The following is a 57253-nucleotide window of genomic DNA, read 5'->3' on the forward strand; positions in this document are numbered from 1 at the left end:
GCACCCGTCCCACCCCCGCCCAATCGCCCATGCCCTCAACCGCAACCAGCGTCAAGCTCAAGGTTCATCCCGTGATTCTCGCGGGCGGCTCGGGCACCCGGCTGTGGCCGATGTCGCGCGAGCAGCATCCGAAGCAGCTGATCGGCCTGCTCGGCGAAGAGTCGCTGCTGCAATCGACGACCCGCCGTCTCGATGGGCTCGAAGCCGGTTATCCGCTTGCCGGCCAGCTCGTGGTCGTCGCCAATGAAGAACAGCGCTTCACGACGGCCGAACAATTGCGCACGAGCGCCAAGCCGAGCCGGCTGATACTCGAACCCGCGGGCCGTGACACCGCGCCCGCGTTGACGGTGGCCGCGTTGTCCGTCGCCGCGCAGGATGAAGACGGCATCATGGTCGTGATGCCCGCCGATCACGCGGTCACCGACAGCGCAGGATTTCACGCGGCGGTCGCCGCCGGCGTACAGCATGCGGCCGCTGGCCATATCGTCACCATGGGAATCGTGCCGACGCGTGCCGAAACCGGCTACGGCTATATCCGCATCGGCGCGCCGCTCGGTTCTGACGATGCGCAGACCGCAGCAGCGGCTCGCCCCGTCGCGCATCGCCTCGACCGTTTCGTCGAAAAGCCGCATCTGGAACTCGCGCAGCGCTATGTCGAATCACGCGAATACTGGTGGAACAGCGGTATTTTCATCGTGCGCGCATCGACGTGGCTCAAAGCGATCCGCCATTTTCAGCCGGCCATTTACGCAGCATGCGAATCGGCCTTTGCGGGCAGCACGGCGGACGGCGACTTCTTCCGGCTGCAACGCGATGCGTTCAGCGGCTCGCCGTCGAATTCGATCGACTACGCGGTGATGGAAAACCTCGGCGCCGATCAGAGCATCGCGTCGGGCGTGGTCGTGCCGCTTGCGGCCGGCTGGTCCGACGTCGGTTCGTGGGACGCGATCTGGGACATCAGCGAGAAGGACCCCGATCGCAACGTGAGCCGCGGCCGCGTGATGTTCGAAGGCGCGAACTCCACCTTCGCGCATTCCGAAGGACGACTGATTGCCTGCGTCGGCACGCAGGATCTCGTCGTCGTCGAGACCGCCGATGCGATTCTGGTCGCCGACAAGTCACGCGTGCAGGACGTCAAGAAGATCGTCAACCGGATTCGCGAGGATGGCGGGCTCGAAGCGGCCAATCATCGCAAGGTGCATCGGCCGTGGGGCAACTACGATTCCGTCGACACCGGCGAGCGCTTCCAGGTCAAGCGGATCGTCGTGAAGCCGGGCGCGCGGTTGTCGCTGCAGATGCATCATCACCGCGCGGAGCACTGGATCGTCGTGCGCGGCACCGCGCTCGTCACGCGCGGCGACGAACGCTTTATCGTGTCCGAAAACGAGTCGGCCTATATTCCGCTCGGCGTTACGCATCGCCTCGAAAACCCGGGCAAGATGCCGCTCGAAATGATCGAGGTGCAGTCGGGTTCGTACCTCGGCGAAGACGATATCGTGCGCTTCGACGATACGTACGGAAGGCAATGAGGCGCGAGCGGTCGCAATGACGAAGCGGGAACCTGCGGCGGCGCAAAGCGGCCGCGGGGACCGCCGGGCTCATCCCACGTATGAGATGAGTTCTTTGTAGGTTGCGGAAAAGCGCTCCGCGGTGCCGCTGTCGGTCGTCACCGTGGGCGTGCTTGCCCCGCCCGCGGTCGCGGTGTCCGACGGATAGCGGCGCAGCGGCCCGCGCAATGCATTCAGTGATGGCTTCAGCGGCCCGTGCAACGGCGCGCCGTGATTGCCCGGGTGATTCGCGATGCCATTGACCGATGCCGGTTCCGGCGCATGACGCAGGCCTGACAACGAACGGTCCGCGGACCGCTGCGCAAGGTTCGCCGACGCGGACGCGGCCGTTGCGTGGACCATCGTCGTGGCCGCCGCGTCGGTCGCGCATTCGCGATCGATCCACTGACGCGCCCAGTCGAGCGCGAACTGCTGCGCGTGCTGCGCATCCGCGAAGCGCGGGCCGACGAGGCCAGAGCGCTCGACGCGCTTGCCGTCCCTGATGATCTCCGCCCACCCGCGATACATCGCGTTCGGCACTTCCTCGACCACCACGTAGATCAGATAACCGCGCGAATCGGCGACCTGCATGCCGCGCGGGGCGAGGCCCAGCGTCAGCGACGGGCGCGGGTCGTCGACCGTGCCGGATGCGGCCGGTTCGACGCGCATCTCCGCCGCCATCGCGGACGTCGCCACTGCGGACGTCGCGAACGCCGATGTCGCCACCGCGCTCGCCGGCGCAAGCCCCGACAATTGCCGCGTGATGTCGCCGATCGGATCGGCCGTACGCCATTGGCTCAACGCGCTCGCGACGCCGGGCGCCTGCCACGACTCGGGACTCTTCCACGACACGCCGCGCAGATTATTGTCTTCGCTCGGGCTCGGGGTTTGCGCAACCGGTGCCGCGGGTCTGGCCGTAACGGGCGGCGCCGGTTGGGGAATGTATGCGAAGGTACGCCCGCTCTGCGACAGCAGACGGACCATCTCCAGCAGTGTGCCGTTCAGTTGCCACTCTTCGAAGCGGCGGCGGCAGGTGGGACCGGACGGATAGCGGCCCGGCAGCTTCGACCACGGCTCGCCGGTGGTCATGATCCACAGCACGGCATTCGTCACGATGCGCGGTTCGGCGCGCGGCCGGCCGCGCCGGTTCAGACGGACGGCCGGCTCGTCGGAGACAAGCGGCGCGAGCAGCGCCCATTCGTCGTTGTTTAGCTCATCGAAAAACATTGGATTTTCTCCACGCGGCCTGGCCTGGCCGCGGCGTTGGGCCTGCCACGGGTTCTCAGCGTTCACGACCCGTGTGCGGCCCTCGGTTGCACAAATTTGTTTGGTCCGTTCGGCTCGCTGGAGCAGCCCGCCCACACGTGGTGCGGCTCTTCCCTATTACGAAGCACAAAACGCGGTCTCACTCGTGCGTGGGAAAATTTGTGCACGAAGCATACCATTCCAATCTTTGCGTGAGTACAGTTGAGACAAGTGTTACCGATAGAAACAATCTTGTCGATTTCGCTGCGTCGATTCTCGTATTGCCGTAACAGAAGCCTCTGCTTATCCGGCATCGGATCTGTCTATTGCACAGCACAATACCGCATGACCGAACAGAATGGGCTTTAGAAATGTAATTGCCGATCCAGCATGCATTTCTATGCACTTTGATGGTTGATGTGAACATCGGTTTCGAGTGTCGGCGAAAGGACTGCGACGCGCCCGCGCGGTGACATGGAGGCAACGGGAGGCGCACACGCGGCCGCCGCGCATGCGCGGAGTTCGAGGCGTGACAGAAGCGACGAAGTCGCTTCGAACGACGTTAGGGGCGCACTGGTTTCGAAGCATGCTCGCCGACGACCGTGGTCCATTCGCGCACGCGCCAACGCGTAACCAGTCCGGAGAGTACGTACGGATCGACGGTAGCAAAGGCCTCCGCCACCGCAGGCGACGCGCCGGTGAAGAGCAGCACCGCACCGTCCGTCGGCTCCGCGAGCGCGCCGGCCAGCAGCAGTTCGCCGCGCTCGGCGGCGGCCCATGCGAGTTTCAGATGCGCGTCACGGTGCTCGCCGCGCCGCTCCAGATAGTCAGGTACCAACTCGTACATCAACAGGTAATGCATGGTGAGTCTCGCGAGGTTGAGGGTCGGCAGGGAGCGGCATGCACCGGAGCGCAGTTGAGGATAACCGCGACTACCGAATTTCATGCCTATTTTCTATTCAGTTGCATTCGCAGCAATATGAACATTCTCATTGCCCGTTAACCATAGATCAAAATAGCGGAAACCGTAATTTCGTTTCAATAAGCTTGAAATAATCGCCCCGGGCAATCTGCATTGCATGACAAAATTCGCGCTCTCGTTCATTCGATTGTTTCAAACGCCGCAGCGCCAGTTGCGCCACGCTGCTCAGGGAAAACGAGCGCGGACCGCTGTCAACCGGAATGCATTTTGAGCCGTTCTGGCAGACGGCATTTGCCATAATGGATGCGCCGATGGGCCCATGGATGCCGTCGTCGCCCGCGCGCATGAACGATCAGAAACGTTTTCACCACCGATGGAGTGTCCCATGAAAATCCAATCCGCTATCGCTACGCTGGTGTTGGGTGCGGTACTCGTATCGCCGGCGTTTGCGCAGAACAGCCAGCAAACCAAGATGGCCGACTGCAACAAGCAGGCCGGCGACAAGAAAGGCGACGAGCGCAAGGCGTTCATGCAAACCTGTCTTTCCGCAAAGCCGGCCGCCGCCGCGCCGATGAGCCAGCAGGACAAGATGAAGGTGTGCAACAAGCAGGCGGGCGACAAGAAAGGCGACGACCGCAAGGCCTTCATGAAGACCTGCCTGTCCTCCTCGGCGCCGGCCAACTGAGCGAAAGGCGTAGCCGTCCCCCACGCCGGCGCCCTCCGATCGACGCGGCGCCGGCGCATCGTTGCGCCCACGCGGCGCTCCGATCGAGTCCCCCCGCTTCGTCGTCCACCCGCCGCAACGCGCCGTTTTCTTCTATGATGGCTGCGGAGACGGCCCACCCTCACTCATATAGAACCAGACAACTACGCGGGCCGCCATCTTGTCGTTGGTGCTACTGAGCATCGATCGGAGGCAAGGATGGTATCGAAGCACAAAAACCGCTGGTTAAGGCGGTGGTTGCTGGTCATCATATTCTGGGCCGTGCCTGTGGCGATCGTCGCGGTCAACGAGATCCGCGAGGAAATGTCGTACAACGCGGTCGATCTCGACCGCGCGCTCACCACCTGGAATTTCACCCAGGCGCAGCGCGCCGCCGGGGCGCCCGCGCATTGCCATGGCAAGCCCGACGAGGCCAAGGCGGCCGGCTGCCCGGCCGACGTGCTGGCCGCCAACGCGCCGCGCCAGCAGGACGCGATCAACGAATACAGCGTGCGCCGCTCGACGCTGTTCGCCTATCTGTGGCACGCGTTTGTCGGCTATTGGATGGTGCCGGCGGCTATGCTGTTCGCGATCGGCGCGATCATCGGCATGGTGCGCCGCGCGCTGCGGCGCCCGCCCGCGGTCAAGAGTCCGGCGAATCACGGGTGAGCGGCGGCCGCGCCGCTTGCACTTCGCCGCAATTTGCCGCGCAGAAACAACATTCTCATTGCCATGTCGATGGACCGGCGCGCGACGCGAATCGGTAAAAACCGGCGCATCGTGCGGCCACGCCGAAGCGTCCCCACGATCGCCGCGACTTGGGCGCTGTTCGGCGTCGCCCCTCGGATCGTCGCTCGACGCGTGCCTGGAAGTCGCGCGCGCGGCCGGTCAAATTTACTGGGAAGACTTCTTGCGGTCAGGCTCAAACCCTTGTCCCATAAGGCTTTTCGCGTTGTGACGCAACGCGCCTTTTGCACCAGCCTGTGTTATAACTCAAAGGCAACCAGGCGACACCACGACGGTTGCGCCCCGGATCCATGACGGAGAAAAACGATGCAAAGACGACACTTCATGTTGAAGACGACCGCTGCGCTTGCTTTCGGAGGCCTTGCACTCGCCGGGTGCACGACGACGGGCAACACGCCGGACAATGCTCATGTCGACGCCTCGAAACGACAGTCGATCGACGCCAGCGTCGACGGCACGCTGTCCAAGCTGTTCACGACCGTGCCGGGCTCGCGCGAGCTGGTGTCGAAGGCGCGCGGCGTGCTGGTGTTCCCGTCGGTGCTGCAGGCGGGCTTGATCGTCGGCGGCCAGTATGGCGAAGGCGCATTGCGGGTGGGCGGCACGACGGTCGGCTACTACAGCACCGCGTCGGGCTCGTTCGGCCTGCAGGCGGGTGCGCAGTCGAAGGCGATCATCTTCCTGTTCATGACGCAGGATTCGCTCGATAAATTCCGCAACGCGGAAGGCTGGTCGGCCGGCGTCGATGCATCGGTCGCGCTCGTGAAGATCGGCGCGAACGGCGCCGTCGACACGACCACGGCCACCGCGCCGGTGCAGGTTTTCGTGTTGACGAACGCGGGCCTGATGGGCGACGTCTCGCTGCAAGGCACGAAGGTCACGCGGCTGAAGATCTGAGCGCGCTCATCGGCGCGCTCCACTGATCACTTGCGCGCATCGCGGCGAAGGCCGCGCGGAGGATCCTGTGCGGGTCGTCGCGCGGCCTTTTTGTTATGGATGCCGATGCCGACGCTCGGGAACGGAAAAACTCGCGCGAAAAAAAACGGCGCCGCGCATCGCGCACCGCCGTCCTTCGCTTCGACAGGTCCCAACGATCCCGCGTCAACCGCCCGACGAATCGACCACCTTGAACCTCGAGCGCTTCTGTGCGCGAATCACCGACTGATACGCCTCCACATACTGACGCGCCATCCGGTGCGACGTGAAGCGCTCCTCGAAACGCCGCCGCACGCCCGCACGCGACACCTTGTGCAGCCGGTTCACGGCCGCCACCGCGCCGATCTCGTCCTCGACGATGAACCCGGTCACGCCCTCTTCGAGCACTTCGGGCACCGAGCCGCGGTTGAACGCGATCACCGGCGTGCCGCAAGCCATCGCCTCGATCATCACGAGACCGAACGGCTCCGGCCAGTCGATCGGAAACAGCAGCGCATGCGCGCCCGACAGAAACTCGGCCTTCTGATGATCGGCAATCTCGCCGATGTACTCGACGTACGGCAGGTCGAGCAACGGCCGGATATCGCGCTCGAAGTACTCGCGATCGGCCGCATCGACCTTGGCGGCGATACGGATCGGCATGCCGCAGCGGCCGGCGATGCGGATCGCCGTATCGACGCGCTTTTCCGGCGAAATCCGGCCGAGAAACGCGAGGTACTTCTGCTCGACCGGTTGCGGCGTATAGAGCTGCGCCGGCAAGCCGTGATAGACCGTGGTGAGCCAGTGCGCCTGCGGCAGCGGATGACGCTGAGCGTTCGAAATGGAGATCACGGGCGCGGTGTTGAACGTGTCGAACACCGGCTGCTGCTCGGGCAGATCGAGCCGGCCGTGCATCGTCGTGACGAACGGCGTGTCCTGCCGCTTGAATACCGAGAACGAGTAGTAGTCGAGGTGGAAATGCAGCACGTCGAACTCTTCGGCCTGGCGGCGCACGAGTTCCATCAACAGCATATGCGGCGCGATGCGGTCGCGAATGCCCGGATCGAGCCGCAGCGCGCGAGGCCACACCGCTTCGAGCTTCGCGCTCGTGACGGAGTCGCCGCTCGCGAACAGCGTCACGTCGTGGCCCTGCTCGACCAGCGCTTCGGTGATGTACGACACGACGCGCTCCGTGCCGCCGTAGAGCTTCGGCGGCACCGATTCGGTCAGCGGGGCGATCTGCGCAATCTTCATATTGTGTCTCCGTGAGCCGGCGGCTGGCGCGCAATCGCGATGCCGTCGGCGACGCCGAGTATGACAGCGCCATGACGTCGGAACAATGCGCGCGGTCCCTAAGCGTCGCATGCATCGTCGCTACGGGGAATTATTCCCTGGCATCGGTCGAAGAGCCGCAGGTCTTGCAATTGCTCGGTGCTGTTACAAACGGCTTACATCCGGTGACACGCGGCCACGCGCCGGGTTTGCGCGGGCTTTGGGCCGTCGCCGCGCCGTCATTGGTGGCCGCCGCCCTCGCCCGACCCGCGCACGGGCATGCTGCGCAAATCCCTGAGGAAGCTGTCGCGCCACACTCCGAGATCGTTCTTACGCAGCGCGGCCATGTTGATCTCGTGACGCCGCTGGCGCGCGTCGAGCGGCATTTGCAGCGCACGTTGCAAGGCCTCGCACATGCCGATCGCATCGTGCGGATTGACGAGCAGCGCGCCAGAGAGCTCGGCGGCCGCGCCCGCGAAAATCGACAGCACGAGCACGCCGGGATCGTCGGGATTCTGCGCGGCCACGTACTCCTTCGCGACGAGGTTCATGCCGTCGTGCAGCGGCGTGACGAAGCCGATCTGCGACTCCCGAAACAGCGACATCAGCTTCCAGCGGTCGTACTGCTGGTTCAGATAGCGGATCGGCGTGTAGTCGAGCCCCGAGTAGCGGCCGTTGATGCGCCCTGCCTCGTATTCGAGATCCTGGCGGATCTTCTGATAGGTCGCGACGTCCGAGCGCGTAGGCGGGGCGATCTGCACGAGCGTCACGTTGCCGCGCCATTCGGGCGAGCGTTCGAGCAGCAACTCGAACGCGCGAAAGCGCTCGACCAGTCCCTTCGAATAGTCGAGCCGGTCGACGCTCATGACCAGCTTGCGCCCCTCGAGGCTTTGCTTCAGCTCGAGCACGTGCTGGCGGCTTTCGTAGCGCTTGGCCTGCTCGGCGATTTCGTCGGGGAACACGCCGATCCGGTAGACGCCGGTGCGCAGCTTGCGCCCGAACGCCTCGACGACGCCGTCCGCGCTCACCGTGCCGCGCGCGTGACGCGTCACGTAGTCGTGGAATGCCTGCTGGTCGGTGGCAGTCTGGAAGCCGAGCAGGTCGTAGCACGACATCGACTTCACCAGTTCCTCGTGCGGCGGAATGTTGAGCAGGATCTGCGGCGCGGGAAACGGAATATGCAGGAAGAAGCCGATGCGGTTCGTCACGCCCTCGCTGCGCAGCGCCTCGGCAAACGGGATCAGATGGTAGTCGTGAATCCAGATGATGTCGTCGGGTTCGAGCAGCTTGACCAGCTTGTGAGCGAGCCATGCGTTGACGCGCCGGTAGCCCGCGTACTCCTCGCGCTCGTAGCGCGCGAGGTCGTTGCGGTAGTGGAATACCGGCCACAGCGTCGCGTTCGAGAAGCCGCGGTAGTACTGGTCGTAGTCCTTGCGCGTGAGGCCGACGGTTGCGAAGGTCACCGCGCCGTCCTGCTCGAGCATCGGCCCCGCGTTGGCGACCGTTTCGCTGACTACGTCGCCGCTCCAGCCGAACCAGACGCCGCCTGCATCCTTCAGCGCGCCGAATACGCCGACCGCGAGTCCGCCCGCCGATCCCTTGGTCTCCGTCGGCGTCGCGACGCGATTCGACACGACGATCAATCGGCCCATAGTGCATGTCCTCCGTCATTCTTGCGATGCGCCGCGACGCCTGAGCAGGCGTGGCGCGCCCGTGAGCAGCAATCAGCGTGCCCACGCATCGCCGGGCTTGCCGAGGGCGGTCGCCGCTCGCCGCTCGCGATACCCGACTCGCGATTTACCACTCGCCACGCGCGATTCGCGATCCGCAACGCCCGGCTAAGCCTGCTCCTTCGCCTTCTGCGCGACCTCGCCCGCGCCAGTGCGGCCGATGCGGCTCGCCACCGGATCGGCTTCGGTATGCGCTGCGGTGCTGCCGGCTGGCGCCTGCCGGCTGCGCGGCAGCCAGTCGCTCGGGCCAGCGCCGCTCGTCTCCAGCTCCGCCGACACCTCGGCACGCGTCCGCGGCAGGTATTCCGGGTAATGCCGATGAACGAAATCGAGCAGCCCTTCGCGCACACGGCAGCGCAGATCCCACGCAAGGCCGGAATCGGGCGCGCTGACGAGCGCGCGCAACTGCATCGCGCGCTCGGTGCAGTCCGTCACCTGCAGCACCTGCACGCGACGGTCCCACTCGGGCGCGTTCTCGACGATGCGCGCAAGCTCCTCGCGCAGCGGCGCGAGCGGCATCCGGTAATCGACGAACAGGAACACGGTGCCAATGATCTGCGAGCTGCTGCGGGTCCAGTTCGAGAACGGATTTTCGATAAACCATTGCAACGGCACGATCAGACGGCGCTGGTCCCACAGCCGCACCGACACGTACGTGCCGGTGATCTCCTCGATGCGTCCCCACTCGTCCTGGATCACGACGACGTCGTCGAGGCGGATCGGTTGCGACAGCGCGATCTGCAAACCGGCGATCAGGTTGCCGAGCACCGGCCGCGCCGCGATACCGGCGACCAGACCGGCGACACCCGCCGACGCCAGCAGGCTCGCGCCGATCTGCCGCACGTTGGGCAGGGTCATCAGCGCACCGCCGACGCCGATGATCACGATCACGATCATCACCGAGCGCGCGAGTACGCGCGCCTGCGTATGGATGCGGCGCGCCTGCAGGTTATCGGCGGAATCGAGCGGATGGGCGCGGATGATCGCTTCGCCGATCGCCGCGGCCGAGCGCACCGACAGCCACGTCAGCGCGGCGATCAGCGCGATGCCGGTGATGTCGCGCACCGGTTCGATGAAGTTGAGGGTGTCGGGTGCCTCGGACCAGACCCACGCGAACACGAGGATCACGAGGGCGAACAGCGACGGCTTGTCGATGTAGCGCAGCACGACGCTCGTCAGCGCGTGCGGCCGCGCGAGACGCTTCACGATGCGCGCGCCGAAGCGGTGAATGCCGCTCGCCACGATCGCCACGATGGCCGTCACGATCAGCGTGCCGAGCCACGTATGCAGCGGCGCGGCCGCCACGCGGTAGAAGTCGTCGATAGTAGGCATAACGGGCATCTTCCTCCGGGCTCGATGAGCGGCGGCGCGCCTGCGCGTTACAACGGGTTCTTCGATGCGCCGCGCTTATCGATCAGCCGCCGCTCTTGCAGGGAAACGCCTTGCCGAGACCCAGCGAAATCGCCGTGCTCGCGTTGTAGCCCGCGGCGTTCGGGTTCTCGGCGATGTACTTGCGCACCGCGTCGGTCAACTGCGCCGAGCGCGCATCCGCCGGCAGGCAGAAGTACTGGCCGACGCGCGGACCGGTGGTGCCGCCGATCGCGTCGATCGTGTTGAAGATGCCGTCGGCCGCGCCTTCGATGTAGGCCGCGCAGGCGCTACGCGAAGCCACGTCCGTCTTGGTGCACAGCTTGTTGAGGTCGCCTCCCGTAAACGCGGCTGCCGAAAGCGGCAAGGCAAGCGCGCCGGCGAAAATCAAAGCCCGCAGCATGGTGTTCCTTTCCAGGGTTGTTTATTCACGCGGTCTTTCTGCCGCGTCCGGACGGCGCGCTACGCGGCGCGCCGAAGTCGTCATTCTGCACTGTTTTACGCGGCGGCAGCAGGCCGGCAGCCGCGCGGCTCGGACAAAACGGCTGCAAAGCGGCACGGCATGGCGAGGCGCCTGCCGACAAAACGTCATTGCTTCTGCTGCTGCGTCTGCTGCATGCGCGCCGTGAGCCCTTCGACGACGTCCGGCTCCTTGTAGGTCTTGGCGAAATCGAGCGCGGTCATGCCGATCTGGTTTTTCACCGACAGGTCCGCGCCGTTGTCGAGCAGCAGCTTGACGGTAGAAACGTGGCCGCCGCGCGCGGCCATCATCAGCGGCGTGGTGCCGTTCGGCGAGCCCGCGTCGACGTAGGCCGAGTGGTCGAGCAGCACCTTGACGATGTCGTCGTGGCCGTTCGCGGCCGCGTAGTGCAGCGGCGCCCAGCCCTTCTTGTTGACCTCGGCGTCCTTCGCGATCAGCAGATTCACGAGGTTCAGGTCGCCGACCAGCGACGCCATCATCAGCGCGTTTTCGCCGGCCTTGTCCTGAATCTCGATATCGGTCTTTGGATTCGCAAGCAACGCGGCCGCGACCTTGTCGGATTTCTCGCGCGCGGCGATCACGAGCAGCGGGATGCCCTGATTGTCGACGCTGTTCGGGTCCATGCCCTTCGCGAGCAGCTTGTTGACGCCGTCGACGTCGTCGAACTTGACCGACTTGATCAGCGAGTCGATGGGCGCCGCATGCGCGGGCACCGCGACGAGCGCCGCGCACGCGAGCGCGGCGGCGCACGCGAGACGGCGCGCCGGCGCGAGAGCCCGGGCGGCCGACCCGGCGGACAGCGGTTGGAAATCAGCGGACGACGTCGAAATGTTTTTCATATGGTACTTTAGGAAATCTTCCTATCCCTTTGATGTTACGCGGCTTTTTGGCTCAGATTCCGGCCGGCGCGGCGAGTCCGAACAGTCTGAAGAAGTTTTGCGTGGTGGCGGCGGCCAGCGCCTCGTCCGGCATCTCGCGTTGCTGCGCGATGAAGCGTCCGACATAACTGACGTACGCAGGTTCATTCGGTTTGCCGCGATACGGCACCGGCGCCAGGTACGGCGAGTCGGTTTCGATCAGCAGACGGTCGAGCGGCACGCGGCGCGCGACGTCCTGCACATCCGTCGCGCTCTTGAACGTGACGATGCCCGACAGCGAAATGTAAAAATTCTGCGCGAGCGCCTGCTCGGCGATGGCCCACGGTTCGGTGAAGCAATGCATGACGCCGCCCGGCACGCCGGCGCGCTCCTCGGCCATGATGCGCAACGTGTCTTCCGACGACGAGCGGGTGTGGATGATCAGCGGCTTGCTGGTCGCGTGCGCGGCGCGGATGTGCGTGCGAAAGCGCTCGCGCTGCCACTCCATGTCGGCGATCGAGCGGCCTTCGAGGCGGTAGTAATCGAGCCCGGTTTCGCCGATCGCGACGACCTTCGGGTGCCCGGCCAGTTCGACCAGCTCGGCTACGCTCGGCTCGCGCATGTGCTCGTGATCGGGATGCACGCCGACCGACGCGTACACGTTGTCATAGCGGCTGGCGATGTCCAGCACCGACGGCAGCGTTTCAAGATCCACCGACACGCACAACGCGTGCGAGACCGAATGGCTGCGCATGTTTTCGAGCACTTGCGGCAGACGGTCCGCGAGTCCTTCGAAGTTGATGTGGCAGTGTGAATCGACAAACATGGTCAGGTCCTGCGAAAAAGGGGCTTGCGCTCAGTTGGCGTGCGAGTTGGCGTGCGCAAGACGCTTGCCAAGAATCACCAGATCGCGCTCGACACCATCCAGCACCGCGACGCGCGGTAGCGTGCCCCATGCATCGAAGCCGAAGCCGCGGAACAGCCGCACGCTCGCTTCATTGTGACCGAACACGAAGCCGAGCACCGTATCGATGCCAAGACCCGGTGCCGCCTCGAGCGACGCCGCCAGCAGTTGCTTGCCGAGTCCCTGGCCGCGCGCGCTTTCGTCGAGATAGATGCTGACTTCGGCGGTGCGCTGATAAGCCGGCCGGCCATAAAAATCGGAAAAGCTGAGCCACGCGATCACGCGGCCCGTCTGCTTCGGATCTTCGACCACCCACAGCGGCCGCTTCTGCGGGCTGTGCGCATGAAACCACTCATGCCGGCTCTCGACGCTGACCGGCTCGAGGTCCGCGGTGACCTGGCGCGACGGGATCGTCGAATTGTAGATGGCGACGATCGCGGGCAGATCGTCGAGCGTGGCGTCGCGGTAGGAAAGGCTCATGGCGGTTGGCTTGAATGAAAAAAAGACGCAAGGCTGTCCGGCTGCGGGCTCACGCAAACAGCGCGCGATAGCCGATGAACAGTTCCTCGAACACGAGCCGCGCGTTCAACGGATGGTTCTCGACCGCGCGCTGGCGCGTGACGGTGCGCAGAAAACGCGCGAATGCATTGGCGTCGGCCTGGGTGGCGCAGCGGGTGAGCGCGGCCGACGCCTGCGGGAAATAGCGCGGCGCGTCGGCGGTGCGCTGCGCGAGCAGATCGTACATCCAGCGCTGCAGCCAGCCGAGCACGAGCGGCACAGGGAGCTTCTGCAGCGCCTCGCCGCACGCGAATGCGTCGCACCCGGCGCCGGCCGCGAGCTGCTTGAGCGTCCAGTCGCGCAGCGGACGGTTTTCGTCGCTGGCGAGCGCGAGCGCGGCGAGCGGCGCGCCACCTGCTTCGGCGAGCAGCGCGCGGGCGTCGTCGACGCCTTGCGCGGCCAGCCACTGCGCGGCGGTGTCCGGCGCGGGCACGCTCATCGGCCACTGACGGCAGCGGCTAATGATGGTCGGCAGCAAACGGTCGAGGCGCGCCGACACCATCAGGAACACGACGCCCGCGGGCGGCTCTTCCAGCGTCTTCAGCAACGCGTTGGCGGCCGCGACGTTGAGCGCCTCGGCCGGATACAGCACGACGACGCGCGCGCCGCCGCGATGCGAACCGATGCCGACGAAGTCGAGCAGACCGCGGATCTGTTCGATCTTGATTTCCTTGCTCGGCGTGCGGGTCTTCTTGCCTTCGTCGCCATCGGCTTTTTCGGCCTTGTCGTCGGCGCCGTTCGCGGCGTTCGCGAGGCCGGCTTCGGCGGCGAGTGCCTCCGGCACGACGATGCGGTAGTCGGGATGATTGCCCTGCGCGAACCAGTTGCAGGCCACGCACGCGCCGCACGGCTCGCCGTTCGGTTGCGGCGCCTCGCACAGCAGACCCTGCGCGAGGTGCTGCGCGAAACGCAGCTTGCCGATGCCCGCCTGGCCGTGCAGCAACAATGCGTGCGGCCAGTGGCCGTGCAGCTGCTGCAGGCGATTCCAGTCATCGGCTTGCCACGGATAGATCATCGTTTGTCTTTTTGAATCAATCGGTTGTAGGCGCTACTTCAGATGTCGAGTGAACTTCGCACGAGATTATAAGAAGCGGTTATATCTATTTTGAATCAGAGGGTTGCAATCAACTCCTCAAGCTGCCTCTGAATCTGAACGATGCTCTGCGAAGAGTCGATGATAGCGAATCGGTATGGCGCTTCTTCGGCGCGGCGCACGTATTCGGCGCGCGTGCGCTCGAAAAACGCCGCCGACTCGCTCTCAAAACGATCCGGATTGCGCGCCGCGCTGCGCCGCTCGTTGGCGACGGCGGGCGGCAAATCGAACAGCACGGTCAAATCCGGCTGGAAACCGCCCTGCACCCAGCGCTCGAGCGTCTCCAGCTTGTCGCGCGGCAAGCCGCGGCCGCCGCCCTGGTAGGCGAAAGTGGCATCGGTAAAACGGTCGGACAGCACCCAATCGCCGCGCGCGAGCGCCGGTTCGATCACCTCGGCCAGATGCTGACGGCGCAGCGCGAACATCAGCAGCGCCTCGGTTTCGAGATCCATCTTCTGATGCAGCACGATATCGCGGATCTGCTCACCGAGCGGCGTGCCGCCCGGCTCGCGCGTCATCACGACCGAGCGGCCGCTCGGCGCGAGCTTCGCCTCGAGCCGTTCGCGGAACCAGCCCAGATGGGTGGTCTTGCCCGCGCCGTCGATGCCTTCAAACGTAATGAATTTGCCGCGCGCCATCATTGCCCTCGAATGTATTTGTCCACGGCCTTGTTGTGTTCGCCGAGGGTGTCAGAAAAGATGCTGCTGCCGTCGCCGCGCGACACGAAGTACAGCGCGTTGCTTTGCGCCGGGTTCATCGCCGCCTGCAGCGACGCGACGCTCGGCAGCGAGATCGGCGTCGGCGGTAGGCCCATCCGCGTGTAGGTATTGTATGGAGTGTCGGTCTGCAGGTCTTTCTTCCTGATGTGGCCGGCGTAGCTGTCGCCCATTCCGTAGATCACGGTCGGGTCGGTCTGTAGCGGCATGCCGGCGCGCAGACGGTTGGCGAACACTGCGGCGACGAGCGCCCGGTCGGACGCCTTGCCGGTTTCCTTTTCGACGATCGACGCCATCGTCAGCGCGTCGTACGGGGACTTGTACGGCAGGTTCGGCGCGCGCGAGAGCCACGCCTCGTCGAGACGCACGCGCATCAGACGGTAAGCGCGGCGATAGATGTCGAGGTCGCTCGTGCCCTTGTCGAACAGGTAGGTATCCGGGAAAAACAGCCCTTCGCCGTTGCCGATCGACGCCTCGGGCGCGCCGATTGCGCTCATCAGATCGGCGTCGCTCATGCCGAGCGTGTCGTGCTTCAGCGCGGGATTGGCATCGAGTTCAGCGCGCATATGTTTGAAGGTCCAGCCTTCGATGACCGTCGCCACATATTCGTTGACGTCGCCGCGCGCGATTTTCTGCAGCACCTCGTAGGGCGTGATGCCGCTCTTGAACTCGTAATTGCCGGACTTCAGCTCGCTTTGCAGCCCGAGCAACCGCGTCATCGCGATGAACAGCTCGGGCTCGACCGGCACGCCGCCGCGATTGAGCTGCAGCGCGACGCTGCGCAGGCTGCTGTGCGGCTTGACGGTGACGTCGAGTTGCGCCGGGGTCAATTCGAGCGGGCGGGTGGCCCAGTAGTATCCAGCGGCGATGGCCGCCGCAGCCAGCACAACGACGAGCGCGCCGGCGACGAAACATTTCTTCAGAAGGGACACGACAGGAAAGAATTAGCGTTTAGATGGCAACGAACTGATTTTTAACGGGAAAGTCTTGCGTCGGTCAACATTGAGACTGTGCCGTTTTGCAGCCCTTTCGGCCTTTTGCGACCTGTATTGTATAGATGCGGGCACCAGATGGTCACGGCCGGAAAAAACAATATGAAATCCGCTGGCGTCGGTCTGATGCTACTCGAGTCGTACGCTGTCACAACATAGGTCAAAGTTTCAAAGGTTCGACAATTCCCGACCAAACGCCTTTTCGGCTCCTGCCGCTTTTGGCCGTTGTTGACAGTTTCAAACGACGGTTCAGGGGCGACCTGCACGCCGCCGCGAAATACCCAAGCACGTCGGGTGCCCGCCCATCTTGCGCCGGACCCTCTGGCAGAACACGCCAACATGGTCACAATATGGGCACAGCCGGAGGGTGATAACGTGCAATCCCCTGCTGCGCAAGGCTCTCGGAAAGCCTTCATTCGCCAGGGACTTGCGAAACGCGACAGGGCTGGACTGAATATAATGAGTGTTTGCCTTAGCCAAAGTCAGAATTGACTGTTCCCGGAATCCATGAACACACCGCTCGTGAACGCCTCAGGTAACGCTTCCGGTCTCACTCCCGCCGCGGCGGCGCCCGCCACCCTGCCCATCCTGCCGCGCCCGTCGGCCGAAGAATTCGCCGCCGTGCTCGAGCATGGCGCGTACATGCCGCTACCGCAGTTCGGCGTGATCGACACGACCGGCGACGACGCGGCGAGCTTCCTACACGCCCAGTTGACCAACGACGTCCAGCATCTCGACGCCGCGAACGCGCGCCTCTCCGGCTACTGCTCGGCCAAGGGCCGGCTGCTCGCGTCGTTCCTCAGTTGGCGCAGCGGCGATACGATCCGCCTGCTGGTATCGAAAGACGTGCAGGCCGCGGTGCAAAAGCGGTTGTCGATGTTCGTGCTGCGCGCAAAGGCCAAGCTCGCCGACGCGAGCGGCGAGCTCGCGGTGGTCGGCCTCGCGGGCGACGTGCGCGGCGCGCTGTCCGGCGTGTTCGACGCGCTGCCCGACGGTGTGCACGTGCAGGTCGACGGCACAGCGGGCACGCTGATCCGCGTGCCCGATGCGTTGGAGCGGCTGCGCTATCTGTGGATCGGCCCGAAAGCGCAGATCGAAGCGCTGCTGCCGTCGCTCGACGGCAGGCTAAAGCGCGTGTCGCCGGCCGTGTGGGACTGGCTCGACATCCGCGCGGGCGAGCCGCGCATCACGCAGCCGGTCGTCGAGCAGTTCGTGCCGCAAATGGTCAACTTCGACGTGCTCGGCGCGGTCAATTTCCGCAAGGGCTGCTATCCGGGTCAGGAAGTGGTCGCGCGCAGCCAGTATCGCGGCACGATCAAGCGGCGCACGTCGCTCGCCAACGTCGCCGGCGAGCTGGACACGGTGCGGCCCGGCACCGAGCTGTTCCACTCGGACGACCCGGGCCAGCCGTGCGGGATGATCGTCAACGCGGCATCGGCGCAAGGCGGCGGCGTCGATCTGCTGGTCGAGATCAAGCTCACGGCGCTCGACAGCGGCAGCGTACATGTCGGCGCGGCCGACGGCCCCGCGCTGCGCTTCCTGACGCTGCCCTACGGGCTGCCGGCCGAAGTCTGATCGTTGGAGAGGGTAAAAAGCGGCGCAATCGGGCGCCGTTTTTTATTGACTGCTTTATTCTCGTCTGTTTTTTGCCGCTTTCGTTTGCCGCCTGCGTCGCTGCATCAGGCGGCCGCCCCATGCTCTGAACGGGAGATGCTCCCCGATGTGCCTGATCGTTTTCGACTGGCGACCTGATGCGCTCGATGGTCCGCTGTTCACGCTCGCCGCGAATCGCGACGAGTTCTTCCGCCGCACCGCCGAGCCGATCCGCTGGTGGCGCGACGCGCCGGAGGTGCTGGGGGGCCGCGACCTCGTGGGCGGCGGCACGTGGCTCGGGTTGTCGCGCGACGGCCGCTTCGCCGCGCTGACCAATTACCGCGCGCCGGGCGAAATGCGCGCCGATGCGCCGACCCGCGGCACGCTCGTCAGCGACTGGCTCACGAGCGCCGCGCGCGACGCCGACGGCAATCCGCACGAGACGCCGCTCGCGTATCTGCGGCACGTCGCGCAATCCGGCGACATCTACAACGGCTTCAATCTGCTGGTCGGCGACTGGACGCGTCGCGAGCTCGCGTGGTACTGCAATCGCGGCGCCGTCGACGCAAACAGCGGTCCCGCGCTGCTCGCGCCGGGCACGCACGGCATCTCGAACGCGGTGCTCGATACCGCGTGGCCGAAGCTGGTCAAAAAGCGCGGCGAGCTCGGCACGCTGCTCGCGCGCGATCCGATGCCGCCGCTCGAACGCCTGATCGATCTGATGCGCGATCCGCGGCTCGCGCGCGACGACGAATTGCCGTCGACCGGTATTCCGCTCGAACGCGAACGCGTGCTGTCGGCGGCGTTCATCGAATCGCCGGACTATGGCACGCGCAGCACCACCGCGTTGCGCGTCGCCGCCTATGGCGACGTGATCGGCGTCGCGGTCGCCGAGCGCAGCGACGACAACGGCTCGCACCGGATCGTGCGGCCCGGCGATTTCGAGCGCAGCTTCGCGTTCAATGTCGAGCGCGACCGGATGAGCGTGGCGTGATCGTTTGAGCACCGCCCTCACCCGACGCCGAATGCCGCGCGCAACGCCGCCGCGGCGTCCGCATGCGCCTGCGCGACTTCGGGCACGAAGCCGCCCATCTTGAAGAACTCGTGGATCATGCCGGCGTAGCGTTTGAGCGTGACCGGATTGCCGAGCGCACGGAGTTTCTCCGCATAGGCATCGCCCTCGTCGCTGAGCGGATCGTATTCGGCGGTCGCGATCCACGCGGGCGCAACGCCGCGAAAATCCGGCGCACCGCGCTCGCCGTCGAGCGGCGCGAAACGCCAGTCGTCGCGATCGCCGCTATCTCGCACGTAGTGCTCGAAGAACCACTGGATCGTGTCGCCCGACAGCAGGAAGCCGTCGGCAAGGCGCGAGTGCGAGTCGGTCTGCTGATGGCCGGTCGTGCCCGGATAAATCAGCAATTGCAGCGCGAGCGCGAGGCCGGCGTCGCGCGCGAGCACCGCGCAAACCGTCGCGAGCGTGCCGCCCGCGCTATCGCCGCCCACCGCGAGCCGCGTGCCGTCGATGCCGAATTCGGCCGCGTGCGCGTGCAGCCAGCTGAGGGCGTCGAAGGCATCGTCGACAGCGGTCGGAAACTTGTGCTCGGGCGCGAGCCGGTAATCGACCGACAGCACCGCGCACTGCCCGTCGCGCGCGAACATCCGGCACAGCGCATCGTGCGTATCGACGCTGCCGACCGTGAAGCCGCCGCCGTGGTAGTACACGAACGCCGGCAGCGGCTCGGCCCAGCCCGGCTCGACCGGGAAGTAGAAGCGCGCGCGGATCGTCGCGCCGTCGCGCGTCGGCACGCGCAGATCTTCGACGGAGAACATCGGCGCGCTCGCGATCTCGAGGATCGGCGCGCTTTTCTCGTACGACGCGCGCGCCGCTTGCGCGCTCATCTGGTGGTACTGCGGGCGTTTGGCCCGCGCGATCATGTCGAGCACCTGCTCGATCGTGGGATTCAGCGGCATGGTTTCGGCAACGCGGTGCGCGTCGCACATCGGGCGGCGCGCAGTGCGCCAAGGGTTGACAAAAGCCGGCGCACCGGCCGCGCAGCCGGCCGCTACTGCGCGTTCTTCACCTCGGGCTTCAGCGACATCGGATCGGACGGCTCGCGCAACTGCTCGATGTCCTCGTGACGCAGCTTCACGGTCGCCATGATGCCCGGATGCGTGATGATATAGAAACGCCGCGCGGCGATCGCCTCGAACGCGATGTCGGCGACATCGTCGGCGGTGAGCTTGCCCGACTGCACCGCGCGCTGCAACTGCTTGCCGGCCGCGATCTGCGAGCGCGTCGGCCGGTCCGCGTTGCGCAACTCGTCGGGACGCGCGCGCTCGGCCTCCGTGATGCCGGTCGGCACGAAGGCGGGACACAGCAGCGAACAGCCGACCTCGCCGCCCGTGCCGGCCTGCGCGAGCTTCAGGTCGTGATACAGCGTCTCGGTCAGCGCCACCACCGCATGCTTCGACGCGTTGTAGATGCCCATTGCCGGCGGCGCCAGCAGCCCCGCCACCGACGCCGTATTGACGATATGCGCGGGCTCCTTCTGCGCGAGCATGATCGGCGCGAACACGCGCACGCCGTGCGCGACACCCATCACGTTGACGCCGAACACCCACGACCAGTCGTTCGCCGAGCTTTCCCACAGGAAGCCGCCGGTGCCGACGCCCGCGTTGTTGAACAGCACGTGGACCTTGCCGAACGCGGCGAGCGCCGCCTGCGCGAGCGCCTCGACCTGCGCGGCGTTCGATACGTCGGTCGGCACGCCGATCGCCTCGGCGCCGGTTTCGCGCAAGGCGTCGACGGTTTGCGCGAGCTGGTCCGCGTTGACGTCCGCGAGTACGAGCTTCATGCCGAGCGCCGCGCCCTTGTGCGCGAACGCGCGGCCAAAGCCGCTGCCCGCGCCGGTGATCACCGCCACCTTGCCCGCGAATTCGAACATCCTGTGACTCCCTGGTTGAGCGGCGGCTTGCCGTTGCATGACGACGTCGCGCTCAGATCAGCTTGACCAGTTGCTTGCCGAAGTTACGGCCCTTCAGCAAGCCGATGAATGCCTCGGGCGCGGCTTCGAGCCCTTGCGCGATCGTCTCGCGATAGTGCAGCTTCTTCTGCGCGACGAGCGTACCGAGCTGCTTGAGCGCCTCGGGCCACACCTCCATGTGTTCGCTGACGATGAAGCCCTGCACGAGCAGCCGCTGCGTCAGCAAGAGCGACGGATGCCTGAGCGGCAGCGGCCGGCCGTCATAGCCCGCGATGAAGCCGCACAATGCGATGCGCCCGAACGCGTTCATGCGCGCGAGCGTCGCGTCGAGCCCGTCGCCGCCGACGTTCTCGAAGCAGCCGTCGACACCGTCGGGCGTGACGGCCTTCAGGTCCTGGTACAGGTTACCGGCCTTGTAGTCGACGCACGCGTCGAAGCCGAGCGTCTCGACCACATAGCGGCACTTTTCCGCGCCGCCCGCGATGCCGACCGCGCGCGCGCCCGCCGCCTTCGCGAGCTGGCCGACCACGCTGCCCACCGCACCGCTCGCCGCGCTGACGACCACCGTCTCGCCGGCCTTCGGCGCGATGATGCGGTTCAGCCCGTACCATGCGGTGACGCCCGGCATGCCGACCGGCCCGAGATACGCCGATAGCGGCACATGCGTGTCGTCGACCTTCTGCATGCCCGTGCCATTCGAGGTGCCGTACTCCTGCCAGCCGAACATCGCGACGACCTTGTCGCCGACCGCGAACTTCGGATTCCTCGTCTCGACGACCTCGCCGACCGTGCCGCCGATCATCACTTCGTTCAGCGGCTGCGGCGCCGCGTATGACTTGCTGTCGTTCATGCGTCCGCGCATATACGGATCGAGCGACAGGTAGTGGTTGCGCACCCGTACTTCGCCGTCGGCGAGCGGCGCGAGCGGCGTTTCGACGAGCTTGAAGTTATCGGGCGTGGCTTCGCCTTGGGGGCGCGAAACCAGCAGCAATTGGCGATTGATCTGGGCCATGCGGTCGTCTCCTTGGGTTGTTGGGTGCTCAGTCGCTCGGACCGGGCTTCGCCGCCGGGTCGCTGCGCAGACGCTGCCGCGTGACGTCGCGGCCCACCGCGAGGCGGCGCATGTATTTGAAGGTGCCGAGCGCTTTCGCGACGAAGTGACCTTCGCTGTCGCGGATCTCGCCTTCGCAATAGGCCATCGTCGTCGAGCGATGCAGCACGCGGCCGGTCGCGCGCAACTCGCCGCGTCCCGGCTGCATGAAGTTGACCTTCATCTCGACGGTGACGACGCCGACGCCGTCGCCGGCGAGACTGCGCGCGGCCATCGCGAGCGCGACGTCGGCGAGCGTCATCGTGACGCCGCCATGCGCGACGTCCCACGTGTTCATATGATCGCGTTGCAACGGCAGCACGACTTCGCTGACGCCGTCGGCGGCTGACAACAACTGTGCGCCGAGACGGTCGATGAAGGGGCTTTCGGGCAACGATGCATGGCCCGTTCTGGATGAGGTGGATGGATCGGTCATGGCTCAGATATCTGATTTCGTAGCCGACGGCGCGTGTCGAGCCTACGGCGGGAAATGATACCCGCTATCGCGTTGGCGCATGAGCTGCCATCCGTGTCGCGAGGCGCCCCAGTCTGCGCACCGCTTCGTCGGTCAGATCCAGATCCGCACTCGGACAGCTGAGCCGAATGAAGTGATCGAAACGCCCGGCGTTCGAAAATACCGTGCCCGGCATGATGCGAATACCGTCATGCAACGCGGCGTCGAATAAAGCCGACGAAGATACGTGACGCGGCAATTCGATCCAGAAAAACATCCCGCCGCGCGGCGGCGTGAACCGCGTGCCGTCGGGAAACGATGCCGCCACCGCCGCGGCCATCCGCTCGCGCCGCAGCTGCAAGCTCTCGCGCAAACGCCGCAAATGGCGCTCGTACGCGCTCGTCTCCAGGAACCCGGCGAGCACGACTTGCGACAACTGCTCGTTGTGGCGCGACTGCGCGAACTTCAGCATGCCGATGCGCGGATGCCACCGGCCACCGTTGATCCAGCCGACGCGCATGCCAGGCGCCAGCGTCTTGTTGAACGATGTGCAATGGATCACGGTGCCATCGGTGTCCCACGCCTTCAGCGAGCGGGGCGGCGGCGCGGCATCGACGAGCTCGCGGTAGGGATCGTCCTCGATCAGCGCGATGCCGGCGCGCGCGCACAGTTCGACGAGGCTCGCCTTGTGCGCGTCGGGCATCACGCTGCCGAGCGGGTTTTGCAGATTCGGCACCACCACGACCGCCTTGATGTCGGGATGCGTGTGTAGCGCGAACGCCAGCGCCTCGATCGCGAGGCCGGTGCTCGGGCTGGTCGGAATTTCGAGCGCGCGCAGACCGAGACTTTCGAGCGCCTGCAGCAAACCGAAGAAGCACGGCGATTCGACCGCGACCGTGTCGCCCGGCTGCGTCACCGCGCGCAACGCGAGGTTCATCGCTTCGACGCCGCCGTGCGTCATGATGATGTCGTCCGCGCCGATCTGGATGCCGGCCTCGAGCGCGCGCCGGGCGATGATCGCGCGCAACGCCGGATCACCCTGATCGGGCCCGACGGCGGTCAGCAAGGTGGGCCGCCGGCGCAACGCGCGCACCGCGGCCTTTTGCAACGCATCGGTCGGATAGAGATCGGGCGACGCGGTCGCGCCGCCGAGATTCAGCGCGTGCGGATAGCGCTGAAATTTCGACACGAGCGCCGAAATCTCCGAGTGAATGCCGACGAACTGCGCGGCGGCGCCGGGCTGCATCGCGAGATCGGGCTCGGCGGCGCAGGGCAACGCAGCCGTCGGCGGCACGCGCACGAAATAGCCGGCGCGCGGCCGCGCGTCGATCAGCGCGGCGCGTTCCAGTTCGCGATAGCTCTCGGTCGCCGTCGCGAGGCTCACGCCGTGGCGCTGCATGAACGCGCGCATCGACGGCATGCGGTCGCCCGGGCGCAGCGCGCCGTTGCCGATCGCGCGGCGGTATTGGTCGGCCAGTTGCCGGTAAAGCGGCTGGCGCTCGGCTGGCCGGTCCGTCGAGGGACCTTGCGGTGTGAAGAGGGGTTCGCTCATGAACCGATGGTGCGGATAGTCCGCGCGCCGCGACAGATACACATCGACGTGATTCGGACCGATACAGCGTGACGAAACGCACCACTGTACCGGTTCAGATTGTCGACAGCTGCGGCTGTTTTCATCCGGACGGATTCCCTAAGCTGTGTGACACGAAGACGGTTTAAAGGAATCGGTCATGCCTGTGCGTCCATACCACGATCGCTTGTTACCCGGTGCAGAAGTGGATTGCACCGCGGCGTCGCATCTTGCCGCCGGTCAGATGGCCCTGCACGACTTGCGCGCGCGCAGTTCGATCATCGCGGTCGAAGGTGCATTGCAACTCGTCTTCCGCGATCATTCGCTGGCCTGGCTCGGCGACGACGCCCCGCTCACGTCGCTCACGTTGCACGAAGGCGAGCGGTTTATGACCTCGCAACGTGGCGTCGTGTCGATCCGCGCGACGCAAGCCAATCGCGCTGCGTTTATCGTGCTGCCTGCACACGCTGAACACAGCGCGCGCGGTTTCGTTCTGCAAGCCGCTCGGCGTCTCGCTTGCGTCGTGCGCACACGGTGGCGGCGCGCCGCCTGAAACGTCGCTGCGCGCGCCACGTGGCCCGTTACAATGCATGACCAACCCGCTTCGTTCGAGGTGCAGGTCATGTCATTCTTTCGCGCGCTGCTGCCGGGCCGCGTCTCACGGGTGTGGCGCCTGTTCGCCGCCGTCGTCGCTGTCACGCTGACACTCGCTGGCTGCGCGGGCCTGTTCGGCGCCGACCCGTTGCGCGTCAATGTGGCGGGCATCGAGCCGATCGCTGGCCAGGGCATGGAGATGCGCTTCAACGTCAAGCTGCGCGTGCAGAATCCCAACGACTCCGCGGTCAGCTTCAACGGCGTGTCGCTCGATCTGGAACTGAACGGCAAGCCGTTCGCCAGCGGCGTCAGCGACCAGAGCGGCACCGTGCCGCGCTTCGGTGAAACCGTCGTCACCGTGCCGCTGACCGTGCCGGCTTTCGCCGCGGTTCGTCAAGCCTTTGCGCTAGCCGGCGCCGCGCAGTCGGGACAGGTTCCGTACGTTCTGCGCGGCAAGCTCGCGGGTGGCGTGACCGGTACGACGCGATTCACCGATCAGGGGACGCTGAGCCTGCCGTCGTCGGACACGGGCTGGTAATGACGCCGGCCCACGCCCGCTCAAACCACTTCGAACAAACCCGCCGCGCCCTGCCCGCCGCCGATGCACATCGTCACGACGACGAACTTCACGCCGCGCCGCTTGCCTTCGATCAGCGCATGGCCGACGAGCCGCGCTCCCGACACGCCGTACGGATGGCCCACCGCGATCGCGCCGCCGTTCACGTTCAGGCGGTCGTGCGCAATGCCGAGCTGGTCGGCGCAATAGAGCACCTGCACCGCGAACGCTTCGTTCAGCTCCCACAGGCCGATGTCCTCGACCTTGAGGCCGGCTTTCTTCAACAGCTTCGGCACCGCGAACACCGGCCCGATGCCCATTTCGTCGGGCTCGCAGCCGGCCACTGCGAAACCGCGGAAGATGCCGAGCGGTTGCAGCCCTTCGCGTTCGGCCAGCGTCGCGTTCATCACGACGCAAGCGGATGCGCCGTCCGAGAACTGGCTCGCATTGCCCGCGGTGATCACGCCGCCCGGCTGCGCGGTGCGGATCTTCGACACGTCTTCGAGCGTCGTGTCGGCGCGGATGCCTTCGTCGCTGCTGACGGTCACTTCCTTCGTGTAGAGACGGCCGCTCGCCTTGTCGGCGACGCCGGCGAGCACCGTCAACGGCACGATTTCGTCCTTGAATTTACCGGCTTCGAGCGCGGCCGCCGCGCGTTGCTGCGAGCGCACGCCATATTCGTCCTGGCGTTCCTTCGAGATCGAGTAGCGCTTCGCGACGTTCTCGGCGGTCTGCAGCATCGACCAGTAGATTTCCGGCTTGTGCTCGATGAGCCAGCCGTCGGTCATCATGTGGCGGTTCATCTCGTTCTGCACGCACGAGATCGACTCGACGCCACCCGCGACGTACACGTCGCCCTCGCCGGCGATCACGCGTTGCGACGCAAGCGCGATCGTCTGCAATCCCGACGAGCAGAAACGGTTCACGGTCATGCCCGGCACGCTGACCGGCAAGCCCGCGCGCAATGCGATCTGCCGCGCGATATTGCCGCCCGTCGCGCCTTCCGGATTCGCGCAACCCATGATCACGTCCTCGACGCGCGCCGGATCGAGCTTCGCGCGCTCGACCGCGGCCTGCGTCACGTGGCCGCCGAGCGTCGCGCCGTGCGTCATGTTGAAACCGCCGCGCCACGATTTGGCGAGACCCGTGCGGGCGGTGGATACGATTACGGCGTCAGTCATGCATGTCTCCAATTGCAGTGTCAAAAGTGGCGCGCCGGCTCACTGCCGTGCGTTCATAAGCGCATCACCGCGCCGCCTCTGTCGTTTGACGCGAGCGATGCGGAGGGAACCCGCACCGCTCAATTCGTGGGCTGAAGCCAGCCGCGCTCAGCCGTTGAACCCGCGACCTTCGGCCGCGAGCTTCGCGATGCTCGGCGCGAGCTTCCACGCGTCGCCGTTCGGCCGCGCCGCATAGCGGCGAATCGCGCGCTCGACGTTATAGAGCCCCACCGTGTCCGCGTACAGCATCGGGCCGCCGCGATGCAACGGGAAGCCGTAGCCGGTCAGATAGACCATGTCGATATCCGACGCCTTCGACGCGATGCCTTCCTCGAGAATCTTCGCGCCTTCGTTGACGAGCGCGAACACCAGACGCTCGACGATTTCCTCGTCGCTGATCTTGCGGCGCTCAGAGTGGGTTTCCTTCGAGTACTCGCCGATCATTTCGTTGACCACGCCCGAAGGGTATGCGGTGCGATCGCCCGCCTTGTAGTCGTACCAGCCGCCGCAGGTCTTCTGGCCGAAGCGGCCCATCTCGCACAGACGGTCGGCGATCTTCGAGTAGTGCATGTCGGGGTGTTCGAGATAGCGGCGCTTGCGGATCGCCCAGCCGATGTCGTTGCCGGCGAGGTCGCTCATGCGGAACGGCCCCATCGCGAAGCCGAACTTCTCGATGGCCTTGTCTACCTGCGCTGGCAACGCGCCCTCTTCGAGCATGAAGAGCGCCTGACGAACGTATTGCTCGATCATCCGGTTGCCGATAAAGCCGTCGCACACGCCCGACACCACCGCGGTCTTCCTGATCTTCTTCGCGAGCTTCATCACGGTGGCGAGCACGTCCTTCGCGGTCTCCTTGCCACGCACGACTTCGAGCAGCTTCATCACGTTGGCCGGGCTGAAGAAGTGCATGCCGACCACATCCTGCGGACGTTTCGTGAACGCGGCGATCTTGTCGACGTCGAGCGTCGACGTGTTCGACGCGAGGATCGCACCGGGCTTCGCGACTTCATCGAGCCGGCGGAACACCTGCTCCTTCACGCCCAGCTCTTCGAACACGGCTTCGACGATCATGTCGGCGTGCTTCAGGTCGTCGTAGGAGAGCGTCGAGCTCAGCAGCGCGAGGCGCTGTTCCATCACCTCGGGCTTCAGTTTGCCTTTCCTGACGGTCGCCTCGTAGTTCTTGCGGATCGTCGCGAGACCGCGGTCGAGCGCTTCCTGCTTCGTTTCCAGCAGCGTGACCGGAATGCCCGCGTTCAGGAAGTTCATCGCGATGCCGCCGCCCATCGTGCCGGCGCCGATCACGGCCACCCGATCGATGTCGCGCACCGAAGTATCTGCCGGCACGTCGGGAATCTTGCTCGCCGCCCGCTCACCGAAGAACGCGTGACGCAGCGCGCGGCTCTCCGGCGTCTGCACGAGCGCGATGAAGCATTCGCGCTCGAATGCGAGGCCCTTGTCGAAGCCGTGCTTCACACCGGCTTCGACCGCGTCGATGCATTTATGCGGCGCCGGGAAGTTCTTCGCGAGTGCCGCGACGCTATTGCGCGCGAACTGGATGAAACCGGCCGCATTCGGATGTTCGATCTTGCGCTCGCGCACCTTCGGATGCGGGCCGGTCTCGGCGCCGACCTTGCGCGCGAACGCGAGCGCGGCTTCGGCCAGTTCGGCGGGATTCGCGACGACTTCGTCGAACAGCCCCGAATCGGCGAGCTTTTCCGAGAGCACCGGCGCGCCCGACACGATCATGTTCAGCGACGCTTCCAGACCGATGGCGCGCGGCAGACGCTGCGTGCCGCCCGCGCCCGGCAGGATGCCGAGCTTCACTTCGGGCAGCGCGATCTGCGCGCCGGCCGCGGCGACGCGGTAATGCGCGCCGAGGGCAAGTTCGAGGCCGCCGCCCATCGCGACGCTGTGGATCGCCGCGACGAGCGGTTTCGCGCTGCCTTCGACGGCCTTGATGACGGTCGCGAGCGTCGGCTCCTGGGTCGCCTTCGGCGTATTGAATTCGGTGATGTCGGCGCCGCCCGAAAAGGCCTTGCCCGCGCCCGTCAGCACGATGGCCTCGATGGCCGGATCGTTCTGCGCGCGCTCGAGCCCTTCGACGATACCCGCGCGCGTCGACAGACCGAGCCCATTGACGGGCGGATTGTTCAGCGTGAGAACGGCCACGCCGTCATGAGTTGTGTAGTCCACTGCCATCTGCGTGCCTCCGTGCGATCCATGCATTGAGGCGGCGCATGATGCGCCGCCCGTCCGGTTCATCGAGCCTGCTTATGGTCAGACTTTTTCAAGCGACGGTTCCGGGGTCAGCAGGCACGATACACCAAAAAAGAACGAACGTTCAATTTATTCCGGAATGGGGTTTCCCCTGGGACTCGGGGGTCAGCGGACAGCTGCGGCCGTCTTCGAGCGCGGACGGCAGCACGTGGTCGCGGAACAGATCGCGCAGCTTCAGCTTCTGCAGCTTGCCGGTCGCCGTGTGCGGCAGGTCGTCGACGAACACGACGTCGTCGGGGATCCACCACTTCGCGACCTTGCCGTCGTAGTGCGCGAGCAGTTCGTCGCGGGTGACGTCTTGCCCCGCGCGTTTGACGACGACGAGCAACGGGCGCTCGGTCCACTTCGGATGCGCGCACGCGATGCACGCGGCTTCCGCGACCGCCGGATGCGCGAGCGCGACGTTCTCGACGTCGATCGAGCTGATCCATTCGCCGCCCGACTTGATCACGTCCTTCGAGCGATCGGTGATGTGCAGGAAGCTGTCGGGGTCGATCGTCGCGACGTCGCCGGTCGGGAACCAGCCGTCGATGAGCGGCGAGTCTTCCTTGCGGAAATACCGGTCGATGACCCACGGCCCGCGCACGTGCAGATCGCCGAACGCGACGCCGTCCCAAGGCAGCTCGCGGCCATCCTCGCCGACGATCTTCATGTCGACGCCGTAGATCGCATGACCCTGCTTTTCGAGCAGTTTGCGCTGATCGGCGAGCGGCCGCTGGCTCTGCTCCCAGGTCAGCTTCGACAAGGTACCGAGCGGCGACATCTCCGTCATGCCCCATGCATGGATCACCTGCACGCCGTAGTCGTCCTCGAGTATCCGCAGCATCGCGGGCGGACAGGCGGAACCGCCGATCACCGTGCGCTCGAGCGACGAAAACCTCGCGCCCGTTTCGCGCAGGTGGTTCAGCAGACCGAGCCACACGGTCGGCACGCCGGCCGAGAACGTGACGCGTTCGCTCTCCATCAGTTCGTACAGCGACTTGCCGTCGAGATCCTTGCCGGGGAACACGAGCTTCGCGCCGGTCAGCGGCCCCGCGTGCGCGAGGCCCCATGCGTTGACATGGAACATCGGCACGATGGGCAGCACCGAGTCGCGCGCCGACAGGTTCATTGCGTCGGGCAACGCCGCGCCGAACGCGTGCAGCACCGTCGAGCGATGGCTATACAGCGCGCCTTTCGGATTGCCGGTCGTGCCCGACGTATAGCAGAGATACGACGCCTGGCGCTCGTCGAGCGCGGGCCAGTCGAAGCGGCCGTCCTGCCCGTCCATCAGCGTTTCGTAGCACAGCACCGACGTTTGCATCGGCGGCCGATGCGCTTCATCGCATAGTGCGATCCAGCCGCGCACGCGCGGGCACTGCGGCGCGAGCGTGTCGACCAGCGCGGCGAACGTCGTGTCGAACAACACGTACGCGTCGTCGGCATGATTGACGATGTAGGCGATCTGGTCGGGGAAAAGCCGCGGGTTGATCGTGTGACATACGGCGCCGAACCCGGTGGTGCCGTAATACGCTTCGAGATGCCGGTAGCCGTTCCACGCGAGCGTCGCGACGCGTTCGCCCGGTTCGACACCGAGCGCGATGAGCGCCTGCGCGAGCTGCTTCGCGCGCTGCTCGCAATCGCGATAGGTGTAGCGATGCAGGTCGCCTTCGATGCGCCGCGACACGATCCCGGTGCTGCCGAAATGCCGTGCGGCATGCGCGAGCAACGATGACACGGTGAGCGGCACGTCCATCATCTGGCCCAGCAGCGGCGTCGTCATAAGGCGGGGTCTCCTCGGCTTGTTAGTGGGTCGATGGGTTGGCGCAAGATCATGGCGGCGTCGAGCGCAGCAGCATGGTCCGAACGATGAAGGCGGCCGCCCAGCAGCGCCGCGGGCGCGGACTTACAATATCGGCTAATCCAGAGGCGCTCAACATGTCGTTTTCCCCAAGCTTTGCAGGGCTATCCGCAGCTTTGACGGATCTTTCCAACACACTCGCCACTCCCCCAGCCAACGCGTTCGCGCGGCTCGGCGGCACGTTCCTCACGCGCCTGCCCGCCGCGCCGCTCGACGCACCCTATCTCGTCGGCTTCTCGGCCGAGACCGCCGCGCGGCTCGGGATGCCCGAGGGCATCGAGCGCGATCCGGGCTTTATCGAGCTGTTCTGCGGCAATGCGACGCGCGACCGGCCGGCCGACACGCTGCCTTATGCGTCGGTGTACTCGGGGCATCAGTTCGGCGTGTGGGCCGGCCAGCTCGGCGACGGCCGCGCGCTCGGTCTGGGCGAGCTCGAACACGACGGCGAGCGCAACGAACTGCAGCTCAAAGGCGCGGGCCGCACGCCCTATTCGCGCATGGGCGACGGCCGCGCGGTGCTGCGCTCGTCGATCCGCGAATATCTGTGCTCGGAGGCGATGCATCATCTCGGCATTCCGACCACGCGCGCATTGTGCGTGATCGGCTCCGACCAGCCGGTGCGGCGCGAGACGATCGAAACCGCCGCGGTGGTCACGCGCGTCGCGCCGAGCTTTGTGCGCTTCGGCCACTTCGAGCACTTCTACGCGAACGATCGTGTCGACGCGTTGCGCGCGCTCGCCGATCACGTCATCGAGCGCTTCTATCCGCATTGCAAGGAGGCCGACGATCCGTATCTGGCGCTGCTCGCCGAGGCGGTGCGCTCCACCGCGGATCTGATGGTCGACTGGCAGGCGGTCGGTTTCTGTCACGGCGTGATGAATACCGACAACATGTCGATCCTGGGCCTGACGATCGACTACGGCCCGTTCGGTTTCATGGATGGCTTCGATGCCGGCCACATCTGCAATCACTCCGATACGCAGGGCCGCTACGCCTACCGGCTGCAGCCGCAAATCGCGTACTGGAACCTGTTCTGCCTCGCGCAGGGACTGCTGCCGTTGTTCGGCGAGAAGCACGACGAAAGCGTGCGCGCCGACAAGGCGGTCGAAGATGCGCAGCACGTGCTAGCCGGCTTCAAGGACCGTTTCGCGCCGGCGCTCGAAAACCGCATGCGCGCAAAGCTCGGCCTCGAACAGGCCCGCGACGGCGACGACGCGCTGGTCAACCGGCTGTTCGAAGTGATGCACGCGAACCGCGCCGATTTCACGCTGACGTTCCGCCATCTCGCGCGCCTGTCGAAACACGATGCGAGCGGCGACACGCCGGTGCGCGACCTGTTCCTCGATCGCGTCGCCTTCGACGCATGGGCGAACGACTATCGCGCGCGGCTCGCCGAGGAGTCACGCGACGACGTTGCGCGCGCCATTGCAATGAATCGCGTGAACCCCAAATTCGTACTTCGCAACCATCTGGCGGAGACGGCGATCCAACGCGCGAAGGAGAAGGATTTCTCCGAGGCGGAACGGCTCGCGGCCGTGTTGCGTCACCCGTTCGACGAGCAGCCCGAATACGCGTCGTATGCGGGCCTGCCGCCCGACTGGGCGAACTCACTGGAAGTGAGCTGTTCGTCATGACGCGCCGGCGCGGTTGAATCGCCACGGCCGCCCCACGAGAAAGCACCGAGACAAACCCGAGACAGGAACCCGACCATGAACAACCCCGACGATCTCAAGCATGACGCCCCAGCCGTACAGAAAAGCGACGCCGAGTGGCGCAAGCAGCTGACCGACATGGAATACCAGGTGACGCGCCATGCGGCCACCGAGCGCCCGTTCACGGGCCGCTACGACGATCACTGGGAACGCGGCGTCTACGACTGCGTGTGCTGCGGCACGCCGCTGTTCGAATCGGACACCAAGTTCGACGCCGGCTGCGGCTGGCCGAGCTATTTCCGCCCCATCAACGGCGAAGTGATCGCCGAGAAGACCGACCGCTCACACGGCATGCTGCGCATCGAGGTGCAGTGCAAGAACTGCGGCGCGCATCTGGGCCACGTCTTCGAGGACGGACCGGCGCCGACCGGTCTGCGTTACTGCATCAATTCGGCTGCGTTACAATTCGAGCCCAAGTAACGCGGCGCGGCAGCATCCCTGCCCGCCTTCGGCGTCGCGGCGCGAAGTGCGCGCGGCGCCCTTCCAATGCGGCCGTCCCGCTCGCCAGCGGGCACCGCGCACCTTGCACGCCAGGCGGGCGCGCTTCAACGTTCGACTCACTCTCCGACTTCCCGATCAGATAATGAAATTCCTGTTCGATCTGTTCCCGATCATCCTGTTCTTCGTCGCCTTCAAGATCTGGGGCATTTTCACGGCGACGGCAGTGGCGATCGTCGCCACGCTGGTGCAGATCGCGTGGGTGGCGTTCCGCCACCGCAAGGTTGACCCGATGCTGTGGGTGAGCCTCGGCGTCGTCGTCGTATTTGGCGGCGCGACGCTCGTGCTGCACAACGACACCTTCATCAAATGGAAGCCGACCGTGCTGTACTGGGCGTTTTCCGTCGCGCTGATCGTGTCGCAGCTCGGCTTCAACAAGAACCTGATCGAAGCGATGATGGGCAAGCAGATCACGCTGCCGCACGCGATCTGGGGCAAGCTGAACCTGATCTGGGCGGTGTTTTTCGTGCTGCTCGGTCTGCTGAACCTGTTCGTCGCGTATCACTACACGACCGATCAGTGGGTCAATTTCAAGCTGTTCGGCGCGACCGGCTGCCTGCTCGTGTTCATCGTCGGACAGAGCCTGTGGCTGTCTAAGTACATGAAGGAGGAATGACATGAGCGACCTGTTCATGCACGCCACCACCGCCGAGCGCGCCGCGCTGATCGAGGCGCGCCTCGCGGCCGCGCTCGCGCCCGTCGAATCGATCCGCATCACCGACGACAGCGCGCAGCACGCGGGCCACGCTGGTGCCGCCGCCGGCGGTCATTTCAGTGTCACGATCGTGGCCGTCGCGTTTGCCGGCAAGCCCCGCGTGGCGCGGCATCGCATGGTGTATGATGCGCTGGCCGATGCCATGCAGCGCGGCATTCATGCCCTTGCCATCACGGCGTATACGCCCGAAGAATTTGCTTTGTTGCCCCGCTAGGAACCTTTCGATGACCTTGAAGAAAACCCGCCTCTGGGTATTGCTGGCTGCGTTCGCGGCCGCACCTGCATTCGCACAGAACATCGCCGTGGTGAACGGTACGCCGATTCCGAAGTCGCGCGCCGATGCGTTGATCCAGCAACTGGTTCACCAGGGACAGCAGGACACGCCGCAACTGCAGCAGGCCGTGCGCGAAGAGCTCGTGAATCGCGAAATCCTGATGCAGGAAGCGCTGCGTCGCGGGCTGCCGAACCGTCCGGACGTCAAGGCGCAAATCGCGGTCGCGCAGCAAACTGTCGTGCTGCGCGCGCTGATCGAAGACTTCGTAAAGAACAATCAGCCGACCGACGCCGAAATCACCGCGCGCTACAACGCGCTCGTCAAGGATGCGGGCGGCAAGGAATATCACCTGCACCATATCCTCGTCGACAACGAGCAACAGGCGAAGGACCTGATCGCGAAGATCAAGGCCGGCGCGAGCTTCGAGGCCCTGGCCAAGCAGTACTCGAAGGACCCGGGATCGGGCAAGAACGGCGGCGATCTCGACTGGTCGGACCCGAAGGCCTACGTGCCTGAATTCGCGGACGCGGCCACGCATCTGCAGAAAGGCCAGATGACCGACACGCCGGTGCATACGCAATTCGGCTGGCACATCATCCGTGTCGACGGCATCCGCGCCGTCACGCCGCCGCCGCTCGAGCAGGTGCGCGCGCAGATCGTGCAGCAGATCCAGCAGGAAAAGCTGCAGGCGTTCGAAGAGAATCTGCGCAAGAACGCGAAGATTCAGTAAGGGTCGGCGGGCAGATTGTCTTCGGATAGTCCGCCTGGCTCTGAAGCCTGAATGCGATAAAGCCGCCCGTGGGCGGCTTTTTTGTTGCCGCAAGATTTGCAGCGGCGGCGTGCGTGGCTGCCGCAAACAGGAGCCGCCGCACGCGGGCGGCAGCCCCCTGACTCATCAACCGAGCCAGCGACGCGCGTTCTGGAACACGCGCAGCCACGGGCTCGCGTCCGTGCCGATCTCGCCCCAGCCCTGCGGATGCCAGCTCATCTGCACCGCGCGATGCACGCGCTCCATGTGCGGCATCAGCACCGTGAAGCGGCCGTCGGCCGTCGTGACCGAGGTGATGCCCTCGGGCGAACCGTTCGGGTTGAACGGATACTGCTCGGTCGCCTGACCACGGTGATCGACATAGCGCATCGCGACCGCGACCTTCGACTTGTCGCCCTGCTGCGAGAAGTCCGCAAAGCCCTCGCCGTGCGCGACCGCGACCGGAATGCGCGAGCCTTCCATGCCGGCGAAAAAGAGCGACGGCGATGCCTGCACCTCGACGAGCGAGAAGCGTGCCTCGAACTTCTCCGACTTGTTGCGCGTGAACTTCGGCCATGCTTCGGCGCCGGGGATCATCGACGCGAGGCTGCTCATCATCTGGCAGCCGTTGCAGATGCCGAGCGCGAACGTGTCGCCACGACTGAAGAACGCGGCGAACATGTCGGCCAGTTGCGCGTTGAAGCGGATCGTCTTGGCCCAGCCTTCGCCGGCGCCCAGCGTATCGCCGTACGAGAAGCCGCCGCACGCGACCGCACCCGCGAAATCGGCGAGGTTCGCGCGGCCCGCGAGCAGGTCGCTCATGTGCACGTCGTGCGCGTCGAAGCCGGCGCGATCGAATGCATAGGCCGTCTCCAGATGCGAGTTCACGCCCTGCTCGCGCAGGATCGCGACGCGCGGACGCGCGCCCTTGCCGACGCCCCGAAGGAAGTCCCCTTGGGGGACGCCCCGAAGGAAGTCCCCTTGGGGGACGCCCCGAAGGAAGTCCCCTTGGGGGACGCCCCGAAGGAAGTCCCCTTGGGGGACGAAGGGAGCGGCGACATCGTCGGCCGGATCGAAGCTCAGCACCGGCGTGATGCCAGGGTCCGCCGCGTCGAGCAGCGCGTCGTATTCGGCGTCGGCGCAAGCCGGGTTGTCGCGCAGACGCGCGATGCGCCAGCTCACTTCGCTCCACGTGCGATGCAGTTCGGCACGCGGCGCCTCGTAGAGCTTCTTCGCGTCGCGATAGATCTCGATCACGTCGCGCTCGTTGGTCTTGCCGATCACGTGCGAGCACGCCGACAGACCGTGTTCGCGCAGCGCGGCGAGCACCGCGTCGCGATCGGCCGCGCGCACTTGCACGACGGCGCCGAGCTCTTCGTTGAAGAGTGCGCGCAGCGTGCGGTCGTCGCGGCGGCCGCTGGTCTGCTTCGCCCAGTCCTTCGCGTCGCCGTAATCGGATTCGTGGTGCGCGTCGAGCACAAGCATGTCGACGTTCAGCGACACGCCCGCGTGACCCGCGAACGCCATTTCGCAAATCGTCGCCCACAGGCCGCCGTCCGAGCGGTCGTGGTACGCGAGCAGCTTGCCGTCGCTATTGAGCGCCTGGATCGCGTTGAAAAAGCGCTTCAGATCTTCCGGATCGTCGACGTCCGGCACCGTGTCGCCGACCTGCTGCGTGACCTGCGCGAGAATGCTGCCGCCCAGACGCTGCTTGCCGCGGCCGAGATCGATCGCAATCAGCACCGACTCGCCGACTTCGCTCACGCGCTGCAGTTGCGGCGTCAGATGCTTGCGGACGTCTTCAACCGGCGCGAACGCGGAGATGATCAGCGACACCGGCGCGACCACTTCCTTCGCGACGCCGCTCTCGTCCCAGCGGGTGCGCATCGACAGCGAATCCTTGCCGACCGGAATGCCGATACCGAGCGCCGGGCACAGTTCCATACCGATCGCCTTGACCGTGTCGTAGAGCGCGGCGTCTTCGCCAGGCGCGCCGCACGCGGCCATCCAGTTAGCCGACAGCTTGAGTTTGTCGAGCGACGCGATCGGCGCCGCCGCGATGTTGGTGATCGCCTCGCCGACTGCCATACGGCCGGAGGCCGGTGCGTTGATGACGGCGAGCGGCGTGCGCTCGGACATCGTCATCGCTTCGCCGCTGAAGCCTGCGTAGTCCATCGTCGTGATCGCGACGTCGGCCACCGGCACCTGCCACGGACCGACCATCTGATCGCGCGCGGTCGTGCCGCCGACCGAGCGGTCGCCGATCGTGATCAGAAACGACTTGCTCGCGACCGTCGGATGACGCAGCACGCTCTGCGCGAGGTCCTGCAGCGCGAGGCCGGTCACGTCGACCGGTTCGAGCCTGCGCTCGGCACGCTTTACGTCGCGGTGCATACGCGGCGCCTTGCCGAGCAGCACTTCCATCGGCATATCGACTGGCTGGTGCGCGCCTTCCTGCAGTTCGGAATCAATGAGCTTCAGCTGACGCTCGGCGGTGGCCGTGCCGATCACCGCGAACGGGCAGCGCTCGCGCTTGCACATCGCCTCGAACACCGGCAGATCGGCCGGCGCGATCGCCAGTACGTAGCGCTCCTGCGCTTCGTTCGACCAGATTTCGCGCGGCGACAGACCGCTTTCTTCGAGCTGGATCTTGCGCAGTTCGAACAGTGCGCCCTTGCCCGCACCGTCCACCACTTCGGGGAACGCGTTCGACAGACCGCCCGCGCCGACGTCGTGAATACTGAGGATCGGGTTCTTGTCGCCGAGTTGCCAGCACGCGTTGATCACTTCCTGCGCGCGTCGCTCGATTTCCGGGTTGCCGCGCTGCACCGAGTCGAAGTCGAGCTCGGCCGTGTTGGTGCCGGTCGCCATCGAGCTCGCGGCGCCGCCCCCCATGCCGATGCGCATGCCCGGGCCGCCGATCTGGATCAGCAGCGAGCCTTCCGGCAGATCGTGCTTGTGCGTGTGCTGGTCGGAGATATTGCCGATGCCGCCCGCGATCATGATCGGCTTGTGATAGCCGCGCACGAGACCCGCGACGTTCTGCTCGTAGGTGCGGAAGTAACCGCCGAGGTTCGGCCGGCCGAATTCGTTGTTGAACGCGGCGGCGCCGAGCGGGCCGTCGATCATGATCTGCAGCGGCGAGGCGATGCGGTCCGGGCGGCCGTACGCTTCGTGCTGGTCGGCCGGATTGCGCTGCACGAGCGGCTGAGCGGTGTCGCGGGCGTTTTCCCACGCCTCGACGCCGTCCGGCAGTTCGAGGTTCGATACCGTGAAGCCCGCGAGGCCCGCCTTCGGACGCGCGCCGCGTCCGGTCGCGCCTTCGTCGCGGATTTCGCCGCCTGCGCCGGTCGCGGCACCCGGGAACGGCGAGATCGCGGTCGGGTGGTTGTGCGTTTCGACCTTCATCAGCGTGTGCGTGAGCTCGACGCTGCGGCCATAGTGCTCGGGCAATTCGCTCGCGCCGAGGTCGGCCGGCGTGCGCGGGAACCAGCGCTCGGCCATGCCGCCGACCATGATCGCCGAGTTGTCCGAATACGCGACGATCGTGCCCTGCGGGTTCAGCTTCTCGGTGTTGCGGATCATGTTGAACAGCGACATGTCCTGCTTCTCGCCGTCGATCGTCCAGTCCGCGTTGAAGATCTTGTGGCGGCAGTGCTCGCTGTTGGCCTGCGCGAACATCATCAGCTCGACGTCGGTCGGATTGCGGCCGAGCTTCGTGAATGCGTCGACCAGATAGTCGATTTCGTCGTCGGCGAGCGCGAGGCCCAGTTCCGCGTTGGCGGTTTCGAGCGCGGCGCGGCCGCTCGCGAGCACGTCGACGGTTTGCAGCGGCCTGGCCGGCAATTCGTCGAACAGATGCAACGCGTGGTTGCGCGACGGCGCGACGCTCTCGGTCATGCGATCGTGCAGCGCGGCGGCGACGGCCGCGCGCGCTTCGTCCGACAGCGTCTTCTTGCCGCCGAGCAGGCCGCTTTTCAGCGTCACCGAGTACTCGACGCCGCGCTCGATGCGGCGCACCTGCGTGAGCCCGCACAGATGCGCGATGTCGGTTGCCTTGCTGGCCCACGGCGACACGGTGCCAAAGCGCGGCACGACGAGGACGGTCTCGACCGTGCCACGCTCCTTGCCTTCTTCGAACGGATCGCCGTAGTGCATCAGCGCCTCGATCTTCGCGCTGTCTTCAGCGGACAGCTCGGTCTGGGCATTGACGAAGTGCAGATACTGCCCGCGCACGCCGGTGATGTTCGGGTCGATGCGCGTGAGCGCGTCGAGCAGGCGGGTTTGACGGAAATCGGAGAGGGCCGAAGCGCCGGGGAAACACGAGAAGTGGGCCATGGGACTTGACGTTGCGTCGCTCATTGATGCCGGGGAGCCGCGCATGCAGGCGACGTGAGGCGGAAAGGAAGTCGCAGATTATACCCCGGGAACGGGCTTCCAGCGGGCTCCGGGGTGCGTGGGCGGCGGGCCGCGCCGGCCCGCGCGAGGCGTCGCCGCGGTGCCCGTCGCGTCGCCGCGCGGGTGTTTTGACTGCTATCATTCGCGTTTCACCAGATCGGCGCACGCGGCCCGGGTTTCACCCGGCGGCGCGCCGCATGTCACAGCCAGCGGGAACGCGCGCGAGCCGCCCGTCGGCACATCGAATCAGAGCATGGATGTCATCGTCATTGGCGGCGGGGTAGCGGGCGTCGCCACCGCTTATCACCTGCGCGCGGCCGGCCACCGGGTATGCGTCGTCGAGCGTCACGCGACCGTCGCGCAAGGCGCCACCTACGGACAAGGCGGCAACGTGCTGCCGACGCCGCTCGACGTCTGGTTCGGCCCGACCTTCATGGCGAGCCGCTACAACGCGAAAAATGGCGTGATCAGCAAGACCGGCTTCAACGGCGCCGCGCGGCAGTTCATCAAGCAGCTCGGAGCATGGCAGGAGCCCGGGGCGTTCGCGCGCCAGTACGCGCTGCTGCGGCCGCTGATCGAATCCTCGCGCGATGCGATGGCCGACGTCGAAGCCCGCTTCGGCCTCGAATTCGAACAGGCGAGCGGTCTGCTGTACCTCGTGCGCAGCGCGCACGAATGGGAGCTGAACGCAGCCGCGCTCGATCTGCTGCACCGGTTCGAGGTGCCGCATCACGTGCTGAGCCCGGCCGAATGCGCGGCGTTCGAGCATGCGGTCCCCACAGATCCTGAATTCGCCGGCGGCGTGCTGTTCGAGCACGAGCGCACCGCGAACTGTCCGCTTTTTACCAAGCTCGTCAAACAGGTGCTCGATACCCAAGGCGGCGTGCAGTTCATGCCGAACTGCGAGGTGACCGGCATTCGTCTCGAAAGTCAGCGCGCGGCGGTCGAACTGGCGCCGCGCGACGGCGCACCCCGCTCGCGCGAGATCGACGTGGTCCAGGCCGACGCCGTCGTGGTCGCCGCCGGTTACGGCAGCCTCGCGCTGCTCGAACGCGCGGGGCTCAGCCTGCCGCTGCATCCGCTGCGGCTGCATTCGCTGGTCGCGCCGATCGCGCACGAGGAATGCGCGCCGCACGTCGCGATCGTCGATGCGGTCAAGCGCATCGGCATCAGCCGCATGAACCATCGGCTGCGGATCGCGGGCGGCGCGGTGCTGCAAAGCGCGAGCCAGATCGACAAGCCGCTCGGCGAAGCGCTGACCAAGGAGGCGCTCGCGTTGCTCGGCCAGGCGACGCACGACTGGATTCCGGGCGCCGCGCGCATTTCGGCGGCGCTGCCGTGGGAAGGCGTGAAACTGCTGTCGCCCGATGGCTTGCCGGTGATCGGCAACGCGCTGCATCCGCGGCTGTTCATCAACGTCGGGCATGGCCCGGCCGGCTGGGGCCTCGCCTGCGGCGCGGGCAAGCTCGTTGCACAGCTGATGTCGGGACAGACGCCGACGTTGCCGCAAGACACGCTCGCTGCATTGAGGCCGGAGCGGTTCCAGTAAGGTTTCGTGCGGTTCCAGGCGGGTATGGCGGCCTGACAGCCCGCTGTCGATACCCCGCGTTCATCGCGCCGCTTCCGCCGCACGCACCGAAACAGCCGCACGCCGTGCGCCTATCGGCACTAACATAGCGATTCCAAAGTCTGCCCGCCGCGCCGCGGGCGCACCGCCAGGTTTCGCCATGACAGACGCAGAAAACTCGCTGCTCTCCCTTTTCGATCCGCTGACCGACTCGCAGTCGCTTGCGCTGCCGCTGCTGACGCTGACCGACTTGCGGATCGCCGAATCCCAGGCCGCCGCGGCCCTGCCCGAGCACACGCTGATGGCGCGCGCCGGTCATGCGGCCGCGCGCTGGCTGCTCGAACGGATCGCCGCGGATACGTCGGTGACGAAGTCGCAGCAGCGCGCGTGGCTGGTCGCCGGCCCCGGCAACAACGGCGGCGACGCGCTGGTCGTCGCGACGGAACTGCACAGGGCCGGCATCGCAGTCGAAGTCTGTATGCCGGTTGAAGTGAAGCCCGCCGATGCGCGCTGGGCGCTCGACGCCGCGCGCGCCGCCGGCGTGCCGATCGACGCGGCGCCGCCCGCCTCGCTCGACGGCTATGGCTGGCTCGTCGACGGTATGTTCGGCATCGGTCTCGCGCGGCCGCTCGACGGCGTCTTCGCGACGCTCGCGCGGCAGTTGTCGCAATGCACGAAGGCGCGCCCGACACAAGGCGCCGTGCTCGCGCTCGATGTGCCCAGCGGGCTCGACAGCGACACCGGCGCGGTGATCGGCGGCAACGGCGCGGCGGCGGTCCATGCGACGCACACCATCACGTTCATCGGCGCGAAGCCGGGGCTTTTCACCGCGCAAGGCCGCGATCTCGCCGGGCGAGTGACGGTCGCACCGATCGGGCTCGTGGCAGGGATCAACGGCGGGGGCAGCCAGCACGCTGCCACCAGCGCCTCACGTGCGGCGATCCAGCTCAGCGCGCCCGATCTCTTCGGCCCCTTCATGCCCCCACGCAACTTCGCGACCAACAAGGGCACCTTCGGCAGCCTCGCGGTGGTCGGCGGCGACACCGGCATGTGCGGCGCGCCGATTCTCGCGGCACGCGCGGCGCTCTACACCGGCGCGGGCAAGGTCCACGTCGCGCTGCTCGGCGAAGGCGCCCCGCCCTACGATCCGCCGCACCCCGAACTGATGCTGCATCCGATCGACACGCTGCCGCTCGATTCGATGGACGCACTCGCGATCGGCTGCGGCATGGGGCACGGCGAACGCGCGACGCGGGTACTGCACGACGTGCTGCAACTCGACGTGCCCAAGCTGTTCGATGCCGACGCGCTGAACCTGGTCGCCAAGGATCCCGCGCTCGCCGCGGAAGTCACCGCGCGCGGCGTGCAAGGCGATCCGTGCATTTTCACTCCGCATCCGCTCGAAGCGGCGCGCCTGCTTGGCAGCGATGCGGCGAGCGTGCAACGCGACCGTCTCGCGGCCGCGCGTGCGCTCGCGGCGCGTTTTGCGAGCGTCGTCGTGCTGAAGGGCGTCGGCACGATCATCGCCGCGCCCGACGGCCGCCTCGCGCTGAACCCGACCGGCAACGCCGCGCTCGCGACGGGCGGCACCGGCGACGTGCTCGGCGGCATCATCGGCGCGCTGCTCGCGCAGCATCTGCCACGCTTCGAGGCGGCGCTCGCGGGCGTCTATCTGCACGGCCTTGCCGCCGATACGCTGACCGCGCAGGGCCACGGCCCCGCCGGGCTGACGGCCGGCGAGCTGGCACCGATGGTGCGTACCTTGTTGAACCGGCTGTTCTATTCGGCGCCGCTTGCTTGACGCGCGCGATTGCTCTGAATACGAATCGCGTTCGCGGCGCTCGTTCACACCGATGAAACATCGCGATCCCAATCATTGCGAGCGCGCGCAACGCACTGCTGCCCGTCGCGCAACCCCGCTATACTGATTGCCTGCGCCGCGCGTCGGATCGATCGCGGGTCGCGGCGATACTCCAGCGGGCGCGGGCGCCGCCTCGCGTTTTCGCGAAGTTCACCCGCTTCGCGAAGTATCGTCGGCACCTGTCCCGCTCCGGGCCGCGTGGCATCGCTCTGACTGCATCGCCGCATCATTCTCGGCCGCGCTTCATGCGCGCGCCTTCCTTCGTGCCCCTTGGTTAGACGGACGCTATGACCCAGAACTCGCTCCCCTCCTGGTCCTCGCTGCAGACGCATTACGACACGATTCGCGATGCGCATCTGCGCGACTGGTTCGCCCCCGAGAACGATCCCGCTCCCACGCGCGCCGAACGCTTCACATTCGCGGGCGGCGGTCTCTCAGCCGATTTCTCGAAGCACCGCATCACCGACGAAACCCTGCAACTGCTCGAGCAACTCGCCCGCGAAGCCGGCGTCGAAAAGCGCCGCGACGCGATGTTCGCGGGCGAGGTCGTCAACCCGACCGAAGGCCGCGCCGCGCTGCACACGGCCTTGCGCGCAACCGACCCGAAGGCGCCGTTCTTCGCCGAAGTGCAGGCCGAGCGCAAGAAAATGGCCGCGTTCGCCGAGCAGGTCCGCAGCGGCGCATGGACCGGCTATACCGGCAAGCGGATCCGTCATGTCGTGAACATCGGCATCGGCGGCTCGGATCTAGGGCCGAAGATGGTCGTGCACGCGTTGCATCATCTCGCGACGCCCGAGATCTCGACGCACTTCGTGTCGAACGTGGACGGCGCCGATCTGTACAACGTGATGCAGCAGATCGATCCCGAAGAGACGCTCGCGATCATCGTGTCGAAGACTTTCACGACGCTGGAGACGATGACCAACGCGCGCTCGCTGCGCGACTTTTTCATCCAGAAAGGCTGCCCGGAAAGCGCGCTGGCGAAGCACTTCGTCGGTGTGTCGGCCAATACCGCCGAAGTCGTCAAGTTCGGCATCGCGCAAGAGAACGTGTTCTCGATGTGGGACTGGGTCGGCGGACGCTACTCGCTGTGGTCGGCCGTCGGTCTGTCGATCATGATCGCGGTAGGTCCGCAACAGTTCGACGAGCTGCTCGCCGGCGCCAACGAGATGGACCAGCACTTCCGCACCGCGCCGCTCGACAGGAACCTGCCGGTGCTGCTCGGCATGATCGGCATCTGGTATCGCAACTTCTTCGGCTCGCAGAGCTATCTGGTCGCGCCGTATTCGCAGGCGCTGCATTTCCTGCCGTCGTATCTGCAGCAGCTCGAAATGGAGAGCAACGGCAAGTCCGCGCGTCTCGACGGCGCGTTCGTCGACTATGCGACTTCCGCAGTCACATGGGGCGAGCCGGGCACGAACGGTCAGCACGCGTTTTTCCAGATGCTGCACCAGGGCCCGACGATCGTGCCGATCGATTTCATCGCGCTGCTGACGCCCGAGCATCCGCTCGCGAGCCATCATCCGAAGCTGCTCGCGAACTGCTTCGCGCAGAGCGAAGCGTTGATGCTGGGTCGCACGCTCGAGGAAGCGAAGAAGGTGGCCGGCCCCGACAAGCCGGAACTCGCACCGCACCTGACGTTCCCCGGCAACCGCCCCACCGCGACACTGCTGCTCGACGCGTTGACCGCGCGCACGCTCGGCGCGCTGATCGCGCTTTATGAGCACAAGGTGCTGGTGCAGGCGTCGGTGTGGAACATCAACCCGTTCGATCAGTGGGGCGTCGAACTCGGCAAGATTCTCGGCAAGGTGGTCGAGGCCGATCTGGGCGCGGCGAGTGCCGACGTGAAGAAGCATGACTCGTCGACGGTGGCGCTGATCGCGCGGGCCCGGGCTGCGTTGAAGCGCTGAATGGAAGTCTGGAGCGCACGATAGCGGGCGATAACGCGCCACAAACAGAACGAAGCGGGCTACGGCCCGCTTTGTTTTTGCTTCGACGACGACATGCCCGAGGTACGCGAGCGCAAGCCCGCGATCCGCCGGACCATCAAGCGAGCCGCCCCGCTTCGATCGTCACCGTCTTATCGCAACGCCGCGCGAGTTCGATGTCGTGTGTCACGAGCACGAGCGTCGCGCCGTGCGCGCGATTCATCTCGAACATCAGATCGATCACCGCGTGGCCGGTGGCCGCGTCGAGACTGCCGGTGGGTTCGTCGGCGAACAGGATCGCCGGGCGCGTGACGAACGCGCGCGCGAGCGCGACGCGCTGCTGCTCGCCGCCCGACAGCAGCTTCGGATAATGACCGGTACGCTGTCCGAGCCCAACCTGTTCGAGCAGTTCACGCGCACGCGCGGCGGCCTCGCGTGTGCCGATGCCGCCTTGCAGTTCGAGCGGCAACGTGACGTTTTCGAGCGCGGTCAGATGCGGCATCAACTGAAACGACTGGAACACGAAGCCGACCGCGCCGCTGCGCAACGCGGCGCGACCGTCTTCGTCGAGCTCGCCGAGTTCGCGCCCCAGCAGCCGAACCGAGCCCGCGCTAGCACTGTCCAATCCCGCGAGCAAGCCGAGCAGCGTAGACTTGCCCGACCCGGATGCACCGACGATCGCGACGCTGCTGCCGGCATCGATGGCAAGATCGATGTCATCGAGAATCGTCAGTTCGCCCGCAGCATCCTTAACCCTCTTGCACAAACCCCGCACTTCAATGACTGGATCAGTTCTGTTTGGCATGGTGAAGCGTAGGTTGAAAGTGCGCGCCATCGCCCCTCGCGCCGCGGCGCTGTCTGCGGCATTCGGCGCGACCATGATGGCCGCCGCGCTGGTTTCGTTACCGTTGCGGGCTCACGCGGCGAATACGCCCGAACCCGCAAAGCCGGTGATCGTCGTGCTCGGCGACAGCATCTCCGCTGAGTACGGGCTGCCCCGCGATACGGGCTGGGTCGCGTTGATGCGTCAGCGTCTGGCCGAAGAGCGCATCGATTATAGCGTCGCCAATGCGAGCATCAGCGGCGACACGACGAGCGGCGGACGCGCGCGTCTGCCCGCGCTGATGGAACGGCTCAAACCGAGCATCGTGATCGTCGAGCTCGGCGCCAACGACGCGTTGCGCGGCGTGCCGCTCTCGACGACCGAGGACAACCTGCGCACGATCATCGAACAGGCGCAGCAAGGCCACGCGAAGGTCGTGCTCGTCGGCATGTACGTGCCGCCCAATTACGGCCCCGACTATACGCAAAAGTTCCACGGCCTCTACGGCCAGCTGTCGAAGGAGTTCCATGTGCCGCTCGTGCCGTTTCTTCTCGCCGGCATCGCGGATAAACCGGACATGTTCCAGGCCGATCAGCTCCACCCGACGCAGCAGGCACAGCCGCTGCTACTCGACAACGTGTGGCCCGCTGTCAAGCCACTTCTTCGCACAAGTTCGCCGCACTGAAAGACCTGCTAACGACTTGTTTCCGGAACCTGGGGAACACGGATCGCCGAGCCGTTCGACATATGGGCAATCCCTGCGACCCGGCTCATTCTTGAGCGACTTCTGAGGAGATAACGTTGAAATATTTACCGTTAATCGCTTTGACCATTGCCATCTCGGCCTGCGCGGCTCAACCGCCGGCCGGCGTTCAGTCGGTGGGTCAAAGCCAGCAGCCGCCTCACGCCGTCGCAACCTGCATCGCGCAGAAATGGGCGGATAGTTCGCAACAACAGGTGGTCTCGCAAACCATCCTCGCCAACGATCAGGCCATGGACGTCTACGTCCCGGGCCAGCAGCCGCCCAACGGCGCGGCCGCGGTGGTCCGTCCTTCGTATAGCGGCAAGGGCACGTGGGTCGGCTTTCGCGCCGGCGGCGCTGGCGGTGGCAACGCCACCGGCGCGATCAGCGGCTGTCTGTAAAGCTGCCACCTGGCTGTAGATAAAAAAAGCCCCGCAAATGCGGGGCTTGCTTTTGGACGAGCAGGTAATGCTTACTGCGGCTTACTGATCGGCCGGCTGGGCGGCGCTGTCGAGCGTACCGTAGAACTTCACCTTCGAGCGCTCGCGCAGCGCTTTCAGATAGGCTTCGGTCTGCGACTGCGCGTCCACCTGGGCGATCTGCTGCTGCGCGACAGCGAGATGCTGCGCGTCGGTGGCCGCGGGCTGCACGATCTGGTTCACGCGATAGATCGCATAGCCGTCGTCGCCGAGATCGACACCGACGTAGGCCGGCAACTTTTGCGCATCGACCTTGTAGATTGCGCTCAGTGCGGCAGGTGGCACGCCCTGCGCGTCATTGCGCGACACCTTCAGCGGCGACGAGAAACCGGCGGTCGTCTTCGACTTCTCGAACTCGGCCAGTTTCGCGACGCCGTCCTTGTGCGCTGCTTCGTTCGCCTGCACGGCGATCACCTTCTGACGCACCGCGTCCTTCACCGCGTCGAATGCGGGCACGGCAGCGGGCTTGTAGTCGGCCACGCGCGCGGCGATCAGCGTGTTGTTGCCGACGTCGATGGCCTGCGTATTGTTGTGCGCCGATACCGAGTCGTTCGCGAACACGGCTGCGAGGAACTTCGGGTTGTTCAGCGGGCTGTCGGGCGGCAGCTTCGGATCCGGCTGCGGCGTGACCGTCGCGGTCTGGATCTGCAGCTTGAATTTGTCAGCGGCCGGCTGCAGGCTCTTGGCCTTTTCATAGACGAGCGACGTGAAACCTTCCGAACTGTCGGTGAATGCCTTGCTCGCCAGTTGCGTCTTCAGCTCCCTGGCGATCTGGTCCTTCACTTCGTCGAACGACTTCGTGACCGCCGGCTTTATATCGGTGACCTTGATGATGTGGAAACCGAAGTCGGTCTGGACAATGCCGCTGATTTCGTCCTTCTTCAGAGCGAACACCGCGTCGTCGAACGCCTGGCCGCCCGCGATCATGCCGCGGCCGAAGTAACCGAGATCGCCACCCTTCGATGCCGAACCCGGATCCTGCGAGTTCTGCTGCGCGATCTGCGCGAACTGGTCCGGATGCGCCTTGAGCTGCGCGAGCAACTCCTCGGCCTTCTGCTTCGCTTTGGCCTTGTCGGTCGCGCTCGCGTCCTTCGGTGCCGCGATCAGGATATGGCTCGCGCGCACTTCGCCTTCGGTGCGGAAGTGGGCGATGTTGTCGTCGTAGTACTTCTTCAGGTCCGCGTCGCTCGGCTGCACCGATGCGCTCAGCGCGGCCGGCGACATCACCAGGTACTGGATCGTCGCCGTAGCGGGCGTCGCGAAGTCGTTGCGATGCGCGTCGTAGTACGCTTGCAGTTGCGCATCGGTCGGCTGGATCTTCGCCGCGTAATCGTGCGGATGGAACGCGATGCCCTGCACTTCACGCTGCTGCTGCGCGAGCTCGGTCAAGTGCTGCGCGAGCGTCTTCGACGTGAACGCGCTCGCCTCGATGCTCGCGGGCAGTTGTTGCATAGCGAGGTTGTAGCGCACGCGCTCGTCGTACTGATCGGGCGTCATGCCCTGCATCGCGAGCAGTTGCTTGTAGCGGTCGAGGTCGATCGACCCGTCGGGATTCTTCAGCGACGAGATCACCGGATCGGACAGCAGCGCGCGGCGCACCGCTTCGTCCGATGCGCTCAGATGCAGACGCTGCGTTTCGTCGGCAAGCACACGCTGCTCGATCATGCCGTCGAGCATCTGGCGACGGCGCTCCGGCGTGTCGAACGACTTCATGTCGAACTTCGCGCCGAGCATCTGACGCCCGCGGTCGATCTGCTGGCGCATCGCGTCGTCATATTCGACACGGGTGATCTTGTGACCGTTGACACTCGCGACGTTTGCACTTTCGTCAAAGAAGCCGCGGAAACCCTGAATACCCACGAAACCCAACCCCGGCAAAATGACGAGGATGAGCATGAACATCATCAGGCGTTGGTGATTGCGGAAAAAATCGAGCATGCGTGAGGGGTGCCAAAAACAGAAGGCCCGATCTTACAACAGCGGGCAACAAAAAAGGCGAACCGGAGTTCGCCTTTCGTGGATACTGGCGGAGTGGACGGGACTCGAACCCGCGACCCCCGGCGTGACAGGCCGGTATTCTAACCGACTGAACTACCACTCCTTATACTGCACTTTTGCGACTGGAAACACTGCGGCCGAATCTGAAACTGGTGGGTGCTGAGAGGCTCGAACTCCCGACCTACGCCTTGTAAGGGCGCCGCTCTACCAACTGAGCTAAGCACCCGTTTCCTGATTCAGTGCTTGATGTGTTTTCTGCCTTGCCGCTGCCCTCCCCGTGAATCGTTCATGCAGTCGGGTTAAGCAATTCCTCAAGCAGCAAGCGCACTAGTTTAGCGCATCCTTCAGAGCTTTGCCAGGCCTAAATTTAGGAACTTTTGCTGCCTTGATTTTGATCGCGGCGCCCGTGCGCGGATTGCGTCCGGTGCGCGCGGTGCGCTTGCCGACCGCGAACGTGCCAAAGCCGACCAACGTCACAGATCCGCCCTTCTTCAACGTGTTTTTGACGCCCGCGATGACTGCATCGAGCGCACGGCCCGCCGCGGCCTTCGAAATGTCGGCTTGCTGTGCGATGTGATCGATCAATTCCGTCTTGTTCATTCAAACCCCCGTGAATGTTTATTGGCAATCGTGACAGTGCTTTCCAGCACCTCCCGCCACGCGGCCGGCGCGAACGCCAGGCCGCCTCATTAGAAGCGGCCGAAACCCTTGTGTCAACCGGGGTTGAGCCTGATCGGCGTTATTTTGGAGGGGCGCTTTTGTCACAGTATGTTGCAGCGGAAAGACTGGCGATGCGGCCTGGCGACGAAGCCGCGCGGGCAAAAAAAACCCGCGGCTCTTGACCGCGGGTTTTCTGCTTCAGCGAACGACACCGCTGCAGAATGCTTTGGCGTCAGCGCATTCTGATGCGCATCGAACCTTAGTGCTTGACGACGTCCGTCGCGGCATCCTTGCCCGGCTCAGCCCCAACCGGCGCCGAGGGCTTCGGTTCTTCTTCCGGTAACGCCTGCGGTACACGCTCGAGCGCAAGTTCGAGCACCTTGTCGATCCAGCGGACCGGCACGATTTCGATCGCGTTCTTCACGTTGTCCGGAATCTCCGTCAAGTCCTTGACGTTTTCTTCCGGAATCAGCACCAGCTTGATGCCACCGCGATGCGCCGCCAGCAGCTTTTCCTTCAGGCCGCCGATCGGCAGAACTTCGCCACGCAGCGTGATTTCGCCCGTCATCGCGACATCGGCGCGCACCGGAATACCGGTCAACACCGACACCAGCGCGGTCGTCATCGCGATACCAGCCGAAGGACCATCTTTCGGCGTCGCGCCTTCCGGCACGTGGATGTGAATGTCCTGCTTCTCGAACGCTTCGTCCTTGATGCCAAGACGACGCGAACGCGAACGCACGACCGAGCGCGCCGCTTCGACGGATTCCTTCATCACGTCGCCGAGCGAACCCGTGCGGATCACATTGCCCTTGCCCGGCATCACCGCGGCTTCGATGGTCAGCAGATCGCCGCCCACTTCCGTCCACGCGAGACCCGTGACCTGGCCCACCTGATTTTCCTTCGCGGCCAGACCGAAGTCGTACTTGCGCACGCCGAGGAACGTGTCGAGGTTGCTGCCGTCGACCTTCACCGCGCCTTCCGCCTTCTTCAGCAGAAGCATCTTCACGACCTTGCGGCAGATCTTCGAAATTTCACGCTCGAGCGAGCGGACGCCCGCTTCGCGCGTGTAGTAACGAATGATGTCGCGGATCGCGGTTTCCGTCACATCGACCTCGCCATCCTTGAGGCCATTGTTCTTCTTCTGCTTCGGCAAAAGATAACGCTGCGCGATGCTGACCTTCTCGTCTTCCGTATAACCAGACAGACGAATCACTTCCATCCGGTCGAGCAGCGGCGGCGGAATGTTCAGCGAGTTCGACGTCGCGACGAACATCACGTCCGACAGATCGAAGTCGACTTCGACGTAGTGGTCGGCGAACGTGTGGTTCTGTTCCGGATCGAGCACTTCCAGCAGGGCCGACGACGGATCGCCGCGGAAATCCTGACCCATCTTGTCGACTTCGTCGAGCAGGAAGAGCGGATTGCGCACGCCGACCTTGGTCAGGCTTTGCAGGATCTTGCCCGGCATCGAACCGATGTACGTGCGACGGTGGCCACGAATCTCGGCTTCGTCACGCACGCCGCCCAATGCCATGCGCACGAACTTGCGGTTCGTCGCGCGCGCGATCGACTGACCGAGCGAAGTCTTACCGACGCCCGGAGGCCCCACAAGGCACAGGATCGGCGCCTTGACCTTGTCGACACGTTGCTGGACCGCGAGATACTCGAGAATGCGTTCCTTCACTTTCTCGAGACCGAAGTGATCTTCGTCGAGCACGCGCTCCGCATTCGACAGGTCGTTGTTGACCTTGCTCTTCTTGCGCCACGGCAAGCCGATCAGCGTGTCGATGTAGTTGCGCACGACCGTCGCTTCCGCCGACATCGGCGACATCAGCTTGAGCTTCTTCAGCTCGGCGTCGGCCTTCTTCTTCGCTTCCTTCGGCATGCGGGCGGCCGTGATGCGCTTCTCGAGTTCTTCGAGATCCGCACCTTCTTCGCCTTCGCCGAGTTCCTTCTGGATCGCCTTGACCTGTTCGTTCAGGTAGTACTCGCGCTGACTCTTCTCCATCTGACGCTTCACGCGCCCGCGGATACGCTTTTCGACCTGCAGGATGTCGATCTCGGCTTCGAGTTGCGCGAGCAGATGCTCGAGCCGCTCGATCACCGGGAACATCTCGAGGATGTGTTGCTTCTGGTCGAGCTTGAGCGGCAAATGCGCCGCGATCGTGTCGGCGAGACGCCCTGCCTCGTCGATACCCGACAGCGAGGTCAGGATCTCCGGCGGGATCTTCTTGTTCAGCTTCACATACTGGTCGAACTGCGACACGATCGCGCGACGCAGCGCTTCGGTTTCAGCGCTGTCGGCGTGGTCAGGTTCGAGCGGCATGACTTCGCACGAGAACTGCGTTTCCTGTTCTTCGATGGAAAGCGTCTTCGCGCGCTGCAAGCCTTCGACGAGCACCTTCACGGTACCGTCGGGCAGCTTCAGCATCTGCAGGATGTTGGCGATACACCCTACTTCGTACATGTCCTTTTCGGTCGGCTCATCTTTCGCAGCCGTCTTCTGGGCGACGAGCATGATGTGCTTGCCGCCTTCCATCGCTGCTTCGAGAGCCTTGATCGACTTCGGGCGGCCTACGAAGAGCGGAATCACCATGTGCGGGAAAACGACTACGTCGCGCAGCGGGAGCAGCGGCAGCGTAATGCGTTCCGGCGGGAGGAGTTGGGTTCCTGACATTTCATTTCCCCATGAGTGGAATCAGTTCGTTCGATAGGTGAGGCCAGCAGAAAATTTTGCAAGCCTCCGCGTGTGGGAAAAGTTCAGTGACTCCGAAGGTTCAGTGACTCCATAGTTGAGAACAACCAGCCTGACCACACGATAAACGAAAAAGCCGTTCACGTCGCCATGAACGGCCTTTTTGCAGAACTCGAAAGCCGATCAGTTCGAACCCGCGACCTTCGGCGCGTCTTCGTAGATCAGCAGCGGTTTGCCGTCGCCGTCGATAACGTTGTCGTCGATGATGACCTTGCTGACACCTTTCATTTGCGGAAGGTCGTACATGACATCAAGCAACGCCTGTTCCAGAATCGAACGCAGGCCCCGCGCGCCCGTCTTGCGGCGGATCGCCTTGCGCGCCACGGCCTGCAACGCGGCCGGACGGATTTCGAGCTCGACGCGCTCCATGCTGAACAGCTTGTGATACTGCTTGACCAGCGCATTCTTCGGTTCGACGAGAATCTTCATCAGCGCCGCTTCGTCGAGCTTGCCGAGCGTGGCGACCACCGGCAGACGGCCGATCAGCTCCGGAATCAGGCCGAATTTGATCAGATCTTCCGGCTCCACTTCGCGCAGCACTTCGCCGGCGTCGCGGTCCTGCTTGCTCTTCACGCTCGCGCCGAAACCGATGCCGGTCTTCTCGGTGCGATCGACGATGACCTTCTCGAGGCCGTCGAACGCACCGCCGCAGATGAACAGGATGTTCGTCGTATCGACCTGGATGAAGTCCTGGTTCGGGTGCTTACGGCCACCTTGCGGCGGCACCGACGCCATCGTGCCTTCGACCAGCTTCAGCAGAGCCTGCTGCACACCCTCGCCCGACACGTCGCGCGTGATGGACGGGTTGTCGGACTTGCGACTGATCTTGTCGATTTCGTCGATGTAGACGATGCCGCGCTGAGCCTTGTCCACCTCGTAATTACAATTCTGCAGCAGCTTCTGAATGATGTTCTCGACGTCTTCGCCGACATAGCCGGCTTCCGTCAGCGTGGTCGCGTCGGCGATCACGAATGGCACGTTCAGAAGGCGCGCGAGCGTCTGCGCAAGCAGCGTCTTGCCGGAGCCGGTCGGGCCGATCAGCAGGATGTTGCTCTTGGACAGCTCGATTTCATCCTTCTTGTCGAGATGCTTGAGGCGCTTGTAGTGGTTGTAGACCGCGACCGCGAGGATCTTTTTCGCGCGCTCCTGACCGATCACGTACTGATCGAGAATTTCGCGGATTTCCTGCGGGGTCGGCAGATCGGACTTGGACAAGCCGGCCTCGATGCCCGCGCCTGCAGCCTCGTCACGAATGATTTCGTTGCACAGATCGATACATTCATCGCAGATGAATACCGACGGGCCAGCAATCAGTTTCTTGACCTCATGCTGGCTCTTGCCGCAAAACGAGCAATACAACAGCTTTTCGCTGTTAGAACCTTTCTTGTCCGCCATAGATGTGTGAGCCTCCGGACACCGGATTAGATAATACGCCGTTTGCCCCCGCCACGCAGTTTGGGCGCGGCAGGGCTAGTGAGCACGATAACGGCGCTTGCCGCAGACGCCCGGACGGAAGTTGAACATTCACAACCGACCCGATGACGGTTTTGCCGCAACAGTGGGCAAAACAGCATGGCAAAACCGTACCAGATCAGGGACGCTTGTGCGCCACCTGGTCGACGAGGCCGTACGCCTGCGCGTCATCGCCGGACATGAAATTGTCACGGTCGGTGTCACGCGCGATACGTTCGACCGGCTGACCGGTGTGGTGCGCGAGCAGATGATTCAGCCGATCCTTCAGGTACAGGATTTCACGCGCCTGGATTTCAATGTCCGATGCTTGGCCGCGCGCGCCGCCGAGCGGCTGATGAATCATCACGCGCGAATTCGGCAGCGCGAAACGCTTGCCCTTAGCACCGGCCGCGAGCAGGAACGCGCCCATGCTCGCCGCAAGCCCCATGCACAGCGTCGAGACGTCCGGCTTGATGAACTGCATCGTATCGTAGATCGCCATACCGGCAGACACGGAGCCGCCCGGACTGTTGATGTAGAAGTAGATGTCCTTGTCCGGATTCTCGCTTTCCAGAAACAGCATCTGCGCAACCACCAGATTGGCCGTCTGGTCGTTCACTTCGCCCACGAGGAACACGATGCGTTCCTTCAGCAGACGCGAATAAATATCATAGGAGCGCTCGCCCCGACCGCTCGTTTCCACGACGATCGGCACCAGACCGAGTGCCTGCGCTTCGAGATCCCGGGACGACTGGGAGGTCAACGTGTCCAGCATTTGGGCGCGAAAGGTCATGCAATGGATCCTTGTCTGGAAATATTCTGAATATTAGCTGCTGGACACAGGTTGGTGCGACGAGCCCGTATTCAAGTGCCGTCTTCGTGTGCGCCGCACGACCGGATCCGGTACGTCACACAGATTCATGGCACAAAAAAACGGCGTGCCGGCCGTCGGTCGCTCCGACAGCCGGCACGCCGTTGCAGCGACGCTTACGCTTGCGCCGTTGCGCTTGCCAGTTCCTCGAAGCTCACTTCCTTGTCCGTCACCTTGGCCTTGCTGAGGACGAAGTCGACGACGTTGGCTTCAACGACATACGCTTCCATTTCAGCAAGACGTTGCTGGTTGGAATAATACCAGCGGACGACTTCCTTCGGGTCTTCGTAGCTTTTCGCGAATTCATCGACTTCGGCACGGATCTGCTCCGGCTTCGCCTGCAGTTCGTTCGCCTTCACGAGTTCGGCCAGCACGAGACCCAGCTTGACGCGGCGCTCGGCCTGCTCCTTGAACATCGCGGCCGGGATCGGCGCGTCCTTCGCGTTCGGCACGCCGCGCTGTTCCAGATCCTGGCGAGCCATCGCGACGAGGCGCTCCTGATCCTGCTCGATCAGCGCGTTCGGGACGTCGAGCTCCGAGATTTTCAGCAGTGCGTCCATCACCTGGTTCTTGACGATGGCTTGCGTGCGGCGCTTCGCTTCGCGCTCGAGGTTGTCCTTGATTTCAGCGCGCATCTTGGTCAGATCGCCGTCTTCGATGCCGAGCGATTTCGCGAATTCGCCGTCGACTTTCGGCAGATGCGGCCATTCGATCTTCTTCATCGTGATCGTGAATTGCGCCGTCTTGCCCGCCACTTCCTTGCCGTGGTAGTCGTCCGGGAACTTCAGGTCGAATTCCTTCGCTTCGCCGACCTTCAAGCCGAGCGCCGCTTTTTCGAATTCCGGCAGCATGCGGCCTTCGCCGAGGATGAAGCCGAAGTCTTCGGCGCTACCGCCCTGGAATGCTTCACCGTCGATCTTGCCGACGAAGTCGACCGTCACGCGGTCGCCGTCTTTGGCGGCCGTGTCCGCGCCGCCGTCGCCGTGCTCGCCTGCCTCGCCGCGAGCGTGGAAGTGCACGCGCTGTTTGCGCAGGATGTCCAGCGTGCGGTCGATTTCCGCTTCGCTGATGCTGGTCATGGTGCGCTCGATTTCAGCCGTGGCGACGTCGCCCAGCTTCACTTCCGGATACACCTCGAAGGTCGCGTCGAACGCGTAGCTGCCTTCACCAGCGTCGGTCTTCGGCGCGAAGCTCGGCTGACCCGCGACACGCAGGTTTTCGGTGCGGCTGATGTCGAAAAATTCCTTGCCGACCTTGTCGCTCAGCACTTCGGCTTCCACCTGGCCCGAATACTGTTGCGTCACCATCTTGAGCGGCACCTTGCCCGGGCGGAAACCCGGCATGCGCACGTTCTTCGCGAGTTGACGGATACGCGAATCCACTTCCTTCTGCACGGCATCCTTCGGCAGGGAAATCGTCACGCGGCGTTCGAGCTTGCCGAGGTTTTCAACAACGTTAGCCATGACTTCAATCGTCCTAAAATTATTCGAGCGAATCAGTTATCTTCTCCGTGCTGCCCGTCGATGTCGCTTCGCATCGATTTGCGCCGATTGCATCGATCACGCACCTGCGCCGCGGGCTTGCAGGCCGTCGGCAGCACGGTTGAGTCCAAAGAGCCGAATATTTTAGCAAACTATTTGCGCGCCTAGCCGGGATTCAATGATTGCATCGAGTTTTCCCTGCATTCCGGGCGTTTTGAGGGCCATTTTCGGTTAGTTTTGACACAGCGAGCGCGATTTGCCGCTGGCATCGCTATCCGGTTAGCGTCGTGCGTTCCTCGGCGCTCTTTCGTCATGCAACAGAACGTTCGCGTGGACGCTCGCACCCGCTCGCGGCCGACGTGTCGTGGCGGCGATCCCGCCTATGCCTTTCGACATATTCAGCCGACGCCCCCATGCTGATAAGCTAACGCACTCGGTCGGGCCGCCACCGCCGGTCACCAGCAACTGGTCGCTTCATCCGCTCCAGCAACCGCTTACAACGACTCAAACCTCTCAGAGACACCATGCCGAATTCGTCGTCCTCGCCTGTCGTCGTCATCGCTCCCGATTCATTCAAAGGCTCGCTCAGCGCGGAACAGGTCGCGCAGGCGATCGCATCCGGCGTCCAGCGCGCACGCCCCGACGCGAGCGTGCGCATCTGTCCGATGGCCGACGGCGGCGAAGGCACGCTCGACGCAATGCTCACGAGCGGCGGCGAGCGCCGCACGCTTAGCGTGCGCGGCGCGGCCGGTCCGACGCGCGCAGCGCTGACGGGCCTGCTCACGGACGGCGGCGCGATCATCGAAACGGCGGAAATCGTCGGCATTACGGACCCCGTCGGCATGGGCGTGCCGGTCGAGGCGCGCAGCACGCGCGGCATGGGCGAAGCGATTCGCGCGCTGCTTGATGCCGGCGTGCGGCGCTTTTTCGTCGCGCTCGGCGGCAGCAGCACGAACGACGGCGGCGCCGGCCTGCTGACCGGCCTCGGCTTGCAACTGTTCGACGCGCAAGGCAACGTACTCGAAGGCACACCCGAGCAGCTTGCGCGCGTGGCGCGGGTCGATGCGTCGCTGCTCGACGCGCGGCTTGCCGACACGCAGTTCGTCGGCATGTCGGACGTCGACAATCCGTTGACCGGCGAGCACGGCGCGACCGCGATCTTCGGTCCGCAAAAAGGCGTGAAGCCAGAACAGGTCGCGCCGATCGACGCGGCGCTCGCGCGCTTCGCCGATCTGCTCGAAGCCGCGCTCGGCCGCACGGCGCGTGACCTGCCGGGCGCGGGCGCGGCGGGCGGCCTCGGCTTCGCATTGCACATGCTCGGCGCGCAGTTCGAGCCGGGCGCGGAAACCGTCGCGCGGCAAATCGGCCTCGACGCCGCGCTCACGGGCGCCAACTGGCTGATCACCGGTGAAGGCCGTTCCGACGTACAGACGCTGCACGGCAAGGCGCCGTTCATCGCCTGCGCGCATGCGCGCGCCGCGGGCGTGCCCGCGACGCTGCTGTCCGGCGCGATCGACCCCGCCGCGCTGCCGCGTCTTGCCGAATACTTCGGCGGCTGCTTTTCTCCGGCGCCGGGGCCGATCACGCTCGACGTCGCGATTCGCGACGCGGCGCGCCTGCTCGCCAACGAAGCCGAGCAGCTGACGCGCCTGAAATACGGCGTGCGTTGACCCGCGAAACGGTTGCCGCAACAATCACAGCGCCACGACCGTTCCACTCATCACGGGGTGACCATGAAGGACTCCGCCAAAGCCGGGCTCGAGCAGTTCCTCACGTATCGTCTGCATGTACTGAACAAACTGGCCGAGCGCGGCATCAGCGCGCGCTACGCGGCGAAGCTCGACGTGACGCTGCCCGAAGCGCGGGTGATTGCGACGGTGGGATCGTTCGGACCGTTCTCGATCATGGAGTTGGCACGCCATGCCAATCTCGACAAAAGCCAGGCGAGTCGCGCGGCCGAAGCGCTGATCCGGCAGGGACTCGTGCAGCGCGAAGCGAGCGCCGCGGACGGCCGCGTCGTGCTGGTCTCGCTGACGCAGGAAGGCCGCGCGCTGTATCGCAAA

49 protein-coding genes and 2 tRNA genes (1 of these 51 cut by a window edge) are annotated in these 57253 nt (G+C 65.1%); 20 read left to right on the plus strand and 31 right to left on the minus strand.

Annotated features, from left to right (window positions below; genetic code table 11):
- Window positions 1–29 precede the first annotated feature (29 nt).
- Complete coding sequence (locus F6X40_RS13960) at window positions 30–1529, plus strand: mannose-1-phosphate guanylyltransferase/mannose-6-phosphate isomerase (protein ID WP_187628248.1); 1500 nt, start codon at window positions 30–32, stop codon at window positions 1527–1529.
- 69 nt (window positions 1530–1598) lie between these two features.
- Here the strand turns inward: F6X40_RS13960 and F6X40_RS13965 are convergent, their stop codons facing one another.
- The 3 genes from F6X40_RS13965 to F6X40_RS13975 form a co-directional block, all read right to left on the minus strand.
- The gene (locus tag F6X40_RS13965) at window positions 1599–2774 is read right to left on the minus strand and encodes a transposase (protein WP_187628249.1); all 1176 of its coding nucleotides are present in this window, start codon (window positions 2772–2774) and stop codon (window positions 1599–1601) included.
- 580 nt (window positions 2775–3354) lie between these two features.
- Window positions 3355–3654: a YciI-like protein gene (locus tag F6X40_RS13970; RefSeq protein ID WP_187628324.1), complete on the minus strand. Its 300-nt coding sequence runs from the start codon at window positions 3652–3654 to the stop codon at window positions 3355–3357.
- 148 nt (window positions 3655–3802) lie between these two features.
- Complete coding sequence (locus tag F6X40_RS13975; protein ID WP_187628250.1) at window positions 3803–4060, minus strand: hypothetical protein; 258 nt, start codon at window positions 4058–4060, stop codon at window positions 3803–3805.
- A gap of 39 nt (window positions 4061–4099) precedes the next feature.
- Here F6X40_RS13975 and F6X40_RS13980 point away from each other — a divergent pair, with 39 nt between their 5' ends.
- The 3 genes from F6X40_RS13980 (at window position 4100) to F6X40_RS13990 (ending at window position 6058) form a co-directional block, all read left to right on the plus strand.
- Window positions 4100–4399, plus strand: coding sequence for a PsiF family protein (locus F6X40_RS13980; RefSeq protein ID WP_184063499.1), 300 nt, complete (start codon window positions 4100–4102; stop codon window positions 4397–4399).
- Between the two features lie 237 nt (window positions 4400–4636).
- The gene (locus tag F6X40_RS13985; protein WP_090804804.1) at window positions 4637–5086 is read left to right on the plus strand and encodes a hypothetical protein; all 450 of its coding nucleotides are present in this window, start codon (window positions 4637–4639) and stop codon (window positions 5084–5086) included.
- Window positions 5087–5470: 384 nt separating this feature from the next.
- On the plus strand, window positions 5471–6058 hold the full coding sequence (locus F6X40_RS13990; RefSeq protein WP_187628251.1) for a YSC84-related protein: 588 nt from the start codon (window positions 5471–5473) through the stop codon (window positions 6056–6058).
- 204 nt (window positions 6059–6262) lie between these two features.
- Here F6X40_RS13990 and F6X40_RS13995 read toward each other — a convergent pair whose 3' ends face one another.
- The 10 genes from F6X40_RS13995 to mltG form a co-directional block, all read right to left on the minus strand.
- Window positions 6263–7330, minus strand: a complete 1068-nt coding sequence (locus tag F6X40_RS13995; RefSeq protein ID WP_187628252.1) for a glycosyltransferase family 4 protein — start codon at window positions 7328–7330, stop codon at window positions 6263–6265.
- Between the two features lie 257 nt (window positions 7331–7587).
- Entirely contained in the window at window positions 7588–9000 is a 1413-nt protein-coding gene (otsA, locus tag F6X40_RS14000) for an alpha,alpha-trehalose-phosphate synthase (UDP-forming) (protein ID WP_187628253.1), read from the minus strand.
- A gap of 186 nt (window positions 9001–9186) precedes the next feature.
- Window positions 9187–10410 (minus strand): mechanosensitive ion channel family protein, encoded by a 1224-nt coding sequence (locus F6X40_RS14005; RefSeq protein WP_187628254.1) that lies wholly within the window; start codon window positions 10408–10410, stop codon window positions 9187–9189.
- An 82-nt stretch (window positions 10411–10492) separates the two neighbouring features.
- Window positions 10493–10849 carry a Rap1a/Tai family immunity protein gene (locus F6X40_RS14010; RefSeq protein ID WP_187628255.1) on the minus strand — a complete coding sequence of 119 codons (357 nt, stop codon included), beginning with the start codon at window positions 10847–10849 and terminating at the stop codon, window positions 10493–10495.
- A gap of 185 nt (window positions 10850–11034) precedes the next feature.
- Window positions 11035–11766 carry an ankyrin repeat domain-containing protein gene (locus F6X40_RS14015; protein ID WP_187628256.1) on the minus strand — a complete coding sequence of 244 codons (732 nt, stop codon included), beginning with the start codon at window positions 11764–11766 and terminating at the stop codon, window positions 11035–11037.
- Between the two features lie 52 nt (window positions 11767–11818).
- Complete coding sequence (locus F6X40_RS14020; protein WP_187628257.1) at window positions 11819–12610, minus strand: TatD family hydrolase; 792 nt, start codon at window positions 12608–12610, stop codon at window positions 11819–11821.
- Between the two features lie 30 nt (window positions 12611–12640).
- Window positions 12641–13168 carry a GNAT family N-acetyltransferase gene (locus F6X40_RS14025; protein ID WP_187628258.1) on the minus strand — a complete coding sequence of 176 codons (528 nt, stop codon included), beginning with the start codon at window positions 13166–13168 and terminating at the stop codon, window positions 12641–12643.
- 49 nt (window positions 13169–13217) lie between these two features.
- Window positions 13218–14261 carry a DNA polymerase III subunit delta' gene (locus F6X40_RS14030; protein ID WP_187628259.1) on the minus strand — a complete coding sequence of 348 codons (1044 nt, stop codon included), beginning with the start codon at window positions 14259–14261 and terminating at the stop codon, window positions 13218–13220.
- Window positions 14262–14356: 95 nt separating this feature from the next.
- Entirely contained in the window at window positions 14357–14977 is a 621-nt protein-coding gene (gene tmk / locus F6X40_RS14035; protein WP_184063526.1) for a dTMP kinase, read from the minus strand.
- Complete coding sequence (gene mltG, locus F6X40_RS14040) at window positions 14977–15987, minus strand: endolytic transglycosylase MltG (protein ID WP_184063529.1); 1011 nt, start codon at window positions 15985–15987, stop codon at window positions 14977–14979. Before mltG ends, tmk begins: the two co-directional genes overlap by 1 nt.
- Window positions 15988–16554: 567 nt before the next feature.
- Here mltG and F6X40_RS14045 point away from each other — a divergent pair.
- Together F6X40_RS14045 and F6X40_RS14050 are read left to right on the plus strand one after the other, a co-directional pair.
- Entirely contained in the window at window positions 16555–17622 is a 1068-nt protein-coding gene (locus F6X40_RS14045) for a YgfZ/GcvT domain-containing protein (RefSeq protein ID WP_187628260.1), read from the plus strand.
- A gap of 145 nt (window positions 17623–17767) precedes the next feature.
- Window positions 17768–18634, plus strand: coding sequence for an NRDE family protein (locus F6X40_RS14050; protein ID WP_187628261.1), 867 nt, complete (start codon window positions 17768–17770; stop codon window positions 18632–18634).
- Between the two features lie 17 nt (window positions 18635–18651).
- On the opposite strand, the gene F6X40_RS14055 is transcribed toward F6X40_RS14050, so the two are convergent.
- The 5 genes from F6X40_RS14055 to F6X40_RS14075 all read right to left on the minus strand — a co-directional run bounded on the left by F6X40_RS14055 (window position 18652) and on the right by F6X40_RS14075 (window position 23720).
- The gene (locus tag F6X40_RS14055) at window positions 18652–19611 is read right to left on the minus strand and encodes an alpha/beta hydrolase (protein WP_187628262.1); all 960 of its coding nucleotides are present in this window, start codon (window positions 19609–19611) and stop codon (window positions 18652–18654) included.
- Between the two features lie 92 nt (window positions 19612–19703).
- Complete coding sequence (locus F6X40_RS14060; RefSeq protein ID WP_187628263.1) at window positions 19704–20585, minus strand: SDR family oxidoreductase; 882 nt, start codon at window positions 20583–20585, stop codon at window positions 19704–19706.
- Window positions 20586–20637: 52 nt separating this feature from the next.
- Window positions 20638–21636 carry an NADP-dependent oxidoreductase gene (locus tag F6X40_RS14065; RefSeq protein ID WP_187628264.1) on the minus strand — a complete coding sequence of 333 codons (999 nt, stop codon included), beginning with the start codon at window positions 21634–21636 and terminating at the stop codon, window positions 20638–20640.
- A 28-nt stretch (window positions 21637–21664) separates the two neighbouring features.
- Window positions 21665–22150 carry a PaaI family thioesterase gene (locus F6X40_RS14070; protein ID WP_026225390.1) on the minus strand — a complete coding sequence of 162 codons (486 nt, stop codon included), beginning with the start codon at window positions 22148–22150 and terminating at the stop codon, window positions 21665–21667.
- Window positions 22151–22214: 64 nt separating this feature from the next.
- Window positions 22215–23720 carry a PLP-dependent aminotransferase family protein gene (locus F6X40_RS14075; RefSeq protein WP_187628265.1) on the minus strand — a complete coding sequence of 502 codons (1506 nt, stop codon included), beginning with the start codon at window positions 23718–23720 and terminating at the stop codon, window positions 22215–22217.
- A 178-nt stretch (window positions 23721–23898) separates the two neighbouring features.
- Here F6X40_RS14075 and F6X40_RS14080 point away from each other — a divergent pair, with 178 nt between their 5' ends.
- Entirely contained in the window at window positions 23899–24291 is a 393-nt protein-coding gene (locus F6X40_RS14080) for a hypothetical protein (protein ID WP_187628266.1), read from the plus strand.
- 69 nt (window positions 24292–24360) lie between these two features.
- Window positions 24361–24870, plus strand: a complete 510-nt coding sequence (locus F6X40_RS14085; protein WP_184063551.1) for an LEA type 2 family protein — start codon at window positions 24361–24363, stop codon at window positions 24868–24870.
- A gap of 20 nt (window positions 24871–24890) precedes the next feature.
- On the opposite strand, the gene F6X40_RS14090 is transcribed toward F6X40_RS14085, so the two are convergent.
- The 3 genes from F6X40_RS14090 to F6X40_RS14100 all read right to left on the minus strand — a co-directional run bounded on the left by F6X40_RS14090 (window position 24891) and on the right by F6X40_RS14100 (window position 30147).
- Window positions 24891–26069 (minus strand): acetyl-CoA C-acyltransferase, encoded by a 1179-nt coding sequence (locus F6X40_RS14090; protein WP_187628267.1) that lies wholly within the window; start codon window positions 26067–26069, stop codon window positions 24891–24893.
- A gap of 147 nt (window positions 26070–26216) precedes the next feature.
- Window positions 26217–28307: a 3-hydroxyacyl-CoA dehydrogenase NAD-binding domain-containing protein gene (locus tag F6X40_RS14095; RefSeq protein ID WP_187628268.1), complete on the minus strand. Its 2091-nt coding sequence runs from the start codon at window positions 28305–28307 to the stop codon at window positions 26217–26219.
- A 142-nt stretch (window positions 28308–28449) separates the two neighbouring features.
- Window positions 28450–30147 carry a 3-(methylthio)propionyl-CoA ligase gene (locus F6X40_RS14100; protein WP_184063561.1) on the minus strand — a complete coding sequence of 566 codons (1698 nt, stop codon included), beginning with the start codon at window positions 30145–30147 and terminating at the stop codon, window positions 28450–28452.
- A gap of 155 nt (window positions 30148–30302) precedes the next feature.
- On the opposite strand from F6X40_RS14100, the gene F6X40_RS14105 reads away from it, so the two are divergent.
- The 5 genes from F6X40_RS14105 to F6X40_RS14125 all read left to right on the plus strand — a co-directional run bounded on the left by F6X40_RS14105 (window position 30303) and on the right by F6X40_RS14125 (window position 34154).
- Window positions 30303–31859, plus strand: coding sequence for a protein adenylyltransferase SelO (locus F6X40_RS14105; protein ID WP_187628269.1), 1557 nt, complete (start codon window positions 30303–30305; stop codon window positions 31857–31859).
- A gap of 75 nt (window positions 31860–31934) precedes the next feature.
- Entirely contained in the window at window positions 31935–32357 is a 423-nt protein-coding gene (gene msrB / locus F6X40_RS14110) for a peptide-methionine (R)-S-oxide reductase MsrB (RefSeq protein WP_184033490.1), read from the plus strand.
- Window positions 32358–32520: 163 nt separating this feature from the next.
- The gene (locus tag F6X40_RS14115; RefSeq protein WP_085481354.1) at window positions 32521–33051 is read left to right on the plus strand and encodes a septation protein A; all 531 of its coding nucleotides are present in this window, start codon (window positions 32521–32523) and stop codon (window positions 33049–33051) included.
- Between the two features lies 1 nt (window position 33052).
- A complete protein-coding gene (locus tag F6X40_RS14120) occupies window positions 33053–33364 on the plus strand; it encodes a BolA family protein (protein WP_013089413.1) in 312 nt (103 codons plus the stop codon).
- A 10-nt stretch (window positions 33365–33374) separates the two neighbouring features.
- The gene (locus F6X40_RS14125) at window positions 33375–34154 is read left to right on the plus strand and encodes a peptidylprolyl isomerase (RefSeq protein ID WP_184063566.1); all 780 of its coding nucleotides are present in this window, start codon (window positions 33375–33377) and stop codon (window positions 34152–34154) included.
- A 165-nt stretch (window positions 34155–34319) separates the two neighbouring features.
- Here the strand turns inward: F6X40_RS14125 and purL are convergent, their stop codons facing one another.
- Window positions 34320–38555: a phosphoribosylformylglycinamidine synthase gene (purL, locus tag F6X40_RS14130; protein WP_410452416.1), complete on the minus strand. Its 4236-nt coding sequence runs from the start codon at window positions 38553–38555 to the stop codon at window positions 34320–34322.
- Window positions 38556–38823: 268 nt separating this feature from the next.
- Here purL and F6X40_RS14135 point away from each other — a divergent pair, with 268 nt between their 5' ends.
- From F6X40_RS14135 to pgi, 3 genes are all read left to right on the plus strand, one after another.
- Window positions 38824–40119 (plus strand): FAD-dependent oxidoreductase, encoded by a 1296-nt coding sequence (locus tag F6X40_RS14135; RefSeq protein WP_187628271.1) that lies wholly within the window; start codon window positions 38824–38826, stop codon window positions 40117–40119.
- 178 nt (window positions 40120–40297) lie between these two features.
- Complete coding sequence (locus F6X40_RS14140) at window positions 40298–41938, plus strand: NAD(P)H-hydrate dehydratase (RefSeq protein WP_187628272.1); 1641 nt, start codon at window positions 40298–40300, stop codon at window positions 41936–41938.
- A 347-nt stretch (window positions 41939–42285) separates the two neighbouring features.
- Entirely contained in the window at window positions 42286–43908 is a 1623-nt protein-coding gene (gene pgi, locus F6X40_RS14145) for a glucose-6-phosphate isomerase (RefSeq protein ID WP_187628273.1), read from the plus strand.
- A 136-nt stretch (window positions 43909–44044) separates the two neighbouring features.
- Here the strand turns inward: pgi and F6X40_RS14150 are convergent, their stop codons facing one another.
- Window positions 44045–44731 (minus strand): ABC transporter ATP-binding protein, encoded by a 687-nt coding sequence (locus F6X40_RS14150; protein ID WP_187628274.1) that lies wholly within the window; start codon window positions 44729–44731, stop codon window positions 44045–44047.
- On the opposite strand from F6X40_RS14150, the gene F6X40_RS14155 reads away from it, so the two are divergent.
- Window positions 44730–45434 (plus strand): arylesterase, encoded by a 705-nt coding sequence (locus F6X40_RS14155; RefSeq protein ID WP_184063583.1) that lies wholly within the window; start codon window positions 44730–44732, stop codon window positions 45432–45434. The genes F6X40_RS14150 and F6X40_RS14155 overlap by 2 nt on opposite strands.
- A 116-nt stretch (window positions 45435–45550) precedes the next feature.
- On the plus strand, window positions 45551–45892 hold the full coding sequence (locus F6X40_RS14160; RefSeq protein WP_187628275.1) for a hypothetical protein: 342 nt from the start codon (window positions 45551–45553) through the stop codon (window positions 45890–45892).
- An 81-nt stretch (window positions 45893–45973) separates the two neighbouring features.
- Here F6X40_RS14160 and F6X40_RS14165 read toward each other — a convergent pair whose 3' ends face one another.
- The 8 genes from F6X40_RS14165 to tig form a co-directional block, all read right to left on the minus strand.
- The gene (locus F6X40_RS14165; RefSeq protein ID WP_187628276.1) at window positions 45974–47908 is read right to left on the minus strand and encodes a SurA N-terminal domain-containing protein; all 1935 of its coding nucleotides are present in this window, start codon (window positions 47906–47908) and stop codon (window positions 45974–45976) included.
- Between the two features lie 86 nt (window positions 47909–47994).
- Window positions 47995–48071, minus strand: a tRNA-Asp gene (locus F6X40_RS14170).
- A gap of 47 nt (window positions 48072–48118) precedes the next feature.
- Window positions 48119–48194 (minus strand) — tRNA-Val (locus tag F6X40_RS14175).
- A gap of 101 nt (window positions 48195–48295) precedes the next feature.
- A complete protein-coding gene (locus F6X40_RS14180) occupies window positions 48296–48568 on the minus strand; it encodes an HU family DNA-binding protein (protein WP_018418077.1) in 273 nt (90 codons plus the stop codon).
- A gap of 319 nt (window positions 48569–48887) precedes the next feature.
- A complete protein-coding gene (gene lon, locus F6X40_RS14185) occupies window positions 48888–51308 on the minus strand; it encodes an endopeptidase La (RefSeq protein ID WP_018418078.1) in 2421 nt (806 codons plus the stop codon).
- Window positions 51309–51509: 201 nt separating this feature from the next.
- The gene (clpX, locus tag F6X40_RS14190) at window positions 51510–52781 is read right to left on the minus strand and encodes an ATP-dependent Clp protease ATP-binding subunit ClpX (RefSeq protein WP_013089402.1); all 1272 of its coding nucleotides are present in this window, start codon (window positions 52779–52781) and stop codon (window positions 51510–51512) included.
- Window positions 52782–52977: 196 nt separating this feature from the next.
- Entirely contained in the window at window positions 52978–53631 is a 654-nt protein-coding gene (gene clpP / locus F6X40_RS14195; RefSeq protein ID WP_013089401.1) for an ATP-dependent Clp endopeptidase proteolytic subunit ClpP, read from the minus strand.
- A gap of 194 nt (window positions 53632–53825) precedes the next feature.
- Entirely contained in the window at window positions 53826–55172 is a 1347-nt protein-coding gene (gene tig / locus F6X40_RS14200; protein ID WP_187628277.1) for a trigger factor, read from the minus strand.
- 542 nt (window positions 55173–55714) lie between these two features.
- Between tig and F6X40_RS14205 the strand changes: the two genes are divergently transcribed.
- Window positions 55715–56860, plus strand: a complete 1146-nt coding sequence (locus F6X40_RS14205; protein WP_184063594.1) for a glycerate kinase — start codon at window positions 55715–55717, stop codon at window positions 56858–56860.
- Window positions 56861–56923: 63 nt separating this feature from the next.
- Window positions 56924–57253 carry the 5' portion of a MarR family winged helix-turn-helix transcriptional regulator gene (locus F6X40_RS14210; protein ID WP_184063596.1) on the plus strand. It continues 120 nt past the right edge of the window, so 330 of the gene's 450 nt are visible here — the first part of the coding sequence; it begins with the start codon at window positions 56924–56926; the stop codon falls past the right edge of the window.

The sequence above is a fragment of the Paraburkholderia sp. UCT31 genome, from assembly GCF_014397655.1.
Classification (GTDB): domain Bacteria; phylum Pseudomonadota; class Gammaproteobacteria; order Burkholderiales; family Burkholderiaceae; genus Paraburkholderia; species Paraburkholderia tuberum.

Excerpts from the sequence above, each read along its gene's own strand:
- F6X40_RS13960 (WP_187628248.1), top strand. The coding sequence starts at position 30 with ATGCCCTCAACCGCAACCAGCGTCAAGCTCAAGGTTCATCCCGTGATT.
- F6X40_RS13965 (WP_187628249.1), bottom strand. The coding sequence starts at position 2,774 with ATGTTTTTCGATGAGCTAAACAACGACGAATGGGCGCTGCTCGCGCCG.
- F6X40_RS13970 (WP_187628324.1), bottom strand. The coding sequence starts at position 3,654 with ATGCATTACCTGTTGATGTACGAGTTGGTACCTGACTATCTGGAGCGG.
- F6X40_RS13975 (WP_187628250.1), bottom strand. The coding sequence starts at position 4,060 with ATGCGCGCGGGCGACGACGGCATCCATGGGCCCATCGGCGCATCCATT.
- F6X40_RS13980 (WP_184063499.1), top strand. The coding sequence starts at position 4,100 with ATGAAAATCCAATCCGCTATCGCTACGCTGGTGTTGGGTGCGGTACTC.
- F6X40_RS13985 (WP_090804804.1), top strand. The coding sequence starts at position 4,637 with ATGGTATCGAAGCACAAAAACCGCTGGTTAAGGCGGTGGTTGCTGGTC.
- F6X40_RS13990 (WP_187628251.1), top strand. The coding sequence starts at position 5,471 with ATGCAAAGACGACACTTCATGTTGAAGACGACCGCTGCGCTTGCTTTC.
- F6X40_RS13995 (WP_187628252.1), bottom strand. The coding sequence starts at position 7,330 with ATGAAGATTGCGCAGATCGCCCCGCTGACCGAATCGGTGCCGCCGAAG.
- otsA (WP_187628253.1), bottom strand. The coding sequence starts at position 9,000 with ATGGGCCGATTGATCGTCGTGTCGAATCGCGTCGCGACGCCGACGGAG.
- F6X40_RS14005 (WP_187628254.1), bottom strand. The coding sequence starts at position 10,410 with ATGCCTACTATCGACGACTTCTACCGCGTGGCGGCCGCGCCGCTGCAT.
- F6X40_RS14010 (WP_187628255.1), bottom strand. The coding sequence starts at position 10,849 with ATGCTGCGGGCTTTGATTTTCGCCGGCGCGCTTGCCTTGCCGCTTTCG.
- F6X40_RS14015 (WP_187628256.1), bottom strand. The coding sequence starts at position 11,766 with ATGAAAAACATTTCGACGTCGTCCGCTGATTTCCAACCGCTGTCCGCC.
- F6X40_RS14020 (WP_187628257.1), bottom strand. The coding sequence starts at position 12,610 with ATGTTTGTCGATTCACACTGCCACATCAACTTCGAAGGACTCGCGGAC.
- F6X40_RS14025 (WP_187628258.1), bottom strand. The coding sequence starts at position 13,168 with ATGAGCCTTTCCTACCGCGACGCCACGCTCGACGATCTGCCCGCGATC.
- F6X40_RS14030 (WP_187628259.1), bottom strand. The coding sequence starts at position 14,261 with ATGATCTATCCGTGGCAAGCCGATGACTGGAATCGCCTGCAGCAGCTG.
- tmk (WP_184063526.1), bottom strand. The coding sequence starts at position 14,977 with ATGGCGCGCGGCAAATTCATTACGTTTGAAGGCATCGACGGCGCGGGC.
- F6X40_RS14045 (WP_187628260.1), top strand. The coding sequence starts at position 16,555 with ATGAACACACCGCTCGTGAACGCCTCAGGTAACGCTTCCGGTCTCACT.
- F6X40_RS14050 (WP_187628261.1), top strand. The coding sequence starts at position 17,768 with ATGTGCCTGATCGTTTTCGACTGGCGACCTGATGCGCTCGATGGTCCG.
- F6X40_RS14055 (WP_187628262.1), bottom strand. The coding sequence starts at position 19,611 with ATGCCGCTGAATCCCACGATCGAGCAGGTGCTCGACATGATCGCGCGG.
- F6X40_RS14060 (WP_187628263.1), bottom strand. The coding sequence starts at position 20,585 with ATGTTCGAATTCGCGGGCAAGGTGGCGGTGATCACCGGCGCGGGCAGC.
- F6X40_RS14065 (WP_187628264.1), bottom strand. The coding sequence starts at position 21,636 with ATGGCCCAGATCAATCGCCAATTGCTGCTGGTTTCGCGCCCCCAAGGC.
- F6X40_RS14070 (WP_026225390.1), bottom strand. The coding sequence starts at position 22,150 with ATGACCGATCCATCCACCTCATCCAGAACGGGCCATGCATCGTTGCCC.
- F6X40_RS14075 (WP_187628265.1), bottom strand. The coding sequence starts at position 23,720 with ATGAGCGAACCCCTCTTCACACCGCAAGGTCCCTCGACGGACCGGCCA.
- F6X40_RS14080 (WP_187628266.1), top strand. The coding sequence starts at position 23,899 with ATGCCTGTGCGTCCATACCACGATCGCTTGTTACCCGGTGCAGAAGTG.
- F6X40_RS14085 (WP_184063551.1), top strand. The coding sequence starts at position 24,361 with ATGTCATTCTTTCGCGCGCTGCTGCCGGGCCGCGTCTCACGGGTGTGG.
- F6X40_RS14090 (WP_187628267.1), bottom strand. The coding sequence starts at position 26,069 with ATGACTGACGCCGTAATCGTATCCACCGCCCGCACGGGTCTCGCCAAA.
- F6X40_RS14095 (WP_187628268.1), bottom strand. The coding sequence starts at position 28,307 with ATGGCAGTGGACTACACAACTCATGACGGCGTGGCCGTTCTCACGCTG.
- F6X40_RS14100 (WP_184063561.1), bottom strand. The coding sequence starts at position 30,147 with ATGACGACGCCGCTGCTGGGCCAGATGATGGACGTGCCGCTCACCGTG.
- F6X40_RS14105 (WP_187628269.1), top strand. The coding sequence starts at position 30,303 with ATGTCGTTTTCCCCAAGCTTTGCAGGGCTATCCGCAGCTTTGACGGAT.
- msrB (WP_184033490.1), top strand. The coding sequence starts at position 31,935 with ATGAACAACCCCGACGATCTCAAGCATGACGCCCCAGCCGTACAGAAA.
- F6X40_RS14115 (WP_085481354.1), top strand. The coding sequence starts at position 32,521 with ATGAAATTCCTGTTCGATCTGTTCCCGATCATCCTGTTCTTCGTCGCC.
- F6X40_RS14120 (WP_013089413.1), top strand. The coding sequence starts at position 33,053 with ATGAGCGACCTGTTCATGCACGCCACCACCGCCGAGCGCGCCGCGCTG.
- F6X40_RS14125 (WP_184063566.1), top strand. The coding sequence starts at position 33,375 with ATGACCTTGAAGAAAACCCGCCTCTGGGTATTGCTGGCTGCGTTCGCG.
- purL (WP_410452416.1), bottom strand. The coding sequence starts at position 38,555 with ATGCGCGGCTCCCCGGCATCAATGAGCGACGCAACGTCAAGTCCCATG.
- F6X40_RS14135 (WP_187628271.1), top strand. The coding sequence starts at position 38,824 with ATGGATGTCATCGTCATTGGCGGCGGGGTAGCGGGCGTCGCCACCGCT.
- F6X40_RS14140 (WP_187628272.1), top strand. The coding sequence starts at position 40,298 with ATGACAGACGCAGAAAACTCGCTGCTCTCCCTTTTCGATCCGCTGACC.
- pgi (WP_187628273.1), top strand. The coding sequence starts at position 42,286 with ATGACCCAGAACTCGCTCCCCTCCTGGTCCTCGCTGCAGACGCATTAC.
- F6X40_RS14155 (WP_184063583.1), top strand. The coding sequence starts at position 44,730 with ATGGTGAAGCGTAGGTTGAAAGTGCGCGCCATCGCCCCTCGCGCCGCG.
- F6X40_RS14150 (WP_187628274.1), bottom strand. The coding sequence starts at position 44,731 with ATGCCAAACAGAACTGATCCAGTCATTGAAGTGCGGGGTTTGTGCAAG.
- F6X40_RS14165 (WP_187628276.1), bottom strand. The coding sequence starts at position 47,908 with ATGCTCGATTTTTTCCGCAATCACCAACGCCTGATGATGTTCATGCTC.
- F6X40_RS14180 (WP_018418077.1), bottom strand. The coding sequence starts at position 48,568 with ATGAACAAGACGGAATTGATCGATCACATCGCACAGCAAGCCGACATT.
- lon (WP_018418078.1), bottom strand. The coding sequence starts at position 51,308 with ATGTCAGGAACCCAACTCCTCCCGCCGGAACGCATTACGCTGCCGCTG.
- clpX (WP_013089402.1), bottom strand. The coding sequence starts at position 52,781 with ATGGCGGACAAGAAAGGTTCTAACAGCGAAAAGCTGTTGTATTGCTCG.
- clpP (WP_013089401.1), bottom strand. The coding sequence starts at position 53,631 with ATGACCTTTCGCGCCCAAATGCTGGACACGTTGACCTCCCAGTCGTCC.
- tig (WP_187628277.1), bottom strand. The coding sequence starts at position 55,172 with ATGGCTAACGTTGTTGAAAACCTCGGCAAGCTCGAACGCCGCGTGACG.
- F6X40_RS14205 (WP_184063594.1), top strand. The coding sequence starts at position 55,715 with ATGCCGAATTCGTCGTCCTCGCCTGTCGTCGTCATCGCTCCCGATTCA.